The organism is Pseudomonas proteolytica (assembly GCF_007858275.1).
In the GTDB taxonomy this organism is placed as follows: domain Bacteria; phylum Pseudomonadota; class Gammaproteobacteria; order Pseudomonadales; family Pseudomonadaceae; genus Aquipseudomonas; species Aquipseudomonas proteolytica.
On the sequence record NZ_VFEV01000002.1, the window covers coordinates 226,882 to 270,045 of the forward strand.

42 protein-coding genes and 4 pseudogenes (1 of these 46 only partly in view) are annotated in these 43,164 nt (G+C 57.9%); 30 read left to right on the forward strand and 16 right to left on the reverse strand.

Annotated elements, in window-relative coordinates:
- The 6 genes from FIV38_RS02580 to FIV38_RS02605 form a co-directional block, all read left to right on the forward strand.
- Positions 1–437, forward strand: the final stretch of a protein-coding gene (locus FIV38_RS02580) for an MFS transporter (RefSeq protein WP_033040274.1). Its footprint begins 913 nt before the window's first position; 437 of the gene's 1,350 nt are visible here — the last part of the coding sequence; the start codon falls outside the window, past its left edge; its stop codon occupies positions 435–437.
- A gap of 11 nt (positions 438–448) precedes the next feature.
- Positions 449–1,207 carry an SDR family NAD(P)-dependent oxidoreductase gene (locus FIV38_RS02585; RefSeq protein ID WP_017737792.1) on the forward strand — a complete coding sequence of 253 codons (759 nt, stop codon included), beginning with the start codon at positions 449–451 and terminating at the stop codon, positions 1,205–1,207.
- Positions 1,208–1,256: 49 nt separating this feature from the next.
- Positions 1,257–2,045 carry a sterol desaturase family protein gene (locus tag FIV38_RS02590; protein WP_092231344.1) on the forward strand — a complete coding sequence of 263 codons (789 nt, stop codon included), beginning with the start codon at positions 1,257–1,259 and terminating at the stop codon, positions 2,043–2,045.
- A gap of 71 nt (positions 2,046–2,116) precedes the next feature.
- The gene (locus tag FIV38_RS02595; RefSeq protein ID WP_017737790.1) at positions 2,117–3,559 is read left to right on the forward strand and encodes an aldehyde dehydrogenase family protein; all 1,443 of its coding nucleotides are present in this window, start codon (positions 2,117–2,119) and stop codon (positions 3,557–3,559) included.
- Positions 3,560–3,579: 20 nt separating this feature from the next.
- Positions 3,580–4,533 (forward strand): LysR family transcriptional regulator, encoded by a 954-nt coding sequence (locus FIV38_RS02600; protein WP_017737789.1) that lies wholly within the window; start codon positions 3,580–3,582, stop codon positions 4,531–4,533.
- Positions 4,517–5,140, forward strand: a complete 624-nt coding sequence (locus FIV38_RS02605; RefSeq protein WP_026136920.1) for a UbiX family flavin prenyltransferase — start codon at positions 4,517–4,519, stop codon at positions 5,138–5,140. Before FIV38_RS02600 ends, FIV38_RS02605 begins: the two co-directional genes overlap by 17 nt.
- Before the next feature lie 16 nt (positions 5,141–5,156).
- Here the strand turns inward: FIV38_RS02605 and FIV38_RS02610 are convergent, their stop codons facing one another.
- Complete coding sequence (locus FIV38_RS02610) at positions 5,157–5,936, reverse strand: alpha/beta fold hydrolase (RefSeq protein ID WP_017737787.1); 780 nt, start codon at positions 5,934–5,936, stop codon at positions 5,157–5,159.
- A 90-nt stretch (positions 5,937–6,026) separates the two neighbouring features.
- Between FIV38_RS02610 and FIV38_RS02615 the strand changes: the two genes are divergently transcribed.
- Both FIV38_RS02615 and FIV38_RS02620 read left to right on the forward strand, forming a co-directional pair.
- Complete coding sequence (locus FIV38_RS02615; protein WP_092231341.1) at positions 6,027–6,998, forward strand: XdhC family protein; 972 nt, start codon at positions 6,027–6,029, stop codon at positions 6,996–6,998.
- 186 nt (positions 6,999–7,184) lie between these two features.
- Positions 7,185–8,039, forward strand: coding sequence for a helix-turn-helix transcriptional regulator (locus FIV38_RS02620; RefSeq protein ID WP_092231338.1), 855 nt, complete (start codon positions 7,185–7,187; stop codon positions 8,037–8,039).
- A 103-nt stretch (positions 8,040–8,142) separates the two neighbouring features.
- Here the strand turns inward: FIV38_RS02620 and FIV38_RS02625 are convergent, their stop codons facing one another.
- Positions 8,143–8,433, reverse strand: a complete 291-nt coding sequence (locus tag FIV38_RS02625) for a DUF6388 family protein (protein ID WP_017737784.1) — start codon at positions 8,431–8,433, stop codon at positions 8,143–8,145.
- Between the two features lie 70 nt (positions 8,434–8,503).
- Positions 8,504–8,755, reverse strand: coding sequence for an SPOR domain-containing protein (locus FIV38_RS30205; protein WP_232243876.1), 252 nt, complete (start codon positions 8,753–8,755; stop codon positions 8,504–8,506).
- A gap of 997 nt (positions 8,756–9,752) precedes the next feature.
- Between FIV38_RS30205 and FIV38_RS02635 the strand changes: the two genes are divergently transcribed.
- On the forward strand, positions 9,753–11,060 hold the full coding sequence (locus FIV38_RS02635; protein ID WP_092231335.1) for an OprD family porin: 1,308 nt from the start codon (positions 9,753–9,755) through the stop codon (positions 11,058–11,060).
- A gap of 152 nt (positions 11,061–11,212) precedes the next feature.
- Here the strand turns inward: FIV38_RS02635 and FIV38_RS02640 are convergent, their stop codons facing one another.
- The 3 genes from FIV38_RS02640 to FIV38_RS02650 all read right to left on the reverse strand — a co-directional run bounded on the left by FIV38_RS02640 (position 11,213) and on the right by FIV38_RS02650 (position 13,816).
- Positions 11,213–12,232: a zinc-binding alcohol dehydrogenase family protein gene (locus FIV38_RS02640; RefSeq protein WP_017737781.1), complete on the reverse strand. Its 1,020-nt coding sequence runs from the start codon at positions 12,230–12,232 to the stop codon at positions 11,213–11,215.
- A 10-nt stretch (positions 12,233–12,242) separates the two neighbouring features.
- Positions 12,243–12,536 carry a putative quinol monooxygenase gene (locus FIV38_RS02645; RefSeq protein ID WP_017737780.1) on the reverse strand — a complete coding sequence of 98 codons (294 nt, stop codon included), beginning with the start codon at positions 12,534–12,536 and terminating at the stop codon, positions 12,243–12,245.
- Between the two features lie 188 nt (positions 12,537–12,724).
- Positions 12,725–13,816 (reverse strand): NADH:flavin oxidoreductase/NADH oxidase, encoded by a 1,092-nt coding sequence (locus FIV38_RS02650; protein WP_026136919.1) that lies wholly within the window; start codon positions 13,814–13,816, stop codon positions 12,725–12,727.
- 85 nt (positions 13,817–13,901) lie between these two features.
- Here FIV38_RS02650 and FIV38_RS02655 point away from each other — a divergent pair, with 85 nt between their 5' ends.
- A complete protein-coding gene (locus FIV38_RS02655; RefSeq protein ID WP_017737778.1) occupies positions 13,902–14,216 on the forward strand; it encodes an ArsR/SmtB family transcription factor in 315 nt (104 codons plus the stop codon).
- 30 nt (positions 14,217–14,246) lie between these two features.
- On the opposite strand, the gene FIV38_RS02660 is transcribed toward FIV38_RS02655, so the two are convergent.
- Entirely contained in the window at positions 14,247–15,155 is a 909-nt protein-coding gene (locus FIV38_RS02660) for a LysR family transcriptional regulator (protein WP_034113320.1), read from the reverse strand.
- A 122-nt stretch (positions 15,156–15,277) separates the two neighbouring features.
- Between FIV38_RS02660 and FIV38_RS02665 the strand changes: the two genes are divergently transcribed.
- The 3 genes and pseudogenes from FIV38_RS02665 (at position 15,278) to FIV38_RS30210 (ending at position 16,977) form a co-directional block, all read left to right on the forward strand.
- Positions 15,278–16,021, forward strand: a complete 744-nt coding sequence (locus tag FIV38_RS02665; RefSeq protein WP_017737776.1) for an SDR family oxidoreductase — start codon at positions 15,278–15,280, stop codon at positions 16,019–16,021.
- A 67-nt stretch (positions 16,022–16,088) separates the two neighbouring features.
- Positions 16,089–16,580: pseudogene (locus tag FIV38_RS02670) on the forward strand (LysR family transcriptional regulator); the annotation flags it as partial.
- A gap of 76 nt (positions 16,581–16,656) precedes the next feature.
- The gene (locus FIV38_RS30210) at positions 16,657–16,977 is read left to right on the forward strand and encodes a hypothetical protein (RefSeq protein WP_017737775.1); all 321 of its coding nucleotides are present in this window, start codon (positions 16,657–16,659) and stop codon (positions 16,975–16,977) included.
- Between the two features lie 277 nt (positions 16,978–17,254).
- Here the strand turns inward: FIV38_RS30210 and FIV38_RS02680 are convergent.
- The 3 genes and pseudogenes from FIV38_RS02680 to FIV38_RS02690 form a co-directional block, all read right to left on the reverse strand.
- Positions 17,255–18,142: pseudogene (locus FIV38_RS02680) on the reverse strand (Mu transposase domain-containing protein); the annotation flags it as partial.
- 60 nt (positions 18,143–18,202) lie between these two features.
- On the reverse strand, positions 18,203–21,169 hold the full coding sequence (locus tag FIV38_RS02685; RefSeq protein WP_026136568.1) for a Tn3 family transposase: 2,967 nt from the start codon (positions 21,167–21,169) through the stop codon (positions 18,203–18,205).
- Positions 21,166–22,182, reverse strand: coding sequence for a site-specific integrase (locus tag FIV38_RS02690; protein WP_235860936.1), 1,017 nt, complete (start codon positions 22,180–22,182; stop codon positions 21,166–21,168). The genes FIV38_RS02685 and FIV38_RS02690 overlap by 4 nt, the downstream gene beginning before the upstream one ends.
- A 204-nt stretch (positions 22,183–22,386) precedes the next feature.
- Between FIV38_RS02690 and FIV38_RS02695 the strand changes: the two genes are divergently transcribed.
- Positions 22,387–23,427 carry a DNA-binding protein gene (locus FIV38_RS02695; protein WP_159439619.1) on the forward strand — a complete coding sequence of 347 codons (1,041 nt, stop codon included), beginning with the start codon at positions 22,387–22,389 and terminating at the stop codon, positions 23,425–23,427.
- Between the two features lie 64 nt (positions 23,428–23,491).
- Here FIV38_RS02695 and chrA (FIV38_RS02700) read toward each other — a convergent pair.
- Together chrA (FIV38_RS02700) and FIV38_RS30215 are read right to left on the reverse strand one after the other, a co-directional pair.
- A pseudogene (gene chrA / locus FIV38_RS02700) lies at positions 23,492–24,326 on the reverse strand (chromate efflux transporter); the annotation flags it as partial.
- A 97-nt stretch (positions 24,327–24,423) separates the two neighbouring features.
- Positions 24,424–24,552, reverse strand: a pseudogene (locus tag FIV38_RS30215) (Na+/H+ antiporter NhaA); the annotation flags it as partial.
- 289 nt (positions 24,553–24,841) lie between these two features.
- Here FIV38_RS30215 and FIV38_RS02710 point away from each other — a divergent pair.
- The 12 genes from FIV38_RS02710 to FIV38_RS02770 all read left to right on the forward strand — a co-directional run bounded on the left by FIV38_RS02710 (position 24,842) and on the right by FIV38_RS02770 (position 35,731).
- Complete coding sequence (locus FIV38_RS02710) at positions 24,842–25,837, forward strand: zinc-dependent alcohol dehydrogenase family protein (RefSeq protein WP_092231326.1); 996 nt, start codon at positions 24,842–24,844, stop codon at positions 25,835–25,837.
- Between the two features lie 182 nt (positions 25,838–26,019).
- The gene (locus tag FIV38_RS02715) at positions 26,020–26,322 is read left to right on the forward strand and encodes a putative quinol monooxygenase (protein ID WP_032902063.1); all 303 of its coding nucleotides are present in this window, start codon (positions 26,020–26,022) and stop codon (positions 26,320–26,322) included.
- Positions 26,323–26,488: 166 nt separating this feature from the next.
- Positions 26,489–27,613 (forward strand): alkene reductase, encoded by a 1,125-nt coding sequence (locus FIV38_RS02720; protein WP_044275549.1) that lies wholly within the window; start codon positions 26,489–26,491, stop codon positions 27,611–27,613.
- Between the two features lie 106 nt (positions 27,614–27,719).
- Entirely contained in the window at positions 27,720–28,025 is a 306-nt protein-coding gene (locus tag FIV38_RS02725) for an ArsR/SmtB family transcription factor (protein ID WP_017735055.1), read from the forward strand.
- Between the two features lie 64 nt (positions 28,026–28,089).
- Positions 28,090–29,058 (forward strand): LLM class oxidoreductase, encoded by a 969-nt coding sequence (locus tag FIV38_RS02730; RefSeq protein ID WP_044275553.1) that lies wholly within the window; start codon positions 28,090–28,092, stop codon positions 29,056–29,058.
- A 44-nt stretch (positions 29,059–29,102) separates the two neighbouring features.
- Positions 29,103–30,092 carry an acrylyl-CoA reductase (NADPH) gene (acuI, locus tag FIV38_RS02735; RefSeq protein ID WP_044275555.1) on the forward strand — a complete coding sequence of 330 codons (990 nt, stop codon included), beginning with the start codon at positions 29,103–29,105 and terminating at the stop codon, positions 30,090–30,092.
- 42 nt (positions 30,093–30,134) lie between these two features.
- A complete protein-coding gene (locus FIV38_RS02740) occupies positions 30,135–30,407 on the forward strand; it encodes a hypothetical protein (protein ID WP_138763869.1) in 273 nt (90 codons plus the stop codon).
- Between the two features lie 114 nt (positions 30,408–30,521).
- Complete coding sequence (locus FIV38_RS02745) at positions 30,522–30,914, forward strand: c-type cytochrome (RefSeq protein ID WP_044275559.1); 393 nt, start codon at positions 30,522–30,524, stop codon at positions 30,912–30,914.
- A gap of 362 nt (positions 30,915–31,276) precedes the next feature.
- On the forward strand, positions 31,277–32,482 hold the full coding sequence (gene chrA / locus FIV38_RS02750) for a chromate efflux transporter (protein WP_017735062.1): 1,206 nt from the start codon (positions 31,277–31,279) through the stop codon (positions 32,480–32,482).
- 10 nt (positions 32,483–32,492) lie between these two features.
- Positions 32,493–32,798, forward strand: coding sequence for a PadR family transcriptional regulator (locus FIV38_RS02755; protein ID WP_017335982.1), 306 nt, complete (start codon positions 32,493–32,495; stop codon positions 32,796–32,798).
- A 582-nt stretch (positions 32,799–33,380) separates the two neighbouring features.
- Entirely contained in the window at positions 33,381–34,868 is a 1,488-nt protein-coding gene (locus FIV38_RS02765; protein WP_017735063.1) for a SulP family inorganic anion transporter, read from the forward strand.
- Positions 34,869–34,879: 11 nt separating this feature from the next.
- Positions 34,880–35,731, forward strand: coding sequence for a universal stress protein (locus FIV38_RS02770; RefSeq protein ID WP_092231323.1), 852 nt, complete (start codon positions 34,880–34,882; stop codon positions 35,729–35,731).
- A gap of 102 nt (positions 35,732–35,833) precedes the next feature.
- On the opposite strand, the gene FIV38_RS02775 is transcribed toward FIV38_RS02770, so the two are convergent.
- From FIV38_RS02775 to FIV38_RS02785, 3 genes are read right to left on the reverse strand one after another with little or no spacing between them, the layout of a single operon-like run.
- Entirely contained in the window at positions 35,834–38,827 is a 2,994-nt protein-coding gene (locus tag FIV38_RS02775; protein ID WP_092231320.1) for a Tn3 family transposase, read from the reverse strand.
- Positions 38,828–38,830: 3 nt separating this feature from the next.
- Positions 38,831–39,241, reverse strand: a complete 411-nt coding sequence (locus tag FIV38_RS02780) for a putative toxin-antitoxin system toxin component, PIN family (RefSeq protein WP_017335986.1) — start codon at positions 39,239–39,241, stop codon at positions 38,831–38,833.
- Positions 39,241–39,480, reverse strand: a complete 240-nt coding sequence (locus FIV38_RS02785; RefSeq protein ID WP_017335987.1) for a ribbon-helix-helix domain-containing protein — start codon at positions 39,478–39,480, stop codon at positions 39,241–39,243. The genes FIV38_RS02780 and FIV38_RS02785 overlap by 1 nt, the downstream gene beginning before the upstream one ends.
- A gap of 201 nt (positions 39,481–39,681) precedes the next feature.
- Between FIV38_RS02785 and FIV38_RS02790 the strand changes: the two genes are divergently transcribed.
- The 3 genes from FIV38_RS02790 (at position 39,682) to FIV38_RS02800 (ending at position 41,719) form a co-directional block, all read left to right on the forward strand.
- The gene (locus FIV38_RS02790) at positions 39,682–40,599 is read left to right on the forward strand and encodes a recombinase family protein (RefSeq protein ID WP_017335988.1); all 918 of its coding nucleotides are present in this window, start codon (positions 39,682–39,684) and stop codon (positions 40,597–40,599) included.
- A gap of 5 nt (positions 40,600–40,604) precedes the next feature.
- Positions 40,605–41,078 carry a hypothetical protein gene (locus FIV38_RS02795; RefSeq protein WP_139273529.1) on the forward strand — a complete coding sequence of 158 codons (474 nt, stop codon included), beginning with the start codon at positions 40,605–40,607 and terminating at the stop codon, positions 41,076–41,078.
- Positions 41,079–41,302: 224 nt separating this feature from the next.
- Positions 41,303–41,719 (forward strand): response regulator, encoded by a 417-nt coding sequence (locus FIV38_RS02800; protein ID WP_017735067.1) that lies wholly within the window; start codon positions 41,303–41,305, stop codon positions 41,717–41,719.
- 104 nt (positions 41,720–41,823) lie between these two features.
- Here the strand turns inward: FIV38_RS02800 and FIV38_RS02805 are convergent, their stop codons facing one another.
- Entirely contained in the window at positions 41,824–42,900 is a 1,077-nt protein-coding gene (locus tag FIV38_RS02805) for a cyclic di-GMP phosphodiesterase (protein WP_092231317.1), read from the reverse strand.
- Between the two features lie 138 nt (positions 42,901–43,038).
- Between FIV38_RS02805 and FIV38_RS02810 the strand changes: the two genes are divergently transcribed.
- Positions 43,039–43,164: helix-turn-helix domain-containing protein (locus FIV38_RS02810; protein ID WP_122309950.1), on the forward strand; the 126-nt coding region annotated here is incomplete at its 3' end.

Below are 43,164 nucleotides of genomic sequence, written 5' to 3' on the forward strand. Positions count from 1 at the left end.
GGTCGGTGGCAACCATTGTCGGAGCACTGGCCTTCGGTTACCTGAGTGACCTGATCGGTCGCAAGAAGACCTTCATGCTACTGGGTGTGATTAACCTGGTGAGCTTGCCGATGATGTTCCTCGGTGTCGCCGAGCCGGGTTCGCTGACCCGCACTGCGCTGTATTGCGTGGGCATCGCCTTCATGGGCGGGGCGATCATCGCGCCGATCCTGATCTTCCTCAACGAACGCTTCAGCACCGAGCTGCGCGCCAGCGGCACAGGATTGTCCTGGAACATCGGTTTCGCCCTCGGTGGAACCATGCCGACCTTTGTGTCCCTGTTCAGCAGCAGCCCCGCGCAGATCCCCATGGTACTGGCGATTTTCGCCGCCGGCCTGTCGGTGATCTACCTGATCGGCAGCGTGGTGATTCCGGAAACCCAAGGCAACTTCAAGTGAAGGAGATGGCAATGAACAGATTGACCGGCAAGGTCGCTATCGTCACCGGCGCGGCCCAAGGTATCGGCGCCACCTACGCCAAGGCGCTGGCGGCCGAGGGCGCGAAGGTGGTGCTCTGCGATTTGAAGGCGCCTGACGAAACCGCTGCCGCGATCCGCAACAAGGGCGGTACGGCCCTGGCAATCGCTTGCGACGTGACCGACGGTGCCGCGGTGCAAGCCATGGTCGAGGAAGCCGTGGCGCAGTTCAGCGGTGTGCACGTGCTGATCAACAACGCGGCGTTGTTCGCCACCCTGGAACTCAAACCTTTCGAGCAGACCAGCTCGGCGGAATGGGACCGGATCATGGCAGTCAACGTGCGCGGTTCCTTCGAGTGCGCGAAGGCGGTAATGCCGGTGATGCGCCGTCAGGGCTACGGCAAGATCGTCAATATTGCCTCGGCAACGGCTTTCAAAGGCGCGCCGATGATGGCGGCGTATGTCGCGTCGAAGGGCGCGGTGATTGCCCTGACACGCTCGATAGCGCGCGAAGTCGGCGACGCCGGCATCCGCTGCAACTGCCTGGCCCCCGGCCTGACCATGAGCGCCAACGTCCAGGCCAACGCCGCCTGGGCCGGCGACATCGTGCGCAACAACATCGCCAGCCGCTGCATCAAGCGCGAGGCGGTACCGGAAGACCTGGTCGGCGCGCTGCTGTTTCTGGCCAGCGCCGACAGCGATTTCATGAGCGGCCAGACTGTGGTGGTCGACGGCGGCTCGGTGACCCACTGATAGGGGGAGTCCATGCGCAGCCGATATTTCATTGAAAGGGTAAACCGTTATGAATCGTGAACAACAAATCGTTGAGCGTTCGCACGCATACCGCGAGAGCTATCGTGCGTCCACACCCAAGTGGTATCGCGGCGAAATGCACCTGGCTTTCACCCTGCTGTTCACCGGCGGGGTGCTCTGGTACTGCGCCAGCCAGATTGTCGATGCGAGCTGGCAGGAGTGGTTGCTGGTGGTAGTGCCGATGTTCCTGTTCGGCAATTGGGCCGAATGGGCGGGCCACCGTTATTTGCTACACAGCCCGAGGAGCTGGCTCAAGCCGGCCTACAAGCGGCATGTCGCCACCCACCATCAGTTCTTCTCGCACAAGACGCTGGACTATCACGGCCATCAGGATTGGCGCGCTCTGCTGTTTCCCCCATTCGCTCCGGTGTTGTTCGTGATGGCCGCGCTGCCGCTGGCCCTGCTGCTGGGCACGTTATGGACGGCCAACGCCGGCTATATCGCAATGTTGACGATGGCGGCCTACTTCCTGATGTACGAAGGCCTGCACACGCTGTCGCACCTCGAGCATCCGCTGCTCGATGCCATGCCGCTGGTCAACACGGTGCGCCGCATGCATGTCCTGCATCACAACCCGGACTTCATGCACACGCGCAATTTCAACCTGACCTTTCCGATCTGCGATGCACTGTTTGGCACCAGCGACTTGAACAAGGGCGTGCTGGGCACGCTGTTCAATGGCATGTCGGATGCGGCGCGCAAACCCGAGGACCAGGCTCGCGTTGATGCGCAGCAGGTCGAGCGCGCGTCCAAAGCGGCTACCGAACACCAGCTCTGACAGCGACTCAATGAGCGGTCGGTTCTGGTGGTCGACCGCTGCTCGCTGACCCACGGAATACCGGAGGACTCATGCAAAGCAGACATTTCATCGATGGGCAATGGACCGACGCGGGACATTGGGCGGACAGCTTCGACCCGGCCAGCTGCGAGTTGATCGGCCGCTTCGCCGATGGCGGCGAAGCCGAGGCGCAAGCGGCGGTCTCCGCCGCCGCGCGCGCCTTCGCCAACCCGCAGTGGTCACAGAATCCGCGCCTGCGTCAGCAATTGCTGCTGGATTGGGCCGCAGGCCTCAAGGCACGCCAGGAGGAACTGGCGCAGCTGCTCACCCGCGAGAATGGCAAGGCCCTGGTGCAATCGCGCGGCGAGATAGCCGGGGCGATTTCCGAGATTGTCTATTATGCCGGTCTGGCCCGACACAATCCCGGCCATGTGATGGAGGTGGCGCCTGGCGAGTTCTCCAACATGCTGCGTGAACCGGCCGGGGTCGCGGGGCTGATCATTCCATGGAATGCCCCGGCGGTGCTGCTGGTGCGCGCCCTCGCCCCGGCATTGGCGGCCGGCTGCACCGCGGTGATCAAGCCGGCGCCGCAGACCGCGCTATTCAACGCGGCCATGCTCGAGCCGCTATTCGCCCTACCGGGCCTACCGGCCGGCGCGGTCAACCTGTTCGCTGAAACTGGGCATGTCGGCGCGGCGTACCTGGTGGCTTCGCCGCTGGTAGATGTGCTCAGCTTTACTGGCTCCACCGCAACCGGCCAGCGCATCATGCAAGACGCCGCAGCGACCATGAAGAAGCTGTCCCTTGAACTCGGCGGCAAATCCTGTTGCCTGGTCTTCGAGGATACCGACGTCGAGGCTATCGCACCGAAACTGGCGGCAGCAGCAACCATCATTTCCGGCCAACAGTGCACCGCCGCACGGCGCGTGCTGGTGCAGGCCAGCCGTTTTGCCGAGATGAAACGTGCGCTCAGTGCCGCGCTCGGCGAAATCCGCCTGGGCCACGGTTTGGAGGCGGCGACGCAAATGGGCCCGCTGATCGACTGGCAGTCGCGCGACAAGGTCGAGAGGCGCATCGCCGAGGCGCTGGACTGTTGCGACGAGGTGCTGCTGGCCGGCGGCCGCCCGGATGGCGCGCTGAGTCAGGGCGCCTTCCTCGCCCCTGCACTGATCGCCCACCGCGACAGCGGCGCGTTCTTCTGCCAGGAGGAAATCTTCGGCCCGTTGCTGGTGCTGGAGTCCTTCGAAGATGAAGCCGAGGCAGTAGCGCGCGCCAACCATACCGAGTTCGGTCTGTCGGCGAGTGTCTGGACCGGGCAGGGCGCTCGCGCCTGGCGTGTCGCTCGGGCACTGCGCAACGGTACGGTGTGGCTGAACGACCACAACAAATTGTTCGCCGAGGCGGAAACCGGTGGCTACCGCAAGAGCGGCCTGGGGCGCTTGCATGGCGTCGATGCGCTGCTGGATTTCAGCGAGCTCAAACACATTTATCAGAACGTCGGCACGCTCGGTTGAGCGCGCACGCGAGGGTGACCATGGAGCTGCGCCATCTGAAGTATTTTACCTGCCTTTATGAGGAAGGCTCCGTCACCCGGGCTGCGCAGCGCTTGAATATCGTGCAACCGGCGTTGTCGATGCAGATCGCCAGGCTTGAGGAAGAACTCGGGCAGACGTTGTTCGAGCGCAGCTCCAAGGGCATGGCGCCGACCGAGGCCGGCGATCAGGCTTATCGTTTGTTCATGCCGATTCTTGGCCAGCTGCTGGCGGCGCGTCAGGCCCTGATCGACCGTAGCGGCCAGATCGGCGGACGCATCAGTGCCGGGCTGATCGCGTCTGCCGCCAACAACGCGTTGGCCAGCACCCTGGCGCATTTCGTCGAGCATCAGCCACAGGTTGAATTGAGCGTCACCTCGGGCTACAGCCAGGAGTTGATCGCGAAGGTCCTGACCGGCGTGCTGGATTTCGCGGTCATCAACCAAAGCTTTCAGCATGAGCACCTGATCGGCCACGACATTTTCGATGAGGAGCTACTGGTCGCCACCGGTGCAGCCAATCGCCTTAACGGAGCGTTGCCCTTGCCGTTGGCCAGTCTGGCGGGATTCAAACTGGTGCTGCCCTCGCGTCGTCACGGGCTGCGTATGGTCATCGACCAGCACCTTGCCGCCCAGGGCATTGAAGTCACCCCGCAGTTGGAGGTGGACGATCTGGCGGTCATTGAGGACTTCTTGCGTCGCAGCGACTGGGTCAGCGTGCTGCCGGCAACCGTCTTGCATCGCGGATTGCACGAAGGCGCGTTGCGCGCCTATCCGCTGGCCGCGCCGGGGATCAGCCGGCGCATGGTCTGTGTGCACGACGCCCGTCGACCACTGACCCCGGCGGCAATGCTGTTCATCGAGATGATCGGCAAAACCATGACCACCGCACTCGACGCCATCCATTTCTACAAAGAAGGCCCGATAGAGGAAGGCGACCATGAGCGTTCCCAGTAATAGCCGGCCGCAGCGGCTGATCGTAGGAATTTCCGGTGCCTCCGGCGCCGTTTATGGCGTACGTCTACTGGAGCTGTTGCGCGACACGCCGATTGAAACCCATCTGGTGGTCAGCAAGTCGGCGCTGATTACTTTGGCCCATGAAACCGAGATGTCCTGGTCTCAGATCAAGACCCTTGCTGACGTTAGCTACATCAATCAGGACATCGGCGCGGCAATTGCCAGTGGCTCGTTCAAAACCATGGGCATGATCATCGCGCCGTGTTCGATACGCAGCCTGTCAGAAATTGCCAGCGGCGTGACCTCAACGCTGCTGACCCGCGCCGCCGACGTGGTGCTCAAGGAGCGCCGGCGCCTGGTGCTGATGGTTCGCGAGACGCCACTGCACCGCAATCACCTGCGCAGCATGACCGAGTTGGCTGAACTCGGTGCGGTGATCGCGCCGCCAGTGCCTGCGTTCTATGCCAAGCCGACCAGCCTGGATGACATGATCGATCACACTGTAGGAAGGGTGCTGGATATGTTCGATATCGAACTGGGTGTCGTCCGTCGCTGGCGCGAACGACCGGAGCGCGTAGCAACGCTGGATGAGGTGATCGATGGTTGAGTCACATTCGGGGCATTCAGGCGGGGAGGCGCTCCAGGAATTCGCAGATCAGCTGCAAGGTCCGCTCGGTCGCTTCGGTCTGGGGAAAGTGCCGGCAGTTATCCAGCAACACACAGCGGCACGGCCCAGGCACCTGTCGCTGGATGACCATCAGTTGCTCGGGCGTGGCGTAGTGGTCTTCGCGACCCTGAATGACCAGCAGCGGCCTTTCGATATAAGCCAACTGCGCTTCGAGATCGTCCAAGGAAAAGTCCGGGTGCAACCAGCTGTCGCTCCAACCGTGAAAGGCGCCGTCGACATTGGTCCCATGGTGGCGTGCCAGGCGTTCGCGCAATTCGCCCTGATGCCAAACCTCGGTGGTATGGCGAATGCCATCGAGGCTCTCGGTCTCGACAATCACGTGAGGCGCCAGTGCAATGCTGCCCAATACGCGGGGATCATTGGCGGCGGCATAGGCGAGGACAATGGAGGCGCCGTCACTGTGACCGAGCAAAACCACTTGCGGCAGTTGCAAGGCATCGAGCAATTGCCGCAGTTCACGAGGGCCGTCGCTGCTCAGGTAGTTCAGCGGACGCGGCAGGGTTACCGGGCTCGATTGCCCATAACCCTGACGACTGTAGGTGACCACACCGCAACCGCTGGCCTGGGCCAGGCGCTGGGGGAAGTCTTTCCATTGATCGGCGCTGCCGAGGCCTTCGTGCAACAGCACAAGCGTCGGTCGCGATGGGTCAGCCGCAGGAATTTGGCGATATTCCAGGCGCAGCGGCCCAAGTTGCAGAAATTGTTGTGGCGACATGTTGAATCAACGATTGAACAAGGTTGCTCGCAGGTTACCGTAAACGTAACCCTGTCTGCAGCACCACGCTTTGCTTGAGGTACAGAAAACATGCGTCATCTCGATGTTCAGGTGATCGACCAGGCACTGCAATGGGCTCGCGCCGGGCAGGCCCAGTGGCTGTGTACGGTGCTCTCCACCTATGGCTCGGCGCCGCGTGCGCCGGGGGCGATGCTGGTGACCAATGGCTCGGGCGAACACGTCGGCTCGCTGTCGGGTGGCTGCGTCGAGGAGGAGTTTCTCGAAAGCCTGACGCGCGGTGAATTACGCGAACCGGCGCAGATCGTCAGTTATGGCGACAGCGTCGAGCAACGCCACCGTCTGCGATTACCCTGTGGTGGCGTGCTGATCGTGCTGGTCGAGCACCGCGCTGCGAGTCTCGAATGGATCGAGCACCTGGAGAGTCTGCAAGCGGCGTTACTGGGTCAGCGGCGTCTGCTGCGCCATGTCGAGTTGAGCAGCGGAGCCTTGCGCCTGGACGCAGACATCGGACACGGCAGCGAGCGGGTGCAAGTCGTCGACGAGACGGTGCGCATCAGTGTTGGCCCTGCGTTGCGACTGATTCTGGCCGGGCTGTCGCCGGTCGCTGAAGTTTGCGCCAGTTTCGCCCGCGCCATCGGCTGCGAAGTCATCGCCTGCGACCCCCGGGATGAGATGCAGCATGTGCAGCTCGAAGGCGTGGAGATGCAACGCGTGCTGCCCTCGATGTACATCGCCGCTGGTGGTTGCCATGCGGCGACTGCGGTGGTGGCGCTGACTCACGATCCTCGAATCGATGATCTGGCGCTGATGGAAGCGGTTCACACCCCGGCGTTTTACATCGGTGCCATGGGTTCTCAGGCAACCTCGGCCAAGCGCGCCGAGCGGCTCAAGCGCATCGGTGGTCTGACGGATGAACAGATTGCCCGTTTGCACATGCCCATCGGCCTCGATCTGGGCAGCAAGGCCCCGGCGGAGATCGCTCTGGCGGTGGTGGCCGATATCCTGCGCGCTTATCACGGCAAAGAACGCCATGCCTTGTAAGGCGGTTTTTCCGACGAACGTGGGGGCTGCGAAAGTCGAGGTAGACGCTCGGTCATTCGCGCGCGATAGTGGCCAGCCAAGTCTGGCTGAACCATGGACCGATCGACGGGCTTGAGAAATAGATAAGCGCCCCGATGATATGCATTGAGGCCGATAACAATATCGGTTCAAGCGAGGAGGAATCTGATGTCGATTGCCCAACGGGTTTTCCACGGCAGGTTTGGCCGGGTCGCCTTGCTGAATATGGATCATTCGCTGGTCACCCATACCCATTCCGAATGCCATGTGCTGGTCAAAGTGTCCGGCGAGGATACTTACTTCAACGTTAACGGTCGACGGGTTCCGCTCAGTGATCGCACCGCGGTGTTGGTCAACGCCTGGGAGCCGCATTTCTACGATCCGCAGCCGGGTGCCGGTGCCACGCTAATCCTGGCGCTTTACATAGAGCCCGCCTGGCTGGCCACTGCCCAGCAATCGCTGGCGCTCAGCGGTCGGCCGGACTTTTTTGCCCAATCATGCATCGAGCTGTCGAGTCGAAATCGCACTCTGGCCGACATCCTGGTCGCCGAAGCGCATGGTTGTGGGATCGTGCCGAAAGAGCGTTTGGAGTTCATGCTGTTCGACTTCCTGATCGAACTGATCGAGGACTTTTCCAGCTGGCGGCATTTGTCGCTACTGGGTGCGCCCAACACAGGTGAGTTCCGGGATGCGCGCGTGCGCCGTGGCACCGCCTGGTTGCTTGAGCACCTCGATGATCCGAACCCGATCGACAACGCCGCGCGGGCCTGTGGTCTGTCTCGGGCACACTTCTTTGCGCTGTTCAAGAAAGACACCGGCATGACCCCGACCCTGCTGCTTAACGACGCGCGCATGCGCCGGGCTTTTGCCTGGCTGGAGCGTGAGCGCAGTGGCACGTTGGGCCTGTTGTCTGAGAACCTCGGGTTCTCCGAGCAAGGTCATTTCACACGGGTTTTCCGTCAGCACATCGGCGCTTCCCCCAGCCAGTATCGGCGTGTGGTTGATAGTTATACGGCGGTTTGAACCGAGAGGAGGGCGGGAGTATTGGGTAATGCTCCCGCCGATGAAGTTAGTCTTTCATCTTGAAACTCTGAGCTTTTAAAGGTTACGAAATTTGTAGCGTCTATTAATTGTCCATAAAGTCATAAATCTCTTTCATGCGTTCTTCGCGCATCAATTCAAGTTCTTCCTTGGTTTCGGCCGCCCACTGCAGGATGAAGTCCCAGCAATCGCAGCCGTGCGCGTCGGCTTCTGCTTCAAATGCTTCTTTCAGAAATTTAAGGCGATATTCTTCTGGCGAGAGCCCGCAGTTTTCAGCGAGGCTGTAATTCAGCTCGCTGAGTTCAAGCTGAATCCATAGATTGGCGTCCAGGAATTTCTTCAGGGCAAGTTCAGCTCTAAGTTCTTTTGCGATCATGAATGCTCTCTTGTGGCATGCAATAAGTAGCTGGTTGTTCAAGGTCGGCCCAGCGCTAAATTGGACTATGTCAATTTCCTGCCATCATCCATCCTCGAACGCCATGACTTTCACTCAGCTCTTTCACGACTCGAGCCGCGTCCTGCTTATGTTTATATGGGCCTATGACGACAAAATTGTTTTCTTTACGCGCTACCGGCAACTCCAGTTGCTGAATGGCTTTTAGTGCGCGATGGCGGCTGGGCGTATTCAATGCGGGCGTGAATTCGTCGGGAAGATTTGTACTGATTTCTGTCGCAAACTTTATTAGCGATGTCGTCAAATTCTTGCTCGAAGTCTGTCACTTTTTGCTGGATGTATGAATTGTCGACGTTATTTTCACAAGTTGGTCCTGTGGACGTGTAGGTCCATAGTAGAGCTGATAGTTGCCCTAAAACGCCAGTTACCAGTAAGCCCAAGCCAAGCTTTCGCACGGCGCCCTCTCCAAATCAAGTGAATAGTTATTTGTGCCATTTCTTTTTATAAAGAAAGGTTTTATTTCTGATCCTGAGATGGTCTGAGTTCTCGAGCGCGTCAGTGTGCCCAAGCGCCAAAATTAGTTGGCTGCTTTTTGTTGTTTTAAAGAACATCGGGCGTGCACTTTATAGACTACTGATTCACGAAAAAGGCTCAGATAGTCGAAAAAAACCATGTCAGAATGGGAGAGGTTAATCCTATGAAATACTTGTATTTAAGATAAATATCGTGGCCAAAGTGCCTTGTGGAAAACCGCGAAGGATCTGCATTCGCCACTTATGTGATGAACGCTCAAAATTAAAAAGTTATAGAGCCCGGTCGCTATCCATAAAGTCATCGAAGTCGTCGAACATGACCGGAATTGTGTCGGGTCCCAGCCCCTTAAATCAGACGCAAAGACAAATTTCCAGACTTCGGCGCAAAACTCCATCTCCCCAGGCAAAGCGCTCCCTGCGCCTTTCACACACACTTGGCTCTAGCGCTCTCGCGCTGTAAAACAACAAGAGCCACGAAAAATGACCAGATTCCCACCTGCTATCGAAAGCCAGACCGGCCATATCGGCGCCCTACGGGTACGCTACATGCGACGATCATCCGTTCACCTCATGCTCATGTGCAGATCACCTCGGTGGTTTTTTCCAACGCGCTGCCATGGAGCAGGATGTTCAGAAGAATAAAATGGCGTGCCAATTATTGGGCTAGTTGAAATTGACTAAGTACCGGTCCTTCGTGTGCGTTGCGTTGACCTCTAAGATTTTGCGTTGCTTCTATTACTTTAAAATAACAAATGGAGCGCTATACAATTGAGTAGGAAAAAAATTGCTGCAAGTTCGGTGTTTCTTGGTATCACCCTGAGTGCACAGGCGTATGCTGACTTTCTAAGTGATAGCAAGGCCACCTTGGGGATGAGGAACTTCTACTTCAATAACGACAACCGCGATGGCACTGCCGCCCCTTCCAAAACCGAAGAATGGGCGCAGGGTTTCATGTTGGGCTTCAAATCGGGTTATACCGATGGCATGGTTGGCTTTGGTGTCGATGGCCTGGGATTGCTGGGGGTTACCCTGGACAGCGGCAAAGGACGGCATGTCGGCAGCACCATGATGCCTTCTGACAGTGACAACCGTGCCGTCGACGAGTGGAGCCGGGTGGGGCTGACCGGAAAAGTCAAAATGTCGAAAACTGAACTTCGCTACGGCACCTTGATTCCGAAACTCCCAATTCTGGTTGCCAACGATGGGCGCGTACTTCCACAAACCTTCGAGGGCGGTCAAATCACCTCGAGCGAGTTCAAGGGGCTGACCTTGACTGGAGGTCGGATCGAACATGCGACAGGGCGTGGTTCAAGCGATCAGACGGGGTTGGCCGTTGCTGGTGGTACGCGTGAGAGCAATCAGTTTGACTTCGCCGGGGGCGATTGGAGTGTCACAAAGGATCTGACAGCTCAGTACTACTACGCAAACCTCGATAACTACTATACGCAGCATTTTTTTGGATTGATTCACACCCTTGCGCTCTCGGACAATCAGTCCCTTAAAACCGACCTGCGCTACTTCAAAACTGACTCGTCAGGTGCAAATAGCTCCGGTACGTCAGGCTACAGAATTAATGGCTACACCAAAAACGGTGATGGAGAGATCGACAACCGTACCTGGAGTGCCGCGTTGATTTACACGCTGGGTGGCCACGCGATTACTGCGGGGTACCAAAGTGTGTCGGATGGCAGCAACTTCACTCAACTCAATCAGGGCAGCCTGATAGACAAGGGCGCCGGTGGAGCAAGCCTGTATCTGTATACAGACCGCCTGATCCAAACGTTCACCCGCGCAGGCGAGCGCACAGCTTTCGGTCAGTATGCTTACGACTTTGCCGCTCTGGGAGTTCCTGGCCTGAAAGGCTCGGTCATGTACCTCTCCGGCGATAATATTAAAACTACGTCCGGCGACAACCAAAAGGAATGGGAAAGAGACATTAGCCTGGACTACGTCCTTCAGTCCGGAGCGCTTAAAGGTGTCGGGTTCGGCTGGCGTAACGGCAAGTCCAACAGCGAAGCGGCTCGTAACGTAGATCAGAACCGAGTTTTTGTAAGCTATAGCATTCCGCTTCTCTAACGAGTGTCATGAGGACGAATAGCCGCTTTCAGTCCGGCCACGCTGAGGAAGGCACCCGATAACACGGGTGCTTCTGTGCAGGATTATCCGCCCGACGCTCAGGACATTAGGTAGGTGGTGCAGCCGGTTTGATTTATTTTGTCTACGCCCTCTTAGAAGCCTTCCAGCACGATCTTGCCCTTCGCCTTGCCGCTTTCCAGCAGAGCATGGGCTCGACGAAGATTTTCTGCGCTGATGCGCCCGTAGTTTTCGCCAACGGTGGTGCGCAAGTCACCCGCATCAATGCGCCGCGCAATTTCGTTGAGGATGTTGTGCTGCTCTTGCATGTCCTCTGTCTCGTAAAGCGAGCGGGTGTACATCAGCTCCCAGTGCAACGACAGGCTCTTGCGCTTGAGCGGTACGGCGTCAAGCGTGGCCGGGTCATCGATCAGGCCCAGCTTGCCCTGAGGCTTCAGTGATTCGATGATTTGCTCGTAGTGCCGATCGGTCTGGGTCAGGCTAGCGACATGGCTGACTTGTGCGATACCGATGCGCTTGAGCTCCTCGCTGAGTGGCTTGGTATGGTCGATGACATGATGCGCACCAAGCTCGGTGACCCAGGTCTGGGTTTCAGGGCGCGAAGCCGTACCAATGATCGTCAACCCGGTTAGCTGACGCGCCAGCTGAGTCAGGATTGAACCCACCCCGCCTGCAGCGCCGATGATCAGCAGCGTTTCGCCCCGGTCGGTGGTATCGCGTGCAACACCGAGGCGATCAAACAGCAATTCCCAAGCGGTCAAGGAAGTCAGTGGCAATGCCGCAGCCTCGCTGAAATCCAGCGACTGGGGTATTGAGCCGACGATACGCTCGTCCACCAGTTGCAGCTCACTGTTGCTGCCCGGGCGGATCAGCGATCCGGCGTACCAGACCCTGTCACCGGGCTTGAAGAGCGTTACGTCGCTGCCGACCGACTTGACCACGCCGGCAGCGTCCCAACCGAGGATGCGCGGCTGGCTTTCGTCCTCGTGCGGTACGTAGCCCTGCCGCACCTTGGTATCGACAGGATTGACCGATACGGCCTTTACCTCTACGAGCAAGTCGCGCGGCCCCGGCACTGGCTCGGGTATATCGATCTCCACCAAGGCGTCGGGATGTTCAATAGGCAGGCATTTGAAGTGTGCAATGGCTTTCATTCGAAGATCCTCAGGAGATGCGATACATTTTCGTGATGGTGAGCTTTTCAGCAGCGCGTTCGATGAAAGGGAGCGCTGCCTGAAAATGCGGTGTCGCTTCGTGAGCAGTCAGCGCCGCTTCGTCCCGCCACTGCTCGATCATGTGGAAAGTGCGAGCCTGCTCGGCATCACGGTGGAAATCGTACTGGATGCAGTCCGCTTCGCTTCGGCTTGGGCCTTGCAGGCCCTGCAGCGTCTGCTCGAGCTCGACTTCGAAGCCGGCCTTGGCGACCAAGGTGGCAATCAGTGTCAGAGGGGTGGTCATCAAACCTCCTGTCTGTGTGCGATATGAAGAGGGAGCATTGGCTGGCACGGGTGTATCGAAGATGTCCATGCCGGCCATGCGGCCAAAAACCTGAATCCGGGTGAGAGCGCGACAACAATCTTGCCCACTTGGGCATTCGACCAAGTTGATAGCCCTAAGGCCACGCGAGCGCTCTCGCTCCGGCGGGATCACCTGTAGCGTTCAAGCCAATGGGCATAGGGAGCGGGCAAGGTCCAGGCAGCACGCTCTACACCCAGCGCCTGGGCGGCTGAATAGGACCAGTTAGGATTGCCCAGGTGCGCCCGGCCAATCATCGCCAGGTCCAGTTGACCACTTCTCACCGCTTCTTCGGCGACGCTCGGCGTGCCGAAGCCCCATGCCGAGGCCACCGCAATCCCCGTCTCGCGCCGTACCCGCTGGGTAACTTCGCCCATGAAACCGGGGGCCCAAGGAATGTTGGATTCAGGGATGGTGAACCCGATACTGACGCTGAGCAAGTCCAAACCACCGTCCTTGAAACGACGTGTCAGTTCGATAGCCTCTGACAAGGTCTGTTCATCCCGGCCGTCGTATTCGATAACACCCAGGCGAGCGGTCAGCGGCAAGTGCTCTGGCCATACTTCGCGAACCGCCGCCAGTGTTTCCAGCAGAAAGCGGCTACGGTTATCGAAGTTTCCGCCATAGGCGTCGTCACGAAGGTTGGAGTGTTCAGAGAGGAATGACTGGGCCAGATAGCCATGGGCGAAATGCAGCTCTAACCACTCGAAGCCAGCTTCACGTGCACGGCGAGCGGCTGAGACAAAATCCTCGCGCACCCGGGCGATATCCTCCAGCGTCATGGCTTTCGGCTGCTTGGCGAGCTGAGCGCCAAAGGCAACAGCCGACGGGGCGATGGTCTGCCAGCCACGCGAATCATCCTCGCCGATATGATCGTCACCTTCCCAAGGACGGTTCGCACTGGCCTTGCGCCCCGCGTGGGCAATCTGGATACCTGGCACTGCGCCGGCAGCCTTGATCGATTGCACCACCGGCACGAAGGCACGGGCGAGCTCATCATTCCAGATACCAGCGCAGCCAGGCGTGATCCGTCCTTCGGGTGACACGGCAGTCGCCTCGACGACCACCAGTCCTGCGCCGCCACGCGCGAGGGTGGCATAGTGCACAGTGTGCCAATCGTTGATCAGGCCATCATTGGCCGAGTACATGCACATGGGGGGAATCGCGATCCGGTTGCGAAGGGAGACATCCTTGAGCGTGAAAGGTTGGAACAGCGCAGACATTAGGTTTTTCTCCGAGGGATACTATTTCTCTTGTTCGATAATATTCGAACTATTGACATAGAGCAAACCCGTGTATGATTCGCTCATGCGCCCCTTCAAACACCTTCCTCTCAGTGAATTCGTTCTTGAGCGTCTGTTTTACGCCTTGAGCGACCCTGTACGCCTGGAGATTGTCCGGCGCCTCGCCGAGCTGGGAGAGGCCAGCTGTGGCGAGCTGGACGGTGGCCGTGCGAAGTCCACCATGTCCCACCATTTCCGGGTGCTGCGAGATGCCGGACTGGTTCAAACCCAGACCATCGGCACGACCCACATGAACTCGTTGCGTAGGGAAGACTTGAGTCACCGTTTTCCGGGCCTGCTGGAAACGATCCTGTCCCAGTACGACGAAAAAGGAAGATGAGGCTCACGGGTGTTTTTCCACCCAACTCTTTCAGCGCGCGCTCTGCGCAAAAACACGCGGATCTGAGAAGCAGTTGACCAGGTGGTCGTACACCAGCCTCACTCTCGGTGCCACGGGCCCTGATTGCGGGCGATACATGATCAATTCGGAAGGCGGCGGGGCATCGTGTTGCATGAGCTCGACCAGTCGCCCTTCAGACAGATAGGGTTCTGCCAGATAACCGGGCATTTGCCCAAAGGCGATTCCCGCCAGAACAATCTCTCGCTCGGTTTCTGGATCGTCGCAGGTAAATGCCGGGGAGGCAGGCAGGAACGTTTGCCCCTCGGCAAGCACCCACGGCCAGGGGCGGCCGTTTTTGCGATCGATCAGCATCGACAGGGGCAAGCGTTTCAGATCCTCGATGCTGCCAGGGCATTGCACGGTGTCGAGGAGTGACGGCGCCGCGACGATTTTCAGGTCGACATGGGCCACCGTTCTGGCGATATAGCGCCGATCCCGCACAGCTCCAACACGAATACCGATGTCAATCTTGTTGGCCACCGCGTCGGTGAGCTGGTCATCCAGGCTCAGGTCGATGCTCAGGCCGGGATTCTCCCGCATCAGCGGTTTCAGAAACTCAATCAGATACAGCTTGCCAATGGCGTGGGGGGCCGTGATGCCGACGACGCCTTTTGCCTCCTGTTTACTGTTGGCGATAAACAACTGATCCACCCGTTCCAGGGTTTCCCGGGCTTGCAAGGCGAGTTTGGCACCAAAAGCGGTGACGTGAACCTGCCGCGTGCTGCGGTGGAACAACAGCTCCCCAAGCGTGCGCTCCAGTTCTTTGATGGCGCGTGTCACGGTCTGCGGAGAGGTGCCGAGGCGGGTGGCTGCATCGCGAAACGTGGTCGATTGCGCCGCCACCGAAAAGATCCGAATCAGCTCCATGCGATTGAGCATTGGCGTCAACTCCCGTTCCAGAAAATGGAATTCTCAAATCCGAACTCTTCCATTTTCTGACGAATAAAACCAGCGCAGACTGCACTCATCAACCCAAACAGGTCTCAACAGGAGCGCTGAACATGAGTAAAAACATCCAGGGTAAAGTGGTCGTTATCACCGGTGCGAGTAGCGGTCTGGGCGAAGCAACGGCGCGTCATCTGGCAGCGCTCGGCGCCCATGTAGTGCTTGGCGCCCGTCGCCAGGATCGTCTGGACGCGATTGTCCGGGAGATCGCCGCAGCAGGCGGCAAGGCGATTGCCCATCCGATCGATGTCACAAACAAAGAGGACTTGTCTGCGCTGGTCGCCAAGGCTGTCGAGGCATTCGGTCGCATCGATGTGATGATCAACAATGCAGGGCTGATGGCGATCTCTCCGATTTCGCAGCTGCGCGTCGAAGAGTGGGATCGCATGATCGACATCAACATCAAGGGCGTGTTGTATGGCATCGCGGCCGCGTTGCCGCTTTTCGAACAACAGGCCAGCGGTCACTTCATCAACATCTCTTCGGTTGCCGGCATCAAGGTGTTCAGCCCCGGTGGATCGGTGTACAGCGGTACCAAATTTGCGGTGCGCGCTATTTCCGATGGCCTGCGTCATGAAGTCGGCGGGAATATTCGCACGACGACCATCGAGCCGGGCGCGGTGGATTCCGAGCTCAAGTTCGGCAGCGGGCACCAGCCGAGCGCCGAGGTCGTTGGCGAGTTTTACAAGAAGGCCATCCCGGCTGATTCGGTTGCACGGGCCATCGCTTACGCGATCGAGCAACCTGCCGATGTCGATATCAACGAGATTGTTCTGCGTCCGACGGCGCAAGACTTCTGATAGTTAACCTGTGCCGTTTGTGCCCTTGCGCAAAAGCACGGGCGCGAGCGACTAAGCTTTAGCACTATTGAATACTTCGAATGTCTGGCCTGGAGCCAAACTTCCACGCAAGCCAACCAATATCGGTGATATCAACCCGTTTGTTTTTACCGTGAAGGCGGGAAGCTTTACCGCCGCGGCGATTACACTGGGCATGGACCCGCATTGTTCGCTTGGAGGACCGGATGGGCGCACGGTTGCTCAATCGCACGACGCGCAAACTGAGCCTGACAAACGAGGGGCAGATTGCGTATGAGCGCTGGCGGCAGATTATCGAGGATCTTGATGAGGTCGAGGTGACCATGGTCCGGGCCGTGGGCGGCCGACCGGTACCTTTAAACTCACGGTCCCGCTGTCCTTTGGTCAGCGCCATGTCCTGCCGATCCTTGATGCCTATCTGAAGCAGTGGCCTGAGCTGCACGTGGAGTTGTGGTTTACCGATCGCTTTGTCGACGCCCTTTTTACCACAGATGTAGCCGACTCCACATCCTTCCCAGGAGCGTCATCCCGTTTTTCAACGCCTGTTTCAACCAGAAGCACTCACTATCGGTCCGATTTTGCCGCTGGAAACCCATCCCGGCCGAGCGGCCCCGACCATGCGCGGTCATTTCGAGATGGCGCAACGCGTCGAAGCGCTGGACTTTGGTGCGCTCTGGATGCGTGACATTCTTTTCTACGATCCGGATTATGGCGACGTGGCGCAGATGTTCGAACCGCTGGGCCATCCACAGCCAGCCAAGCGCCTATGCCAACAGCCAGCCGATGATGGTCCTCACCGACACGGCCGTGTTCCCAATAATGTGAATATAAGCAGCTCGCATGTTGTGGTCACGGCTATCCACTTCAAGGTTGTTGTGAGCATGCTCCGTGAATTCGACGGTCCGTTCACTAGATGGCAGAGCAACGGCTACTTTTGAACCCGTGCGGCTCCGGAATTTCGCTGGTGGTTTCCAGAAAGCCGGCTGTCTGCATAGTTAAACACTTGCCGCGAACCGTCCTGGCGTATCGTCGTAACAGTGACATAGCCGGCCGAGAGAATACCATTCATCCGGAAGTCACTGTTGATAGGGGGGGGCGAACCTGTGAAAAGCTTACCATTGACTGGTCTAATCCCATTCAGTCTGGAATCTTCAGCATGCGAACTGTCGACATCCAGCAGGCAAGAATAAACCTGTCCCAGCGTTGATGAGGCTGTCAAAGGATGTCATTCCTGATTTCCAAGTCCGGCAGGCGGCTCTCCTCATCTGTTGTACGGAGTTGGTAATATCGGGACGTGTTGGCAACGGGTGCCACCTTAAGTTGTAGGCTGGTTTCTACGGAGAGCGGCGGTGCAGTGGCGGTGAGTCGGGCGAGAACATTTAGGATGTGATCGGCACTCAGGGCGCCAGACAATCCTCGCAAGCGCCAATCGATTTCGCGCGTGCCGCGCTCAGCGCTTCACACAGGGGGACCGAAGGTCCCGACTCAAGCACCAGTTCTACCGCTACCAGCACCGGGTCGAGACCAGCGATGGGCACAGCAGCCAATACCTACGTCATAATTTGATCACCGTTGCTGTGATGTCTCAGGCCCCGCTTGAGAAGCCGCAACGGAGTGGGCAGATCAGCAAACGGCGTGCCATTGCACAGTGCACTGGGTTTGCGTTCGATGAGTGGGATGTAATGCTGCCAGTCAAAACTGACCTGATCTCGATCAAATAGGCACTCGTGGCTGGCAATCATCGTGTCATCGGCGATGACCCTGATCCGGGAGGGATATAGACGGCTGCTGACCCACTGGCCGACTCGCTCACACGGCACCGAATCGCGATTTCGTGCCACGCAGATCAGGCAGGTGCTGGAGACCCTTACGGTGTGCTCGACGTAGCCATCAAAGGCGGTCGGCATCCATTTCGACCCGCTCCAGCTCCAAAACGTCCGCCACCGTCAGCCCGTTGCACTAGGGGTGTAGCAGCTCGCTCCAGAGCGCACGCACGACAGCGTTGGCCCAGCCAGGCATTCAGTTCCTCGAGGGTGTGGAACATGCAGTTTGAGCGTCAATCCAGATGCGCCGTCGACTGCCTTGAACGTTCTTATCGACAAGAGGGTTGGCCGGGATTCGCACCAAATTCGCCAAAATGCAATTAAGCTTATGATTTAAAAGCTAAAACTGAATCTTGTAGTCAATCGGTTTGATCTTCCGATCGAGGTCCAGGGTGTAGTCGCCGAAACGATTGATATGACTCGTCCGATGCGGCGACAGCGCCTTGAGCACCGCCTCATCCACTGGGTGTCCCTGCCGCTGCAGATCCTTGAGCACCCTTGACATTTCCTGCGCGTTGTGCAGGATCACCAGATTCGCCACTAGGTGGTTGTACTTGATGACTTTGCGCTGCTCATGCCGCACGTTCTCGGCAATGATGCCCTCTCCGCCGAAGAACAGCCACTTAGTGAAGTTGTTGAACTCTTCGCTCTTGTTGGTGGCTGCGTGGATGTTCCGGCGGAGTTCGATATCGTTGATGTAATTCAGCAGGAACATCGTACGCACCACGCGGCCGAGCTCGCGGAAGGCGAAGTACAGCTTGTTTTTCCGGCTGTAGGTCCCCAGTCGGCGCAGGATCATTGAAGGTGTGATCTTGCCGGCTTTGATCGAGATGGCTACTCGAAGCATGTCTGGAACGTGGCGCTCAATCAGCGCCCAGTCGATGGAGGCTCTGAACAGGCTGTTGATATGGCGATAGTGGCTTCCCTTCTCCGGTTTGAAGAAAACGAGCTCCTTGATATTGCGAATTCTCGGCATCAGCTGGATACCGAGCAGATGCGCTAGACCAAACACAGGGGCATTCTGGGCCTGGGTATCACCATGCACGGTGTCCGGCTGAATATCCGAGTCGTTTTTGACCAGGCCATCCAGGATGTAAACCGCCTCGTAGACCCCGCAGGGAATGAAGCGGCTGAACAGGGCGATATACATGTCGGAAACATGGTAGTAGCCGATACCGCCGTAACCACCGTAGCGGATGTGGTACTCGGAAAGCAGATTCTGTTCGTAGACATTCCACTTGGTGCCGTCCGCGGAGGCGGCCTTTCCGCTCCCCCAATATCGCGGCAAGGCAAAGCGGTTGTAGGCGTTGATAGCCGCCACGATGGCCTTGTCAAGCCGCTCTTCGGTGACGTGTTTGAGATTAAGCCAGGCCACTTGTTTGCGACTGAAACCTTTAACCGAACGCGCGGTTTGGGATGCGCCTAGGTTGCAGCCATAGCAGAACAGTGTGGTGATGAAACGCTTACGTGGCTCATCGAGCTTGGCCTCGAAGCCAGAAAGCGGGCCAAACAGGCGGTGCAGGTCAAGCCAACGCTCTGTTTCAGTCAGTACGTCCAAGATGCTTTTGGGTTCGGCGGTTGCCGTGATGGCTTGATCGATGATGGGCAGCTGGGGCGGCGGCTCCCTTCGTTCGGTTCGCCGAATCAGCAGCCCGGATTCAGTCAAATCCACATGCTCGTTATCCGGAAAGTGGTCGTCGACCGTTTGCGCGAGCGCGCTCAACTGGTTGCGCAGGCCTTGGGTGAACGCGGCCGGATTGACGTCCATGCCCACCAGTTCGCCGTAGCGCAGCACTTCCTCCTGATACTCATCCCAGCTCACCAGGTGTTCGCGGTAATCGTCGTATTGATCACTGTGCTCAACGTAGAGGTCGCCGGATTTCAACTCCTGCATAACCTGAGAGAAGATGCAGAGCTCAAAATACTTACGGTGAATCAAGGTCTCACTGCTGGCGGTGTCGCCCTTGGCGAAGATCAGTTTTCGCCACTTTTCGGGCAGCCCCTCCAGCGCCATTTCGGCAAACTCGTCCGCGCCGAGCGTGAGGTATTCGCGGTGGCTGTTGCGATGCCGCTGCAGCCAGTCAACCGCCTGCAACAGCGCGTCGTCCTGCGAGCTGGACTTGAGTGCGAGCACGTCCAGGCACTGAAACAGTAACGAGCGCTTGCTGCGGTATGGCTGCAACATGAACGGATAATAGTTGTTGCCGGCGAAGGCCATGTGCTCATCGCACTGGACGATCCAGGAGGCAGGATCGCCCTCAAGGGTTTCGTCGACCTGTGCGAGTCGCTCATCTGACGGCAAAGGCGCTTGTAGGACGGTGAGCACCTCCCGGAACTGACCGATCAGCCGATCCACCTGCTGGACATGGGTCAGGTGGTACTGCTGCAAGCGTTCTTCGGCAATCCGGTGCAGGCTGCGCAGGGTCTTGATGAAGATTTCGGCCACGTCATCCATGGCCTTCTGCAGTTGCGACTGCACCATGAGCACGGCCAAGGTGTAGCGCTTGTTGGCCTTCATCGCCCGCATTTCGGCGATATCGAGCGCTCGCGCTTCCAGTACCATCTGGGTGCGCTTGCTGATCGCGATATTCGTCAGCAAGGGAAGTCCATCGGCCAGCTCGATCAGTCCGTTGATATGCTTGAGAAAGCTTGCAACCTCACGAGCGCCGGGACGCTTCGGTTCGCGCTTGAGGCCATCCCATGCACTGCGCCCCTGGGGCTCCAATAGCTGATCCAGCCGCGCCGTGGCAGAGGCTGGCAATACATTGGCGACACTCTGATAAATCGACTCGTTGACGCTGGCACGGGCCTGCTGGGCCAGACGGCTGAGCCGTGTAAAACCCGGGAGTTCATAACGGCGGCGAACCAGCTCTTCAATGAGGATGTTGATGATGTCGGGTAGTTCCTGCTTCGAGGTGGCGGCTTGATGAGCGACCTCGTCCAGCCACTGATCGCCCTCGGCATCCAGCACCTGAATGCCCAGATGAACGCGAAGCCGCTGCTGGTGGCGTGGTTTGCTGCCGGATTGGTCGTAACGCTGCAGGGCGACCTTGGCGGGAACTCGCAATCCTGCAAGGCGGCAGATATGTTCAAGGATTGCCGGTGGCGTGGCTGCGAGTGGAAGGAAATAGCCGAGCCGTTGCAGGAGTTTCAGCTGGATCAGGAGGCAGACGCGCGTAGGGGCTTGCCGATACCAGCCAAAGATCAAGACTTTCTCCTGAGGGCCGGGTGTATAAATCGCGCCGAGTTCCTGTGGGCTGAACTCGGTTTTAAGACGCGGATAGGCAGTTTCTTCCGGTCGACTCATGGATCTTGCTGACGCCGTAAGAGCGAGCCTGCCGCGTTTTCTTCGAAGGCGCCGGCCTCCTCGATATAGCCTTGCACGGTGCCGTCATGCCGCCAGCCACCCTGGCGCTTGATCTCGAGAAAGTCAGCACCGGCGCGATGGGCGCTGGTTGCCAGGCCACGGCGCAGGCTGTGGCTGCTCATCTCTGGGGCATGCGACAGACGCGCTTCCTGGGCGCGAGCCGCCAGGATGGCATTGACGCTACCCACGTTCAGCGCAGCAGCCCCGACTACACCCCAGCGGCTGATGCGGCGGAACAGCGGGCCTTGCTCAATCTGAGCGGTATCCAACCAGCACCGCAAAGCCTTGGCTGGGCAGCAGATGTTGTCGCCGTAGCGGATCGCCTTGTCCAAGCCCTGACCCTCCTGGTCGGTCTTGGAGCGCGGCAGCGTGATCCGTAGACCTTCCCGCTCCCACTGCAGGTAGTGCACTTCCAGCATGACCAGTTCGCTGCGTCGGAACGCGCCGAAGTACCCCACCTGTATCAATGCGCTGTCACGCAGCGCCGCGAGCCCGTCGAGCGTGGCCAGGTGCGTCACGATCAGGTCGAGATCTTCCAGCAGTAAGGCTTTGGCTTTCTGCCGCGGGCGCCCGTGCACTCGCTCGATACCGCGCAAGGTCTTGCGTACGGTGGCGCTGGCGGTCGGGTCAGGAAAGCCCTGAAAGCGGTGCCATTGCCCCAGCGCGGTCAGGCGCAGGGACAAAGTGCGCGGGTTCAACGCTTCTGCGAAGGTCAGCAGGTAATGAATCACCGTGGCTTCATCGCACGGCAGCACGCCGCCCCAGGCCTGAAAGTGGCGAATGGCCGAGCGGTAGGTTCGGCGGATGTTGTCGGAGGTGGCGGCCGCGAGAAAGCGCTGGTAGCGCTGGGCCAACTGCTCCGGGGTAGCGAGCGTACCGTTGGTACGCGCAAGGGCTGCTCGCTCGTCGAGCAGTAACGGGGTGGCTATTTCATCGTTATTTCTTGTAGTCATCAAGAAACGCCTGTTTAGGCCGTGCGTACTGCGGATTATAGAAGCGAATGCCGAGCGTGAACGCCTAACTCGCGATAACCGCGCTTATCGTCGGTTCGCCGAGGGTTTCGCCGGGCTGTTCTATTCTGTACTTAAACTGCAGTATTACGTTTTCCATACTACGGTACGAAAAAATCCGAGGTGCTTATGGCCCGCCCAGGGATCATGTATGTCCACGTCGCCGCCGCCGCCGCCCAACTCGTTGCTCAAGGCAAAAATCCAACGATCGACAGCGTCCGCGAAGCCTTGGGCGGAACCGGCAGCAAGAGCACCATCGCGCCGCTGTTAAAACGTTGGAAAGCAGCCCACCAAGACACGGTGGCGCACGCGGAGCTTGGACTGCCTGCCGAGCTGGTCCTGGCGTTGAAAGGGGTCTACGAAACAGTGCAGGCGCAGGCGACCCTCCAAGTCGAGCAGTCGGAGCAGACCCATCGCGAAGCCACCGCCGTGCTGCAGGAGCAGTTGCAGCAGGTTTTCAGCGAGCGGGACGCTTTACTCAACGCACAGGCGCAACAAAGTCAGGCGCTGGCCACCGCCCAAGCACGCAGCCAAGGGCTGGAAGAAACCGTGCAGCGGCAGGAAATCACCTTGGTCAGTCTGGGCAGCGAAAAGCTCGGGCTCGAACAGCGCCTGGTCGACCGCGTCGCGGAAATAGCCACACTGAGCCAACACCTGCAGCAAGCGCAGGGGCAGTTCGAGCATTACCAGGCATCGGTCGCGCAACAGCGCGCCGACGAGCGCCAGGCCGCGGAACAACGCCAGCAGCACCTGGAACAGGAGCTGACAGAGCTCCGCCAGCGCCTGCTCGCACAACAAACCCACCTGGGCGAACTGCACGCACAGGAACAACGCTGGGCGCAGGACCACGATCGACTGCAGAGCACCCTGCACACGTCCCAGGAGTCGCTGATCCTCAGCCGCAGCGCACAGGAGCAGTTGGCACGGCAACTCGCCGAGCTGAAACAGATCCATCAGGCACTGGAGCAGCGGCATGTCCAGGACGAACAGTGCTTGGCTGATACGCGGACGAAGTTGGCTGTGGCCGAGCGGGAGCGGCGTCTTCTGACGGACCGTTTCACCCAAGCAGAATCCCAGTTGACCGCACTTGCCAGAGAGCAACAACGTCTGCTCCAAGACAACGCGGTGTTAAACAGCCAACTTGTGGAACTCAGAACGTTGCCACCGAACCCGCCGTTGGCATCTTGAATGGGCGTTATGCAATGAGCTTGGAGAGTGTCTAGAAAATCAGGGGCGATTCACACAGCTGGGGCAAAGGACCGGGCACCGCTTGCGCAGCACCGTATCCGGCAAGAAACGCGTCATTGTTGACCTAGCCGGAGGGCACCACCTCAGCTTGCAACAGCGGCAGCACGACATGGCCGCCACCGAAGACCAGTAACCCGCTACGGAAGAAGGCATCCACCATTGCTACGGCATGACTCGGCAGCAGTTGGGCCAAGACAGGCAACCCCATCAGCAACGTACAGAACAGTGCTAGCCAGATCACTCCGGCGCGCTGGCTTACCGCGATCGGCAGCGGATCGTGTGCGCAGTCCTGAGTAGGCTTGAACAGCAGCAGGCCAGCGATGGCAGCAGCAGCAATCATGCTGACCTGCCCCCACGCAGATGGCATAAGTAGGACGACACAGGCAGCAATCGCCATGCTGGTGACACGCAATACGTCCGGGCACAGGTTGCGTGCCCCATACAGCTTGGGCAACCACAGGTACTGCCACCACTTTCAGACCGTGGAGCGCTCCCGACGAGACGGCATCGCCTTAGTTAGATATACCCAGCGCGAACAGGACCAGGGCAATGGCTGAGGGCAGTGTGAATCCTGCCCAAGCCGCCATGGCTCCAGCGTAGCCCGAGCGGGACAGACCCAAGGCCATACCAATCTGACTGCTTGCAGGCCCTGGCAGGAATTGGCACAGTGCCAACAAGTCTGCATAACTGCGTTCGGACAACCAGCGCCGTCGTGTGACGAACTCGTCACGGAAATAGCCTAAGTGCACGATGGGGCCGCCGAAGGAGCTCAGTCCAAGGCGCAGAAAGATGAGAAAGACAGACCACGGGCTGTGGTGGTCAGTGTGGGTGTTTGTCATGCGTTTGCCTTCGTGCATGAAAGTAGCCGAAGGTTTGCCAGGTACCCGGCCGTCCGAGTGAGGCAAACCTGCTGGGCTGAATAGCTGGCGCTCTTGCGCCCAGGAGCAGTGCCAACGACACACCGAGCATGACCGTCAAAGAGCCTTCATTGGCCAGATTGACGCCATCAAGGCTTACGCCGGCATTGGCGAGCGCAAATAACGGCATGATTACATAGGCGACCCAGATGACCGGCGAAGAGCGAACCACGCCGTGGCGCACTTAGCGGATGGCAGCATTTTTTTCGACAGGGAGAGTTCATAGGCAGCGTAGATAGGGGGAGCAGGGACGGGCATAAAATTATTAAAATTACATATTTACAAATCTATATATGGCGAATAGAATTTGCATGTCCGTGAAATAGCCACGCACCGGACACACAGACCGAAGCGACGTTGTAACGCGCGGGGCGGCTAACCTGCGCCAGCCAAGGGCTGGCTCGCTGCTCCCATCCCTCAATAGAAGGAGACCCAAAATGACCCGTGTTGTCCGTTTTCATCAGATCGGCGGCCCCGAAGTCTTGCAGATCGAAGAGCTCGAAGTTGGCGCTCCGGGCTCCGGCGAGCTGCGCATCCGCGTCGAGGCGATCGGCCTGAATCGCGCGGAAGCCATGTTCCGCTCGGGTGTGTACCTGGAGCCGACGCATCTGCCGGCCCGGCTCGGCTACGAAGCTTCCGGCATCGTCGAGGCGCTGGGCAGCGGCGTTCACGGCTTCGAGGTTGGCGAAGCGGTCAGCGTGATTCCGGCTTTTTCCATGAACAAGTTTGGCGTCTATGCCGAGCAGGCGATCGTGCCGGCCACGGGGGTTCTGAAGCGGCCGGCGGGCGTCGGCGCGGTGAAGGGGGCGGCGATCTGGATGCAGTATCTGACCGCCTATGGCGCACTGATCGAGATTGCCCAACTCAAGCGCGGTGATGCGGTGATCATCACGGCGGCTTCGAGCAGCGTCGGCTTGGCCGCGATCCAGATCGCCAACAGCGTCGGCGCCATTCCGATCGCGACGACCCGGACGCGCGCGAAGGAGGCGGCGCTACGCGAGGCGGGGGCGGCGCATGTGATCGCCACCGAGGAGCAGGACCTGGTCGCGGAGGTAATGCGGATCACCGACGGCCGCGGCGCGCGCATCGCCTTCGACCCGGTCGCGGGGCCGCAAGTCGAAACACTGGCGCAAGCGATGAGTCAGCAGGGCCTGCTTTTCATCTATGGCAATCTCAGCGGTCAGGAGACGCCGTTCCCGGCCTTGGCAGCGATGAACAAGGCCCTGAGCGTGCGCGGCTACACGCTGTTCGAACTGACCGGTGATCCGCAACGCTTGGCGCCTGCGCAAGCTTTTATCACGCGCGGCCTCGAGGCCGGACAGCTGAAGCCGATCATTGCCAAGACCTTCCCCTTCGAGCAGATCGTCGAAGCGCACCGTTACATGGAATCGAACCAGCAGTTTGGCAAGATCGTCGTCACGGTATCTCGGTAGAGGCAGTTCGTGAAAGACCAGGAGAGGGCAGAGTCGCCTTTCCCGCGACTGCGGAAATGACTCGACGCTGCCCCTTCATCCCCGCCACGCTGGAGCTGGGCGGCAAATCGGCGAATATCGCGTTGGGCATTACTGGAATGCGTCACGCATGGTAATGTCGTCGTAACAACAGGAGGCACGTCATGGTCAAAGTAGCATTGTTCGTTCGTCTGGAAGCAAAACCTGGGAAAGAGAAAGAGGTAGAGAACTTTCTCTTGGATGGCCTTCCAATAGTGGAGGAAGAGCCAGCCACTACGGCGTGGTTCGGAATCCGCTTGGGGCCGTCCACCTTTGGCATCTTTGATGCCTTCCCGGATGAAGCAGGTCGGCAGGCTCATCTTTCGGGCAAGGTCGCAGCGGCGCTTATGGCAAAGGCTGCCGAGCTGTTTGCCAAACCGCCGTCAATCGAGAAGGTTGACGTCCTGGCGGCCAAGCTACCCGGCTAAGCAAACCCAACAAGGCGCTCCAGTCGCGTCCCTACCGCTTTGCGGCGGCAGGGACGCGACTGAGCTTGGACGTCCACCGGCCTGTTCTAAACGGAGCGCTCGAGAGGTGCCTGTCCAGGCACTAGCATCTACTTATCTACAAACGCAAATATATAGGTAGTTACACATGAAAGATTCCATTCTTTTCGAAAGCACCACGTTGGGCCCCTACAGCCTGAAAAACCGCATCGTCCTGCCGCCGCTGACCCGTTCGCGTAGCTCGCAGCCAGGCAACATTCCCAATGACCTGATGGCGACCTACTACCGCCAGCGTACCGGTGCCGGCTTCATGGTCACCGAGGGCACCCAGATCGAGCCGCGCGGCCAGGGCTACGCCTGGACCCCGGGCATCCACAGTGCCGAACAGATCCTCGGCTGGCGCAAAGTGACCGATGCGGTACACGCCGAGGGCGGCACCATCTTCGCCCAGCTCTGGCATGTCGGCCGGGTCTCGCACACCTCGTTGCAACCCAATGGCGAAGCCCCGGTGGCGCCATCGGCGATCCCGGCCGAGGGCGTCAGCGTATTCATCGAGACAGGTCCCGGCACCGGCGCCCTGGCGCCGCCTTCGATGCCACGTGCACTGACCGCCGCCGAGGTCAAGGAGCTGGTACAGCTCTATGCACAGGCCGCTCGCAACGCCCTCGACGCCGGTTTCGACGGCGTGGAAATCCACTCCGCCAACGGTTATCTTATCAACCAGTTCATTTCCGCGCACAGCAATCAGCGCGACGACGAGTACGGCGGCTCGTTGCAAAATCGTCTGCGCTTCCTCCGTGAGGTGACCCAGGCGGTGGCCGCGGTGGTCGGTAAAGACCGGCTCGGCGTGCGTTTCGCCCCGTTGTTCGCCAGCACCGACGAGGCCCGCGTATATCTCGGCCTGGTCGAAGAAAACCCACACGAGACCTATGTCGAAGCGGTCAAGGTGCTCGAAGAAGTCGGCATCGCTTACCTGTCGCTGGCCGAGGCGGATTGGGAAAACGCACCGGAGCTGCCGGAAAGCTTCCGCAGCGCGGTGCGCGAGGTCTTCAGCGGGCGCATCCTCTATGCCGGCAAATACACCGCCGAGCGAGGCAAGCGTGTGCTCGAGGCGGGCTGGGGCGATCTGGTCGCCTTCGGCCGTCCGTTCATCGCCAACCCGGACCTGCCCAAGCGGATTGCCAATGGCTGGCCGCTGAACCCGGTCGATCCGGCCAGCATGTACGGCGGAACCGCTGTCGGCTACACCGACTATCCGACCTATGGCGGATAGTCGGCTCGAGGTGCCGGCCCCCAAGCGATACGGTTCGGGGGCCGGCGCATTGTCGGTTGAGCGGGCATATCGTAATATCGCAAAAAATAGTTATCGTGCGTGACCTATGAGTATCGACGTAAGCGAAGCGCTGAAGGCGCTAGACAACCCAACACGCCTGAACATCCTCAGTTGGCTGAAGGATCCGCGTCATCATTTCCCCGAGCAGGAGGTGGATCCTGAGCAGGTCGGTGTCTGCGTGAGCATCATCCAGGATCGGGTAGGCCTGTCGCAGTCGACCGTCTCGCTGTATCTCGCTGCCTTGCAGCGGGCGCAACTGGTGACCTCACAACGCATCGGTCCCTGGACTTATTACAAACGCCATGAGCAGAACATCGCGGCGTTCCAGGTGGCCTTGAAAGCGCTGATTTGATGCCTGCTCGCAGGCGTTTTTTCAGCCCTTCAAAATCTATATTTTGAAATATGTAGGAGAGAAGATGTTAACTCCGAATTCCATTCCCTATCAGCAACAACCTGGCTTTCAGCACACCTACCGCCAAGGCCGCCTGAGCCTAGGTCTTTTCTTCCCCCTCGAAGCCTTTACCGGCGATACGCCGAGTATGCTCGACCAAGTGAACCTGGCCCAACGCGCCGAGAAGCTGGGTTTCTCTGCCCTCTGGTTTCGCGACGTGCCGTTACGCGACCCCAGCTTCGGTGATTCGGGCCAGGTCTTCGATCCCTGGGTCTACCTGGGTTTTATGGCGGCACACACTCGCTCGATTGCGCTGGGCACCGCGTCGGTCATCCTGCCAATCCGCAATCCCCTACACACCGCCAAGGCCGCAACTAGTGTCGATCAGCTCAGCGGTGGCCGCCTGTTACTCGGCGTGGCTTCCGGTGACCGTCCAGTAGAGTTTCCGGCATTCGGTGTCGACCCGGAGCAACGCGACAGCCTGTTCCGCGAATACCTCAAGGTATTTCGCGAGGTTCAGCGCAGCAGTTTCGTGCCTTTGACCTGGTCCGGCGGCACGCTTGAGGGGGCCGATCTGATTCCCAAGCCGACGACGGCGGAAATTCCTTTCTTCGTCACCGGCCATAGCCGCCAGACGCTGGAGTGGATCGCCCGCTGCAGTCATGGCTGGATCAGCTATCCGCGTGCACCGAAGACTCAGCAGCTGATTGTCGAGGACTGGCGCAAGGCGGTTCGTGCCGAATGTGGTGAACTGTTCAAACCCTTCACCCAGTCGCTATACATCGACCTGACAGATAACCCGCAGACACCACCTCGGCCGATCCACCTGGGCTATCAACTGGGGCGACATCACCTGATCCCGCTGCTGCACAGCTTGCAGGAGATCGGCGTTAACCATGTGATCATCAATTTGAAATACGGCCAACGCCCCGCAGGTGAGGTCATTGAGGAACTCGGTCAGTTCGTTCTACCTGACTTCGTCATGTCAGCATAAGCCGGCGTGGTGAGGCATCAAATCATTATCCGTGGGGATTGCTCATGAGTTTCAAGGCAGTATTGCTTAACAAGGACCAGCAGGGGTTCTCTGCTCGTGTGACTGAGCTGGAGGATGAGGACTTACCGGCCGGTAGTGAAGTGCTCATCAGCGTTGAGTACTCGACCCTCAACTACAAGGATGCGCTAGCCCTGACAGATCACTCGCCTGTGGTACGTCAATGGCCCATGGTGCCCGGAATCGATGGCGCCGGCCTGGTGCTGGAAAGCGACGACCCGCGCTTTCTATCCGGTCAGCGCGTCGTACTCAATGGCTGGGGCGCCGGCGAGCGCCACTGGGGCTGTCTGGCCCAGCGTGCACGAGTACCAGCCGACTGGCTGATTCGTCTCCCCGACAGTTTAAGCACTTGGGCAGCCATGGCTATCGGTACGGCAGGATATACAGCCGCGCTATCGGTCGATGCCGTGCAGAAGCATGGCGTACAACCCGAGGACGGTGAAGTATTGGTTACCGGTGCAACAGGCGGTGTCGGCTCGATCGCCATAGCGCTGTTGGCGGCCCAAGGCTACCGTGTGGTTGCAGCCACTGGGAAACCTCAGGAGCGCTACTACCTCGAGCAGTTGGGCGCCACGGACATTATCGAGCGCGAGGAACTGGCTGCTCCCGGCAAGCCACTCCAGAAGGAGCGCTGGACAGCCGTGATCGATGCGGTCGGCTCGCATACCCTGGCCAACGCCTGCGCCCAGACCCGCTACCGGGGGATAGTCACCGCGTGCGGACTCGTTCAAGGAATGGAGTTTCCCGCCAGTGTCGCCCCCTTCATTCTACGAGGCGTCACCCTTGCGGGAATTGATAGCGTCATGGCCCCCCACGAGTTCCGTGACGCGGCCTGGAAACGCCTGGACCGCGATCTCAACCGAGAGACTCTTTCGTCTCTCGCCGCAACCATTCCCTTGGACCAAGTTGTGGGGGCGGCGCAGAAGATCATCGATGGCAAGCTTCGTGGCCGCTTAGTGGTCGACGTAAATGGATAGTCTGGCTACTTCTGTACACAGCTCTTCACCCACTCGATCGCCATGCACTTTCTCGTCGTCGACCACCGCTTGTTGGAGCTGCACAAGAGCTCTTTTCTCAGTACCGGTCGCTGGGTCCTCTCAGCAGCGATTCCTCTTGGCTGGGCCATTGGGCTGATGACGGTGATATCACCACCGATCGTGACATTTCTGCTCTCCTTTGTGGCCGGCAGCATGGTGTTGATGGTCATTCAGGAGGAGTTTTCGGAGACAGGCTCAAGCTCTTTTCCGGCTTTTCTAGTCGGCATATGCCTCTATTCGGCGCTCGTTTCATGATTTAACCGCGCTGCGCCAACCTCAGATTTAGCTGCCACACGTCAGCCTGAATGGACAGGAGCCGCGCACGGCTATACTCAGCCAGATCAGCTCTCCGGGCTAAGGAGGTCGGTCTTGATTAAGCGGATCTACATCGGCTTGGTAATTCTGGTCGTCCTGGGTGCGGCGTTGTTTTTCGCCCTGGTCTGGCGGCCGACCATCGCCCCCATCGCTCCGGGCTCGGTTGCGGGCTTCCCCGCCGAGCTGGTTGCCAAGGGTGAAGCCTTGGCCGGCGCAGGCTACTGCGCGACCTGCCACACGGTGAAGGGCGGACAGCCCTATGCCGGCGGCTATGGAATGCCTACCCCCTTCGGTGTCATCTATTCGACCAACATCACACCCGACCCGGATAGCGGTATCGGCCGCTGGTCCGAGGCGGCATTCATGCGTGCGATGCACGAAGGCGTCTCTCGCGATGGCTGGGGTTTGGGGAGCAATGGAACCAAAAACCAACGTAAGCCCGACTAGCTCCGTTCAGAGCCCTCTTCCCAGGCATCCGACTCGATAAAACCATTGCGCAACTTGAGCACCCATTGGCGCCGTTATTGACCAGCCGGCTGCATTCTTGACCAGTTATTTGCATTCGGAGTGACCAGGAGGGGGGCAATAGAGAAAACGGAAAAAATCGTACGCTAAGGCCAAGCGTGTTTTGCTAATGAACTGTGCTAGCAGACAAAACCAGCGGCTAGCACAACATCGATTACTTGCATTGCGACACCCAGTACGAATTGCACGGTACTCCAGTCGTTTTGGGCAGCTATAAAATCGAATTTCGTTATCGAAGTTCGATTATTATGGATTAATCTGTGGAAAATCAGGTAGGCCAACGCATGACTAATACCTCCACCGATGACCGCAGCCCATGGTCGGTTTTTCTTATTTTTCTACGCCTTGGATTGACCTCCTTCGGCGGCCCCATCGTGCACTTAGGCTATTTCCGTGACGAGTTCGTCACACGACGGCGCTGGTTGTCTGAACGCAGCTATGCTGATTTAGTGGCGCTGTGCCAATTTCTTCCAGGCCCAGCAAGCAGCCAGGTCGGCATAGCGTTGGGGCTATCACGGGCTGGATATAGCGGGGCGCTGGCTGCTTGGACAGGCTTTACGCTGCCTTCGGCCGTAGCTTTAATCCTGTTCGCGCTGGGCATTTCCAACTATGGGGATTCCGTTTCGCCGGGCGCGTTGCATGGCCTAAAAGTGGTGGCCGTTGCCGTAGTCGCCCAAGCGGTATGGGGCATGGCGCGCAACCTGTGTACGGATGGGCTGAGAGTCACAATAATGGCGATTGCCGCCTGTGCTGTCCTGCTCGTACCGTCCGCGTGGGGGCAGGTTGGTGTGATTGCTGCCGCAGGCATCATAGGCCGACTATTGTTCAAGCCAGCACATACTGTTGAGCACGACCCACTACCTATCACGGTCAGTCACCGGGCCGGCGCACTTTGGCTATCGTTATTTTTTGCCCTGCTGATTGGCCTACCGATCTTGGCAAAATTGCTGCCAAGTCCAACGATGGTGGTAGTGGACGCCTTCTATCGTGTGGGGTCACTAGTGTTCGGTGGTGGCCACGTTGTGTTGCCGCTGCTGCAAGCCGAAGTGGTGTCCTCCGGCTGGGTCAGTAATGAATCCTTCCTCGCGGGGTACGGGGCGGCTCAAGCGGTGCCCGGCCCATTGTTCACATTCGCCGCGTTCCTTGGTGCTTCGATGAGCACCGCTCCCTCTGGCTGGGTCGGCGGTATTGTGTGCCTACTGGCTATCTTCGCACCCTCTTTTCTGCTGGTTGTGGGAGCCATGCCATTTTGGGAGCGCCTGCGTCGCAATACAGGCATGCAAGCCGCGCTGGCTGGGGTCAATGCGGCGGTGGTTGGCCTGCTGCTGGCCGCGTTCTATCACCCTGTATGGACTAGCGCCATATTTCAGCCGCAAGACTTTGTCTTGGCCCTGGTCGCCCTTGTCGCACTGATGTTCTGGAAGCTCCCGCCGTGGCTAGTTGTCGTCGGCAGCGGTGCAGCGGGTTGGCTGTTGAGTATCGCGCTGTGAGGCACGAAAAATGACAGATAAAGACCTGTACGGCGGGTTGATCCGCCTGCACATACTTCACCATGCAGCCGAGAAGCCCGTCTTCGGACTGGGAATCATCGAAGAACTGCAACGACACGGCTACGAGCTGAGCGCCGGGACGGTATACCCAATGCTGCACGGGCTGGAAAAGAAGGGCTATTTGACCTCACGCCACGAACGCACCGGGCGACGTGAACGGCGTGTCTATGAGATCACTGAGCAAGGCCAAGTTGCGCTGGTCGAGGCACGTGCAAAGGTTAAGGAACTGTTCGGCGAGTTGATCGAAGGTTGCTGAGTTTACGGCTTCAACTCGGCGTCAGGCGGTTCACTGGCACCGCGTCAGACTAGGGCCGCTTTCTGCATTTTCTGACGCCAAGGCGTCAATCTCTATGGCCTCAACCTGACAGGCCGAATGCTTAGCGTACGATTTTTTCCGATTTCTCTATCGACCCCAGGAGGATCTGAATTGATCTCTCCACCATGTGTACACTGCCTGACAGCGGAGTTCGTCGCGGTTTAATCTAGAAAGACTTGCCCTAGGGAGATCAGCACGGCTGGAAGAACTGACCCAAACGAGGCAGCAGGTCGCATTTGACGATATCTTCACTGTATACTTTATCGCTCAGCCATACCTCTTGAGCTACAGGAACACCAGCATGACTGTACTCCAAACGATCTACTGGCAGCCTACGCCGCCTTAGCGCTACGCCCCCTCGCAACATCTCGCTTCCGCTAGTTTCGCTCGCGGTCGCGTACTGCTGTATGCCCGGTTTTTACACCCAAGGCACACAGCCAAATAATCCTCACAACTTGAATTCGTATCGACGCGCTCGCCATCTGCCTGGTGTGCGTGTGGTGCATTGCCTTGGATATTCTGATGCTGCAATCGCTCAAACAAACGTGGTTTTCCAACGTCCGTGGAGACGTGCTCGCGGGGATCGTGGTCGCGCTCGCGCTGATCCCGGAGGCCATTGCTTTCTCTATCATTGCCGGCGTCGACCCCAAGGTCGGTCTCTACGCCTCCTTCTGTATCTGTGCTGTCATCGCCTTCGTCGGCGGTCGACCCGGCATGATCTCGGCAGCTACCGGTGCGATGGCACTGCTGATGGTCACCCTGGTAAAAGATCACGGGCTTCAGTATTTGCTGGCAGCCACCTTGCTCTGCGGGGCGCTTCAAATCCTCGCTGGATACCTGAAACTGGGCTCTCTGATGCGCTTTGTTTCGCGCTCGGTAGTCACAGGCTTTGTGAATGCATTGGCGATTCTGATTTTCATGGCGCAGTTACCTGAGTTGACCAACGTGACCTGGCACGTTTACGCCATGACCGTAGTGGGCCTCGGAATAATCTATCTGTTTCCGTATGTACCGAAGATCGGCAAGCTGATTCCCTCGCCGCTGGTGTGCATCCTGGCCCTGACGGCCATTGCTATTTACCTCGGTCTGGATATCCGCACTGTGGGTGACATGGGCGAACTGCCGGACACGCTGCCGATTTTCCTGTGGCCTGAAGTCCCGCTGAACGTTGAAACTCTGCGCATCATCTTCCCGTACTCAGCCGCCTTGGCCGTAGTAGGTCTGCTTGAGTCCATGATGACCGCGACCATCGTCGACGATTTGACCGATACCACCAGCAACAAAAACCGTGAATGCAAGGGTCAAGGCATTGCCAACATCGCTGCCGGGATGCTCGGCGGTATGGCAGGCTGCGCCATGATCGGCCAGTCGATCATCAACGTGAAATCCGGTGGACGTACCCGTCTCTCCACATTGTGCGCGGGCATTTTCTTGCTGCTGATGGTCGTTTTCCTCGGCGAATGGCTCTCCAAGATCCCGATGGCTGCATTGGTTGCTGTGATGATCATGGTATCCATCGGCACCTTTAGCTGGGATTCCTTGCGCAATCTGAAAGAGCACCCACTGTCGACCAACCTCGTCATGGTCGCGACCGTTGTGGTGGTCGTGGCAACGCATAATCTGGCTTACGGCGTGTTGGTCGGCGTACTGCTGGCTTCGTTGTTCTTTGCGAACAAGGTCGGACATTACCTCGATATCAAGAGCAGTCTTGAAGAGACGGAGTCGCATCGGACTTACCGCGTGGTAGGCCAGGTGTTCTTCAGCTCGGCAGACAAGTTCACCGAAGTTTTTGACTTCAAGGAAGCGCTCAACAAGGTCACCATCGATCTGACACAGGCGCATTTCTGGGATATCACCGCCGTCGCCGCGCTGGATAAAGTGGTAATCAAGTTCCGTCGCGAGGGCGCCGAGGTTGAAGTGCTGGGTCTAAATGAGGCCAGCGCCACAATCGTTGACCGCTTTGGCGTGCATGACAAACCTGGCGCCATCGACAAGCTCATGAGCCACTAAGGAGATCGACAATGACCCACGTAATGGCATGTATTGATAACTCACAATCCTCATTGGCGGTCTGCGACTACGCAGCATGGGCGTCGCAGCGACTCAACGCGCCTCTTACCTTGCTTCACGTATTGGATGAAGAGAAATACCCAGCAGCAGCTGACCTAAGTGGAAATATTGGTCTCGGCAGTCGAGAGCATCTGCTGGAGGAGCTGGCTACATTGGATGCCCAACGCGCCAGACTCGCTCTGGAACAGGGCCAACACATGCTGGAAAAGGCCAGGGAGCGAACGGTCATTTCCGGCGCTGCGTTTCCTGAGCTGAAGCAGCGCCACGGACACTTGGTAGAAAGTCTGAGCGACCTTCAGGAGGATATTCGACTGTTGGTGATAGGAAGAGTGGGTGAAGACAACTCACGCAACGCGCACAGCCTTGGCAGCCAGATAGAAGCTGTAGTGCGAACAATTCACCGGCCTATCCTGATCACAGCCACCAGCTATAAAAAGCCCGAAAAGGTGATGCTCGCATTTGACGGCAGCTCCACAGCCTACAAAACCATCCAAATGTTTGCCGCCAGTTCGCTTTGCAAAGACTTGCCCATTCATCTTGTTACGGTCGGTGCAGATTCGGTGAGCAATCACGAGGCACTGGGAAAAGCACAAAGCATGCTTCTCTCGGCTGGCTTCCTAGTCCAAGCTGAAATCAGACAAGGTGAGGTGGAGTCGGCTCTGCACGATTATCAGACAGAGCACGGCATTGATCTGCTGGTCATGGGTGCCTATGGGCATTCACGCATCAGGCAGTTTTTGGTAGGAAGCACGACTACGACGATGCTTCGAACAGCCACCATGCCTGTATTGCTGCTGCGCTGAGATAACTCTCTAAGCCACAGTGTTTCTACTTATTGAGAAATGCTGTGGTCAATCCCATCTAAGCTATCTGACAACATAGCCCACTGAGTTCGACCTGCGCACCTAAATATCGTCGTCTGGATTACGCAGTGGCCGTAGCTCACCTCGGGCGACCTCTTCTGGTACCGCGAAGGAGTACCGTCCCAACATATTGATGTGCTCGAAGATCAGCGGCGACAAACGAGCCAGGTCTTCGTCCTGTACCGGGTAGCCGTGCTGCTTTAACCGCTCCACGGCAGCCGTCATGTAGAGGGTATTCCATAGCACAATGATATTTACCACCAGGCCCAGGGCACCGAGTTGATCCTCCTGGCCTTCTCGGTAGCGCTGGCGAAGCTCGCCTCGTTTGCCATGGAACACGGCGCGAGCCAGGCTGTGTCGGCCTTCGCCGCGATTCAGTTGGGTCAGGGTGGCGCGGCGCTTGGACTCATCATCAATGTAGGTCAACGTATGCAGGGTTTTCTCGATCCGTCCGAACTCTGCCAACGCCTGGGCCAGACGGGTCGGACGATCTCCCGTTTGTAGGGTGCGCATGATGCCTGTCGCCGGCACTCGGCCAAGTTTGAGTGAGCCAGCCAAACGCAACAGGTCATCCCAGTGCTCGGCGATCAGGTCGAGCTTGACTGACTGGCGAGCAAGTCCGTTGAGCTTGCCGTAATCCGCGTCCGGGCGGGTGCGCCAGAAGCTGGTACCGCCGACATCAGCCAGGCGCGGGCAGAAGTGATAACCGAGCAGACGGAATAACCCGAACACCACATCGCTGTAAGCACCGGTATCGGTCATGATTTGTGTGGGCTGCAATTCGGTCTGTTGTTCCAGCACAACCGCGAGCAATACTAGGCTGTCGCGCAGGGTGCCGGGCACCGTAATGGCGTTAAGACCGGAAAACTGGTCGGAGATCAGGTTGTACCAGGTGACGCCCCGGCCGGTACCGAAATACTTCGGGTTAGGGCCGGCATGTACGGTACGCACAGGTACGACAAAACGCATGCCATCGGCGGAGGCCACCTCGCCGCCGCCCCAGACCTGAGCCAGCTCCAGTTGACTCTGCGCAGCCACCAAAATGGCATTGGCTGCCGACAGGGTATCGTCACGGAGATAGTTCTGGCTCACCCAGGACAGCCGGTCACGGCGCAGCGCTTGGTTGTCGTTGCGAGTCAAGGGCTCCAGGCCGGTGTTACAGGCTCCTCCCAAGAGCACTGCGCACAAACTCGTCACCAAGTTGTCGGCCCGCGCATTGCGTTCGGACACATGGGTGAAGGCTTCAGTGAAGCCGGTACGAGCGGCGATTTCTAACAGGATTTCCGGCAAATCGACACGCGGCATCAAGTCGGCCACGGCTGCACGCAGTTGCAGCAACGAGTTGGGCTCTTCCAGCTTCTCCAGCGCTCCGAGGGACAGCTCGGTTTTGCCCTCTGTATTCTCACTCAACTGGATCGCAGGATTGTCGGGCAGGCGAGCGGCGACTGCGTACCAAGTCGCATCCAGCTCGGCAGACAAGGCGTCCAAGGTGGTTTTGGCGTCCACAGTCAGGCCCAGTGAGCGACAGATGATCGGTCGCGCCGACAGCCATTCTGCACCATCGAGCAGACCGATATGCGGGTCGGCATAGCGCCAACTGGGTGCAACAAAGACATCGCGGCGGCGTAGGGCCGTGCGTAGTGCATCAAGCGTGCAGAAGACATAGGTGCCCATGTCGAGGGAGCCATCTTCGCGAGTGATGTGGTTCTGCCAAGCCTTGGCCACGATCTCCTGCGGCACGTCATCCTCCGGCTTCCTGCGAGGCAAGTTCAGTTGCAACCAGTCCAAACTAGCCGCCACACCCTTACCCGCCGGGCTGAAGCCGAAGCGAATATGTTTCAATAAGTCAGGAAGGAAACGGCGCACGCTGCGGTAGCGCTCCTCCAGAGCGAGGTAAAACACATCGTTGGCCGGACGGATCAACGCATTGACCTCTTCCAGGGCTTTCTCCAGCGTGACACGTGGCAGGTCGTTGAACAGCCGGGCACGGACATTGTCATCGCTGATCGAGCTATCCAGCACGACCTTGCACGCAGCGGCGAGCATTGCCGCCGAGCGATCCAGGTCTTTTAGACTACGCAACCGAGCCTTCTTGTCAGCCTTCTCTGCGTTGTTGAAGATATCACGCAGTAGCGCTTCCAGAACTTCCAGAGCATCGTCGTGCGCACTGGCTTCCAAGGAAACCGCGAATGCCACCAACGTCGCCAACCGGCGCGACGCCGGCAGTCGATTGATGGCCGTGACCTTCGCGGTGTTGGCAAAGCGAGCCAGGGCGGCAATGCGGCTGGGAGGGATATGCGCAGCTGCCGGTAAGGCGATACCCAACCCGCGTACATCATCCAGCCGACGCAGCGCCCGAACCAGTGCAGGGCCACTGACCATCACCGGGCCGGAGCGTAGTTGATCCAGTCGGGAACTACGGTTGCCTTCGGCCACCAGAAGCAAGTCTTGTAGGTGCTGTCTTTGCTCCTCGGTCACGCTGCGGCCCAAGGTGTACCAGAGGCGTTCTTCAACCCGGCTACGCAGTTGGGCAATGAAGCGCTCTAACTGGGAAATTCCGGGCAATAGGACTTTCTGTGTGAGCAGCCATGAGGTAGCTCGTTCGAACAGCACGCCAGGACGATCAGTACCAGTCCAGCAAAGGGCATACAGCCATCGGCTCAAACGAAAGCCGATGCCTGGGTCAGTAAAGTGGCGATAGCCATAGCGCTCTTGAATATCGGCCGCATGTATCCAGCGACGATGATCGCTATAACGTACAAGACAGTCAGGGTCGGCGATTGCCAATTGCCGACAAAGCACAAGCAGGACTTCCACCGGCACAGCCGTGGGTTTGTCCGGCAAAACACCGACGAAGCGAACGGTAGTCAGCAGAACGGCATAGCCCAAGCGGTTATGGTTGCCCCGTAGTATCTGGACGGCTTCACGGTCTTCATCGCTCAGGTGGAAGTAGCGCTCCAGTTCATCACGGCTGGGCGCATCGATGTAGCGACCAAAGCCGTCGCGTTGCTCCTGAGTCAGAAAACCAACCGGCATCGATCACAGTACCTCGGCGCAGAACACGGCGGGGGTGACAATCCGCGTGCGTTCGATATGTCCGCGCTGCAAGAGGCCTGCGCGTCGATCACCGGTTACTAGGTAGTCCGCATTGCCCGCCAAAGCCATGGCCAGCAGAAAAGAGTCATCCGGATCATCGGCTTCAACCTCAATGGTCAACCGCTCCAATACCACGGCGCGTTGCAGGTTATTGATCATGGCCCCCACTTTGGCAGGCTGAAGGATGGCCTGAAGCTTGGGGTAACGACTGGCGCGACGAATTTCGTCGAGCTGTGCCCGTGAAGTCACCACCTCGAAGCGAGCTGAACGCCAGGCCCGATAGATCGCATCAGGAGACCCATGCGGTGAGATCAGTGCACTGAACAGAATGTTGGTATCCAATACAACCCGCATCAGCGCTTACGCGCCCAGTCGAGCGCTTCTTCAACCGCTTCGGTCAGTTCGGCCTCACTCAGATGGGCATTGGAAACCTTGGCCTGTTCGGCGCTCAGCTCCAGGATGTGTGCCCGCACCGCTTCTTCGATGAAGCGCGACAGGTCGCCCTTACGGCCACCGCCTTGGCTGGCCAGAAACATGCGAAGCGATTGGTCGGTGTCGGTGGAGACGGCGACGTTCCAGCGAGTGGTATTCATGACTTTTTCCAATGTTAGGTGTTTATGTGTTTATACACTCGATCCTCACTGCGCCGCAACGGTTCGATAAAACCCTCGTTTTATAGAACTTTAACGGAAGACCTGCCCAGCTCCGAGTTAGCCCATATTATGGTTTTAAATACTGGTATCGTTAATCAAGGTTCTATTTTCAATTTCTCTGTTGAGTAAACGGTACTTTTGATGAAAATTGGCTATGCGCGGGTGAGTACTCGGGATCAGAACGCCGACCTCCAGATCGATGCTCTGACAAAGGCAGGGTGCGAGCGGATCTATCAAGACGTTGCCAGCGGCTCAAAAAGCGCACGTCCGGAACTGGACAAATTATTGGTTCATGTACGGGCCGGTGATGCTGTGGTGATTTGGAAGCTGGATCGTCTAGGGCGCTCGCTCAAGCACCTGGTCGAACTGGTCGGTGAATTGGCCGCTCGTAACGTTGGCCTGCAAAGTCTGAATGACCCCATCGATACCACCCACGCGCAAGGCCGCTTTGTGTTCAACCTGTTCGCTTCATTGGCAGAGTTCGAACGTGAGTTGATTCGTGAGCGCACACAGGCAGGCTTGTCCGCTGCACGGTCACGTGGTCGAGTCGGTGGCCGCCCGAAGGGGCTGCCCGCTCAGGCGGAAGCGACCGCTATGGCCGCAGAAACGCTGTACCGAGAGGGTCGGTTAAGTGTGAGCGCCATTGGCAAGAAACTGCACATTTCCAAAAGCACGCTTTACCGCTACCTCCGGCATCGCGGCATAACGATCGGCGTACCCGCAAAAATCACCCAGCATCTCAACATCACGGTCCCACCGGCAGTGGACAATGCCGAACGGATCGCGACGGTCATATTGCGCCTGGCCGTCGAGAACAACAGCAAGTTCGTGCGTGGTAAAAAACGGGCACTGGAGAATATCGAGCGTTACTGCCTGGAACCTTACGGCATGAAGCTGCTTGAGTCGGGCAACTACGCGCTGAGCATTCCCTATCGCAACGATGAGGCACTGGATAAGACGGTACATGATCTGCTGACCGAGATCAGCCAAGAGGCCGAGATGCGTAATTGCTTTATCGAGGCGGATGCCTGGGAAGAGGGCTCTGAGCGGAGGTGGTAGGGCTTATGTTGGTTTTTGGTTCCATTGCTCCCCAAACCCCTCCTACAAACCATCCGTTGCGGCCATATAAGACCCTCTTGGGGCTTGTGCATGACGACGAAGTTGCAAACCTCGCTAGGGTTTCGCGCACAACGGTTAGAAATTGGCGTGAAGCTTTAGGCCGTGAGCTTGCGGAAGCACTGCCGAAAGAACCAGCACAACAGCGAATCAAAAACTGTGTAGGTCCGTGGCTCGGCTACGAATCACTGTTCGGCACAATGTCAGCTGCGAAAATCAGCCGTGCGGTAGGTGTGCCCTTTGCCATAGTTGAGCAACGGCAAAATTTTTTGGGTGCAGTACCGTACCAACGGGTTTCAAAACTGGACCGGTACCAGCATTTGGCGGGGCTCATTTCTAATGCCTTGCTGGCAAAACTTGCCGGCGTCTCAGCGAGTCGGGCCACTGAATTTAGCCGCAGGCTCAAGCAGATCAGCGCCTAAATTGAAATCTGCCACCGTTGGTGGCCGTCGATCCTCCAGATTTCAACGTAGCGCGTGTTGGGGAAGTGAAAGAATTCGGAAAAAATCGTACACTAAAGGGATAATGCATAGGGAAAATTAGGGCATCGCAACCGTCGTTCGGATGGCGGATAATCCTAAAACTTAGTAACCCTAGAACTGATTTGCGCGAGTAGATGTCTTTGGCTAGTTAAGAAGGTGAAAAAGTGTACGTTAACCGGGAAGGCCTATTACCAATTCTGGGCGGAGTCATCATTGTCGAAGATGATCCGACGCTCCGTGAACTGATGGTGGATATCGTCGAGGAGGTAGGGGCTGAGGCATTAGCATTTGAAACTGCTGATGATGCGTTAACATATCTTCTGCAATCGCATGAAAAATGCAGGCTAGTGATTGCCGATCATGGGGTCCCTGGACAAATTCAAGGTACAGAATTCATTGAAATGGTGAGAGGAAGATGGCCGACGATTGCATCGATTCTGACCTCAGGGGCTTTGATAGATCCTGCATCAGTCCCGCCTTCTACGATCTACTTACACAAGCCATGGTCTCTGGATGATCTGATCGGTGCGATGGCATCCCTGCTTCAGCCAGGTTTCCAAATCCAGAAAGCGCAAGAATAGAGCTATTTTTGTTCTTTTTCATTAACAGCAACGAGCCTGTAGCGTACGAGTTTCTCCGTATTTGTTAGAGCAACCGGCGCTCCTACAGTTCTTAGAACCATGAATTAACACCAAAGGTTTTCTAAGTTTTTGAACCCCCACTTTGCTGGATCCTCCCGGCTGACGATACGATCTGTTGTCGAACTTTGTGCTAAATCCACCACCTGCTCCACAATAGTAGTCTTAGACTTAACTGAGAAGAATACGCGCACAATCGGCCTGCTGAGATGGGTCGGATTTTTCCCAATCACCACGCCCAAATACCCGGAATGTAATCTAACCAAACTGCCAAGCGGATAAATTCCTACGGTTTTGACAAAGGTATTAAAAAGTTCTTTGTCGAAATGCCCTGTCCATTTCGACATATGCGCGAGAGAGCTAGCGGGATCCCAAGCTTCCTTGTAAGGACGATTGGAGGTAATAGCATCATAAACATCACAGATTGCCGCCATGCGCGCTAAAATACTAATTTGTTGGCCTTGGAGGCTGTGCGGATAGCCAGTGCCATCGATCTTCTCATGGTGGTGGAGGCAGACATCTAGAGCGCACTTGGGAATAAGTTCGCTCTTGAGAAGCATGGCATGACCAAGTTCTGGATGCCTGCGCATTACCGAAAATTCGTCATCAGTAAGCTTACCCGGTTTGTTGAGCACAACTCCCGGAATTACTATCTTACCAACGTCGTGTAACAGTCCAGCAATCCCCGCTTCGCGAATCTGCTCGTTATCCAGTCCTAATTGCTGGGCCAAGGCAACCATAAGAGCGCAAACCGAAACGGAGTGCATATAGGTGTATTCGTCCTTGGTTTTCAGTCGCGCCAGGCCAATGAGAGCGGAGGAGTTCCTCGCCACAGATGTGCTAATTTCTTCTACGATGGGTAGACATTGTTCTATATCGATAGCTTTTCCGAGGCGGGCCTCATTGAATAACTGCATCACAGCAAGTTTGGAATGGTTGAGAATCTGCGATGCGCGATGTAGTTCTTCAGCCACCGTAGTAGAAACAGGCGTTGGCGTTGGCAGTGTTTGTGCCGCATAAGTTAGTGGTTCTTTTTGTTCCTGACTCGGGTCCTCAGCTGTTTCGGTGATATCCGTACCTTTTGAACAATCGATCCACACTGCCGAAACTTTGCTGTTTTGCAAAGCCTCTAGGTCAGCCTGATCATATGTTGCCGCTGACCGAAAACTGACCCAGTAGAGGCTGTTCTGCCGACTGAAAACTGACCCAGGTGTTCAACTGCTTCTGCTCACTTTTTGAGCAGGAGAACACAGGGTGATCACATGGAAATGTTGGGAAAAATCCGGCGGATGTACTTCCGCGACAAGCTCTCGCTGCATCAGATAGCCAAGCGTACCGGGCTGTCGAGAAACACCATCCGAAAATGGGTCAGAGCGCCCGAAGCCACT

Coding starts and splice junctions, on each gene's coding strand:
- FIV38_RS02620 (WP_092231338.1), top strand. CDS start 7,185: ATGTCGATTGCCCAACGGGTTTTCCACGGCAGGTTTGGCCGGGTCGCC.
- FIV38_RS02605 (WP_026136920.1), top strand. CDS start 4,517: ATGAGCGTTCCCAGTAATAGCCGGCCGCAGCGGCTGATCGTAGGAATT.
- FIV38_RS02625 (WP_017737784.1), bottom strand. CDS start 8,433: ATGATCGCAAAAGAACTTAGAGCTGAACTTGCCCTGAAGAAATTCCTG.
- FIV38_RS02755 (WP_017335982.1), top strand. CDS start 32,493: ATGACAGATAAAGACCTGTACGGCGGGTTGATCCGCCTGCACATACTT.
- FIV38_RS02790 (WP_017335988.1), top strand. CDS start 39,682: ATGAAAATTGGCTATGCGCGGGTGAGTACTCGGGATCAGAACGCCGAC.
- FIV38_RS02690 (WP_235860936.1), bottom strand. CDS start 22,182: ATGACTACAAGAAATAACGATGAAATAGCCACCCCGTTACTGCTCGAC.
- FIV38_RS02610 (WP_017737787.1), bottom strand. CDS start 5,936: ATGTCGCCACAACAATTTCTGCAACTTGGGCCGCTGCGCCTGGAATAT.
- FIV38_RS02765 (WP_017735063.1), top strand. CDS start 33,381: ATGCTGCAATCGCTCAAACAAACGTGGTTTTCCAACGTCCGTGGAGAC.
- FIV38_RS02785 (WP_017335987.1), bottom strand. CDS start 39,480: ATGAATACCACTCGCTGGAACGTCGCCGTCTCCACCGACACCGACCAA.
- FIV38_RS02725 (WP_017735055.1), top strand. CDS start 27,720: ATGAGTATCGACGTAAGCGAAGCGCTGAAGGCGCTAGACAACCCAACA.
- FIV38_RS02615 (WP_092231341.1), top strand. CDS start 6,027: ATGCGTCATCTCGATGTTCAGGTGATCGACCAGGCACTGCAATGGGCT.
- FIV38_RS02600 (WP_017737789.1), top strand. CDS start 3,580: ATGGAGCTGCGCCATCTGAAGTATTTTACCTGCCTTTATGAGGAAGGC.
- FIV38_RS02780 (WP_017335986.1), bottom strand. CDS start 39,241: ATGCGGGTTGTATTGGATACCAACATTCTGTTCAGTGCACTGATCTCA.
- FIV38_RS02710 (WP_092231326.1), top strand. CDS start 24,842: ATGACCCGTGTTGTCCGTTTTCATCAGATCGGCGGCCCCGAAGTCTTG.
- FIV38_RS02720 (WP_044275549.1), top strand. CDS start 26,489: ATGAAAGATTCCATTCTTTTCGAAAGCACCACGTTGGGCCCCTACAGC.
- FIV38_RS02655 (WP_017737778.1), top strand. CDS start 13,902: ATGCGCCCCTTCAAACACCTTCCTCTCAGTGAATTCGTTCTTGAGCGT.
- FIV38_RS02660 (WP_034113320.1), bottom strand. CDS start 15,155: ATGCTCAATCGCATGGAGCTGATTCGGATCTTTTCGGTGGCGGCGCAA.
- chrA (WP_017735062.1), top strand. CDS start 31,277: ATGACTAATACCTCCACCGATGACCGCAGCCCATGGTCGGTTTTTCTT.
- FIV38_RS02585 (WP_017737792.1), top strand. CDS start 449: ATGAACAGATTGACCGGCAAGGTCGCTATCGTCACCGGCGCGGCCCAA.
- FIV38_RS30210 (WP_017737775.1), top strand. CDS start 16,657: ATGCGCGGTCATTTCGAGATGGCGCAACGCGTCGAAGCGCTGGACTTT.
- FIV38_RS02590 (WP_092231344.1), top strand. CDS start 1,257: ATGAATCGTGAACAACAAATCGTTGAGCGTTCGCACGCATACCGCGAG.
- FIV38_RS02775 (WP_092231320.1), bottom strand. CDS start 38,827: ATGCCGGTTGGTTTTCTGACTCAGGAGCAACGCGACGGCTTTGGTCGC.
- FIV38_RS02685 (WP_026136568.1), bottom strand. CDS start 21,169: ATGAGTCGACCGGAAGAAACTGCCTATCCGCGTCTTAAAACCGAGTTC.
- FIV38_RS02795 (WP_139273529.1), top strand. CDS start 40,605: ATGTTGGTTTTTGGTTCCATTGCTCCCCAAACCCCTCCTACAAACCAT.
- FIV38_RS02665 (WP_017737776.1), top strand. CDS start 15,278: ATGAGTAAAAACATCCAGGGTAAAGTGGTCGTTATCACCGGTGCGAGT.
- FIV38_RS02770 (WP_092231323.1), top strand. CDS start 34,880: ATGACCCACGTAATGGCATGTATTGATAACTCACAATCCTCATTGGCG.
- FIV38_RS02695 (WP_159439619.1), top strand. CDS start 22,387: ATGTATGTCCACGTCGCCGCCGCCGCCGCCCAACTCGTTGCTCAAGGC.
- FIV38_RS02640 (WP_017737781.1), bottom strand. CDS start 12,232: ATGAAAGCCATTGCACACTTCAAATGCCTGCCTATTGAACATCCCGAC.
- FIV38_RS02715 (WP_032902063.1), top strand. CDS start 26,020: ATGGTCAAAGTAGCATTGTTCGTTCGTCTGGAAGCAAAACCTGGGAAA.
- FIV38_RS02595 (WP_017737790.1), top strand. CDS start 2,117: ATGCAAAGCAGACATTTCATCGATGGGCAATGGACCGACGCGGGACAT.
- FIV38_RS02645 (WP_017737780.1), bottom strand. CDS start 12,536: ATGACCACCCCTCTGACACTGATTGCCACCTTGGTCGCCAAGGCCGGC.
- acuI (WP_044275555.1), top strand. CDS start 29,103: ATGAGTTTCAAGGCAGTATTGCTTAACAAGGACCAGCAGGGGTTCTCT.
- FIV38_RS02730 (WP_044275553.1), top strand. CDS start 28,090: ATGTTAACTCCGAATTCCATTCCCTATCAGCAACAACCTGGCTTTCAG.
- FIV38_RS02740 (WP_138763869.1), top strand. CDS start 30,135: ATGCACTTTCTCGTCGTCGACCACCGCTTGTTGGAGCTGCACAAGAGC.
- FIV38_RS02650 (WP_026136919.1), bottom strand. CDS start 13,816: ATGTCTGCGCTGTTCCAACCTTTCACGCTCAAGGATGTCTCCCTTCGC.